Source organism: Geothrix campi, assembly GCF_024609265.1.
In the GTDB taxonomy this organism is placed as follows: domain Bacteria; phylum Acidobacteriota; class Holophagae; order Holophagales; family Holophagaceae; genus Geothrix; species Geothrix campi.
Genome location: NZ_JANHMP010000001.1, coordinates 1,403,702 through 1,457,685, shown reverse-complemented (window position 1 = coordinate 1,457,685; position 53,984 = coordinate 1,403,702). Strand labels below are relative to the sequence as shown.

The following is a 53,984-nucleotide window of genomic DNA, read 5'->3' as shown; positions in this document are numbered from 1 at the left end:
CGGCTGGTGCTGGGGTGGAGCTGCGGCCCTGGCTGCCCCGGTGGCCCTGTTGCTGGTCCTCCTGGGGCTCCCCGCCCTCGAGCGCGCGGCTGAAGATCTCCAGGCCATCCGTGGCTTCCGCCGCCGCCGGGATGCCGCCGTGCCCGAGCTGCTGGAGGCCCGGAGGCAGCTGCTCGAGGCTTTCCCGGAGCTGGCGGGGTAGACGCGAAGAGGCGGGGCCGAAACCCCGCCTCTTCTGGATGCGGCCGATGATCAGTGGCCGAGGATGGTGAACCTCTCTGGGAGTGCCAGCTCAGTCAGGGGAACCGGCGCAATCGGAAGGGCGGCGCCCTGGGTGGGATCCACGACGATGGAGGCGCCGGTGAAGCCCATGAAATAGCGCATCTGGCGCTGGATGAGGGACAGGTTGGTCAGGCTGGAGGGATCGATCAGGGAGTTGTGGTTGATGCCCGTCTGATCGAACTGGAAGTAGCCTTCGGTGGGTGTGGTGTCCGTAAGGGCCACGGCGGCATTGGCGACCTTGGGAGCCAGGGCGCCACCGGTGATCGTGAACATGAACTGGGCGGGCACGCCTGCAGCGTGGGCCGGTGTGCCGCCAGCGGTGTAGGCCAATTGCTTGAAGCCGGGTGCGATGGCCGCAGCCGCCGTTGTGCCGAGCACGGCACGGCCACCCAGGGCGTTGCCGAGGTAACGGGTATAGGCGTTGGGAATGGATGTTTCACCCACGGCTTCCTGCATGGCGACGCGGCCGGAGAGCCGGCTGGGGAGCCCGGCGGCCAGTGGCGTGGTCATGGATGCGGGATCGGTAGGATCGAGAATGGACTGCGTCACGAGGAAAAACTGGTGGTAGGTGGGCGTGTTCTTCGTGATGCCCACGGCCGCGAGGCCGGCCGTGACGACAGGCTCGAAAGTGGAGGTGGTGTCCTGGCCGATGTAGCCCCACCGACCCGCCGGCACGGAGAAGTAGCCCTTCATGTCGGAGTTGAGGGATGTCTGGGTGTAGGGATAACCCGTGGTGGAAAGCGTGGTGTTTCCGGCCAGGTAGTAGCTGCCGATGATGGAACCCAGGCTGTGGCCCACAAACTTGATGTCGGCCATGGAGGGCATGGCCGCGCCGAGGCCGGCGAATCCACCGGTCCGGATCGTCAATTCCAGGCGGTCAAGGTTGAATGCGCCCTGCTGGACGTTGGAGCGCAGGGCCAGAGGCGCGCCGTAGGCGGCGAAGTCCTGGAACCAGGCCGCGCCGGTGGTGTGGCCGGGGACGGCAAGCTCGCCATGGAGAGGCTCATCGATGGCGATGACGGCCCGACCGATGGTGGTCAGGCTCTGGGCCACGGCGAGGACATGCTCCTTCTGACCGCCGATCCCGTGGGCGTAGATGACCAGGGGATAGCCACCAGCGGGCGCGGCCGCGGTCGGCGCGATGTAGACGAAAGGCACCTGGCGATCCGTGGAATAGAACCCGGCGAGGTGGAGTCCATCCGGGCGGAAGGCCTGGGTCACACCTGCGGCGGGGTTGTAGGCACCGGTGATGCCAGTAAGGTCGTTGTTCGCGGCATGGGCGGCGACGACCACGGGATCCATGGAGAGATCGGCGCTGTTGATCTTGCCGAGGACGACCGTTCCCACCGTGGCCGGAGCCGCGGTGGCCGTGCCCATGACGAGGCTCCAATAGGCGTCAGGCGTGGGGTTCGTTCCCCCCCGGTCGAAGGTGGCCGTCACCGTGATGGTGTTGCTCCAGGTCTTGGCCGGCAGGTTGCCCGGGATGTTGGACCCGGCCGCGTAGGACCTCAGGGCCGATTCGACGGGCAGGAGCGAGGCGCCTGCAGCGGAAGGACTGGTGGTGTTCAGGGAGATGGCGCCGGCGCCGGTGGTGATGAACCGGCCCAGCACGGCGATGCCGGCACGCTGGGTCACGGTGGTGGTGGCGCTGGCGGTGATGAGGTCATCCATCACCTTGGCGTAGCCCGAGAGCAGGATGTTGGCCCCACTGGCGACGTTCGCCCGGATGGGCTCCAGGGCGCCGAAGGAGCCCGTGAGCGGTGTGAGGGACTTGAGGGCCTCGAAGTAGGGAGAGGCGGAGATTGGCTTGCCGGCGGTGTCCTTCACGCGGTTCGTGACCACATAGAGGTACCGGGTGCCAGGGAGCAGGGGGAAGTTCGGGAACAGGAACAGATCCGTGCCACCGGCGGTGTAGTTGTAGGTGAACATGCCGGAAACATCGGTGAAACCGAGGGGGTTGTTCTCGGTGCCTGCCGCGTCCGGGGTGAGCTGGAAGACCTTGACGTTGGCGGCGGTGATGGTGCTGGCGTCCACGGCGGCATTGAACCGGAGATAGACCGGGGCGTTCAGGCCGGAGACAGCGTTGGTGCCGCCCATTTCGTGAAGGTTCACATAGGCCAGGGCCTCGGGGGGTGTCATGGGCTTGTTCGCGGTCCGGCCCACGAGGGGGTCGGCCGCCACGGCCGTGGCCAGGATGTTCGGCAGGGGCACGTTCCCGGTGGCCGGGTCGAACACCGGAGCGGTGGAACTCGGCATGCTGGCGGGGCCCGTGACGATCGTGGGGGCCTTCGAGTCGCCGCCGCCGCTGCAGGCGAAGAGCATCGCCAGGGAAGCGCCGAGGATCGCTTGGTTCAAGCGTGGATGCATCGCGTCACCTCATGGGTGGGGTTGGAAAGGTTTCGAGGATTGGTTTGATGACAATAGGCGGCCCGAAGGGGAATTGCCACACAAAAGGCGAGGCCCCGGAAGGGGCCCCTGCCTTACTTCGGGTAGGCCGGACGGGGTTCAATCCGTGACGGCGAACACGACCTTGTCGTTCTTAAAGCGGCTCACGGTGATGAGCTCCACGGTGGCGGTCTGCTTGTCGGGGCTGATGACGAGCTTGTAGTGTTCGTCTTTCAGGTACGAACCGGGCACCACGTTCACTTTGCCGATCTTCTTCAGGCCCACGTCGGAGGCCTTGATGGTGATGGTCTTGGCGTTGCGGAGGTCGAGGCTCTGCGTGAAGACCTCGTCGCGCCAGTTCTTGCCGGCCCGGTCCTTGGCGAAGATGGGGATCTCGATGATGCCATCGGCCTTCAGGGTGTCGCGGTTGCCGACGACGTAGTGCAGCGAGTTGAGCTTGGAGAGCTGGGCGGCGTTGTCCAACTGGAGCTTGGTGCGCTCCTCGATGAGGTTCGAGCGCTCGGTCTGCAGGCTGGTGATCTCTTCGGTGATCTTCTGCTTCTGGGTTTCGAGATCGGCGACCTCTTCCTGCAGCTTGTCGTTCTGGGCCACGGCCTCGTCGCGCTCACCCTCGATCTTCTCGCGCTCCTGGCGCATGAGGTCATTGGGCGTGATCTTGGCCCGGCCCTGGGCGACCCAGGTGCCGTAGGTGCCGTTGGCGTAGAAGTGGTAGACCTCGAAGCCGGGCGCCAGCTTTTCCATGATGGCCACGCGGCTCACCAGCTTCTTGGCCTCGGCCTCAGGCACGCCCTTCTTCTTCAGGAAGCGCAGGGCCATGCCGTAGTGGCTGTCATTGGGCCTGGCCACATCGGGCTTGGGCAGGTCGGCCTTGAGCTTCGCGACCTTGGAGTTGAGGTCCTTGATTTCCTTGTCCTTATCGAGCACTTCCTGGAGGAGGGCCTGGTAGGAGCTGTTCTTCTCGTTCTTGATGCGCTCTTCGAGGGCCTTCTTCTGCTCGTCGGTGAGCTGTAGCGTCTCGGCGTTGGGCCGGATGTCGTTCACACCGGCCTGGGCCAGCTTCTTCTGTTGTTCCGTGCCGGCCTGGTTCAGCTGCTGGTTGGCCTTGTCGGCCTCGGCCGCCTTCTGGGTCAGCTCCCGGATCTGTGGATCTTCCCGCTTGCAGGCGGTGGATACCATCAGGAGAGAGGCTGCCATCATCACGATGGCGAGCGTCGAACGGCGGAAGGGAGTCATGGGTTCCTCCACTTAGGGGGCTTGGGATAGGCGCTTCAGGGATGGAAACATCCCACCTTAGTCCTCCAGGCTAGGGCATGGCAAGGTTTCCTGCGTCATCCAAAAGGTGTAGGGGCAGCGGTCCCACGATATACTTCACGTTTCCTCCGGAACAGGTTCCGGGGGGATTCCTAGGAGTCCCGAATGGCCGCCCAGGGGCGTCACCTGTTCACATCCGAAAGCGTCACCGAAGGCCATCCCGACAAGATGGCGGATCAGATTTCCGACGCCGTGCTGGACGCGGCCCTCAAGGATGATCCCCGCAGCCGCGTCGCCTGCGAGACCCTCCTCACCACGGGCCTGGTGCTGGTGGCCGGCGAGATCACCACCGAGACCTACATTCCCGTCGCCGCGCTGGTTCGCGATGTGGTGAAGGACATCGGCTACGACCACCACATCAAGGGCTTCGACTACGCCACCTGCGCCGTGATGGTCACCATCGATCAGCAGAGCCCGGACATCGCCATGGGCGTGGATACGGGGGGCGCCGGGGACCAGGGCCTGATGTTCGGCTACGCCTGCCGGGAGACGCCGGAGCTGATGCCCGCGCCGATCCACTACGCCCACCTGCTCACCCGGAAGCTGGCCGAGGTCCGCAAGGACGGCCAGTTGCCCTGGCTGCGTCCGGACGGCAAGTCGCAAGTCACCGTGGAATTCGATGGCGACAAGGTCCAGCGCATCCACACTGTCGTCATCTCCACCCAGCATGACGAGCACATCACCCAGAACAGTATCCGCGACGCGGTGATCCAGGACGTGATCAAGGCCGCGCTGCCCCAGGACCTGGTGGATCCCCAGACCATCTTCCATGTGAACCCTACCGGGCGCTTCGTGGTGGGCGGCCCCATGGGCGACACGGGCCTCACGGGCCGCAAGATCATCGTCGACACCTATGGCGGCAGCGGCCACCACGGTGGCGGCGCCTTCTCCGGCAAGGATCCCAGCAAGGTGGACCGCAGCGCCGCCTACATGGGCCGCTACATCGCCAAGAACATCGTGGCGGCGGATCTGGCGGACCGCTGCGAGATCCAGCTGGCCTACGCCATCGGCGTGGCCGAACCGGTGTCCATCGCCGTCGACACCTTCGGCACCGGAAAGGTGTCGGATGAGGCCATCGTCCGCGCCGTGCGGGAGGTGTTCAGCTGTACCCCCAAGGCCATGATCGAGGCCCTGGACCTGCGCCGGCCCATCTACCGCGCCACCGCCGCCTATGGTCACTTCGGCCGGGCGGAGTTCAGCTGGGAGAAGACGGACAAGGTGGAAGCCCTGCAGAAGGCGGCCAAGTAGCCCCCTCAGCTATCAGGGATGACGGATGCGGCCCTTCGGGGCCGCGTCCATGTTCCGGCCGCTGGCTAGGGCGCCCGTTCCACCCGGTTCCTCCCGCCCTGCTTGGCGCGGTAGAGGGCCTCGTCAGCCAGCTTGAGGAGCTCCTCGGTGTCGGGCCGCTCGGACTGGCCCTCCCTGGCCGCGACACCCATGCTGACGGTCTTCCGGACGGTAGCGCTGCCGAGGAGGTGGTCCATGGCGGCGAATTTCTGCCGCAGGTTTTCGGCGACCCGGAGAGCCGCGGCACCGTCGGTGTAGGGAAGCACCAGGGTCAGTTCCTCGCCGCCGTAGCGCGCGGCCAGGTCCGTGGCCCGGAGGCTGGCGTTCAGCATGGTGCCGATGTTACGCAGCACCACGTCGCCCATGGCGTGGCCGAAGGTGTCATTCACATCCTTGAAGTGGTCGATGTCGATCATCACCACGGCGAGGGGGACCTTGGTGCGCCGGGCCCGCCGCACCTCCTCCTCCAGGCGGGAAACGAGGAGGCGCCGGTTCGCCAAGCCAGTGAGGGCATCGGTGACGGACAGGGCCTCCAACTGGGCGTTCATCTCCCGGAGTTCGTCCTGGAGCCGCTTCAGCTTGGTGTGGATGCGCACCCGGGCGAGCAGCTCCTTCTCGTGGAAGGGCTTGGTGACGTAGTCGGAGGCGCCCCGCTCCAGGATCTCGGCCTTGCGGTCCAGGTCATCCTCGGCGGTGAGCATGATCACCGGGATCTGCTCCAGGTCCCGGCGGCTGGCCTTGAGGCCCAGGAACTTCAGCCCGTCGAAGCCCGGCATCACCAGGTCGCAAAGCACCAGGTCCGGGGGCGTCTCCATGATGATCTTGAAGGCGGTGAGGCCATCCGCCGCCTCCAGGAATTGCGTGAAGCCGCCGTCCCTCATGAGGACCGCCTTGATCTCGTTGCGGATCATGGCGTTGTCGTCGACGATGAGGACCCGGCCGGGCATCAGGTCTTCCCGGTGGCGGCGCGGAGCCGCTCCAGCCAGGCCTGCCAGGCCTGGGGCTCGAAGGGGAGGGCGCCCGGAATCAGGTTCCGGCGCATGGCCCGGGCGGCCTGGAGGGGTCCCCGGCACAGGGCTTCAGGCAGGCGGCCGGCGGCCTCGGCGCAGGCGGTCCAGCCCTCGGGGCTCTGGCAGACCAGCAGCCACTGGTGCCCGGCCTCCAGGGAGAGCCGCACGCGGTCGTCCCAGCTCCAGTCTGCGCAGCCGCCCATCTCCAGGTCGTCCGGGAGGAAGCGCCCCTGGAGGCCCCAGGGGTTCGCGAGCACGGAGCCGCGGTGCAGGCTGGCGGGCAGGGGGGCCGAGGCGGGCGTGCGCAGGTGGGCCACCATCACCAGCCGGTCGGGGTGGGCCAGAGGGATGAAGGCTGCGACATTGCGGTCGATCTGCGGGCCCTCGGTGAGGGCCGGCAGGCCCAGGTGGCTGTCGAGGGTGGTGCCGCCCAGGCCGGGGAAGTGCTTCAGGCAGCCCCGGACGCCCGTGGACTCCAGGCCGTGGAGAAAGGCGCCGGCGGCGGCGGCGACCTCCGTCGGATCCGCACTGGCGGCCCGGTCCCCGATGCCCGCGTCCGGGTGGCCGTCCCAGAGGTCCACCACGGGCGCGAAGTCCACGTTGAAGCCCAGCAGGCACAGCCCTTCGCCCCAGAGGCGGCCCCAGGTGGCGCAGGCTTCGGCGCCGCCGCCGGTCCAGATCCGGCGCAGCGGGGGGGTGGGCCCCACCCAGGGGCGCAGGCGGCTCACGGGGCCGCCCTCCTGATCCAGGGCCACGGCCAACGGAAGCTCCGCGCCGTAGCGGGCCTGGAGGCCAGCCACGAGGGCCCGGCAGCGGGCGGGGCCGGCCACGGGATCCGGATCCAGGTTCCGGGCGAAGAGGATGAGACCGCCCGGCGCGAAGGGCAGTTCTACTTCCGGGGCGTCAAGGCCGCGGAAGCCGGTCCAGAGAAGCTGATGCGAGCTGGTCATCCACTCACCTTAGTCTGTGCGGCGAGCCGGGGGTGCCGACCGAGAGATCATGAGACGGCCGTTCTCCCGTGGCCCAGGGTGCGCTCATAGATCCGGGCCTCGATGAAGATGCGCAGCGCCTCCGTATCCAGCAGGTTCACCCGGGCCTCCTGGTCGAGGATCTCCAGGCTCCGCTCCACGCTCACGGCGGCCTTGTACGGGCGGTCGGCGGCGGTGAGGGCGTCGTAGACATCCGCCACGGCCATGAGCCGGCTCTGGACCGGGATGTCCGGCTCCGTCAACTGCCGCGGGTAGCCGCGCCCATTCATCCGTTCGTGGTGGGCGTAGGCGATGTCGGGGACGCCCGCCAGCTCGAGCGTCCAGGGGATCTGGGCCAGGAAGCGGTAGGTGTGGGTGACGTGGCTCTGGATCTCCTCCCGCTCCTCCGTGGACAGGCTGCCCTTGGGGATCCTCAGCAGGTCGAGGTCACTGGGCTCGAAGAGGATGCGACGCTCCCCGCTCCAGTGCTGGTAGGTGAGGTCCTCCAGCGTGTCCAGCTCCCGGGCCACCTCCTGGGGCAGCACGGTAGGCTCGTTGCTCCTGCGGACGAGGTCCATGAGGTGCCGCGTCTCCTCTTCCTGGTGAAGCAGCAGGCTTCTGACCCGATCGTGATCGAAAGCCTGCCCTTTGCTCCAGGCTGCCAGCATCTGCTCCCGCATGACTTCGAGGGTGCGCTGGTGGAGGCGCTGGTAGAGGTTTTCCAGGCGCTCGTCGTGGAGCTTCTTGGCCTTCACCAGGACCTGCTCGCGGACGCCCACCTTGCCGAAGTCGTGGAGCAGGCTGGCGTAGCGGATCTCGCGAATCTGGATGGGGGTGAAGTGGAGTTCGCCGTAGGGACCGTTGGGCGTCGTGTTCACGGCCTCCGCCAAGCCCACCGTGAGTTCCGCCACACGGCTGGAATGGCCGGAGGTGCTGGGATCGCGGGCCTCGATGGCGGTCACGGAGGCGTTCACGAAACCTTCGAAGAGCCGCTCGATGTCGTTCTTCAGGCCCAGGATCTCCTGGGTGCGGGCCTCCACCATGCGCTCCAGGTTCTGCTGGTATTCCTCGTTCTCCCGCAGCAGCCGGTAGTGCTCCAGGGCCCGCTCCAGGCTGGCCTCGATCTCCACCAGTTTGAACGGCTTCTGGATGAAATCGTAGGCGCCGCGCTTGAGGGCCTGGATGGCCGCTTCCGTGGTGGCGTACCCGGTCATCAGGATGCCCATGCTCCTGGGATCCTCGTCATGGATCGCCCGCAGCAGCTCCAGGCCCGATAACCCACCGGGCATGTTCAGATCGGTGAAGATGACCGGGAAGTGCTTCTGCCGCACCAGCTCAAGGGCATGGGCGCCATCCTCGGCACCATCTGCGGCGTAGCCCTCGTCCGTCAGAGCCTCCACCAACAGGTTCCGGAGGTCCGCCTCGTCGTCCACGATGAGGATGGGGATGGGGGGAGTGAGCGGCACACTGGCTCCATGCACCTGGGTCTCATCGGGCGGGTCCAGGTCGATGGCAAGTTTCGCATGAATACGGTTTTATTTGCCCACAGCCTCCAGGGCCCTGCCGCCTACTGGACCGCCTCGCCCTCAACGAGAAGCTGGCCGTCGTGGATCGAGAGCAGGGCCCGGCCGCCGGGCTGGAGCTGGCCCTGGAGGATGAGGCGGGACAGCGGGTTGACGGCGGACTGCTGAATCAGCCGCTTGAGCGGGCGGGCGCCGTAGTGGGGATCAAAGCCGCGGGACCCGCTCCGCGAGGCCAAGCGCAGCGCGGGCCGAGGGGGAGGACGCGCCGGTGGCGCGTCCGTTCGCGGGGGAGCAGGCCCGGCTCGTGAACCCAAGCGGAGCGCCGGGTGAACGGCTGCCGGGCGAGGGCGCCTACTGGACGGCCTCGCCTTCGACCAGGAGCTGGCCGTCGCGGACCGAGAGCAGGGCCCGGCCGCCGGGCTGGAGCTGGCCCTGGAGGAGGAGGCGGGACAGCGGATTGACGACGGACTGCTGGATCAGCCGCTTGAGCGGCCGGGCGCCGTAGTGGGGATCAAAGCCGCGGGACCCGCTCCGCGAGGCCAAGCGCAGCGCGGGCCGAGTGGGAGGACGCGCCGGTGGCGCGTCCGTTCGCGGGGAAGCAGGCCCGGCCCGTGAACCCAAGCGGAGCGCCGGGTGAACGGCTGCCGGGCGAGGGCGCCTACTGGATGGCCTCGCCCTCAACGAGGAGCTGGCCGTCGTGGATCGAGAGCAGGGCCCGGCCGCCGGGCTGGAGCTGGCCCTGGAGGATGAGGCGGGACAGAGGGTTGACGACGGACTGCTGGATCAGCCGCTTGAGCGGGCGGGCGCCGTAGTGGGGATCAAAGCCCTCGGTCGCCAGCCAGTCCAGCGCCGCCTCCGGCACCTCCAGATCCAGCCGCTGATCCCGCAGCAGGGCCTCTACGCGTTTGAGCTGGATGCGGGCGACGGCCTTCATGTCGTCCCGATCCAGGGAGCGGAAGATCACCACCTCGTCCAGGCGGTTCAGGAATTCCGGCCGGAAGTGGCCGTGCAGGGCGGCCTGAACAGCCACCTGGGCTTTCGAGGTATCGCCCCCGGCATCGTAGATGGCCTGGCTGCCCAGATTGGTGGTCATGAGCACCACCGTGTTGCGAAAGTTCACCGTGCGGCCCTGGCCGTCCGTGAGGCGGCCATCTTCCAGCACCTGGAGGAAGAGGTCGAAGGTGCGCGGGTGGGCCTTCTCCATCTCGTCGAGGAGGATCACGGCGTAGGGGCGACGGCGGATGGCCTCGGTGAGGCGCCCGCCCTCCTCGTAGCCCACATAGCCCGGCGCGGCGCCGATGAGGCGCGTGGCATCCGCCTCGTGGGTGAACTCGCTCATGTCGATGCGGACCAGGGCGTTCTCGTCGTCGAAGAGGAACTCCGCCAGGGCGCGCGCGACTTCGGTCTTGCCCACGCCTGTGGGGCCCAGGAAGAGGAAGCTGCCGATGGGTCGCTTGGGATCGCCCAGGCCGGCGCGGTTGCGGCGCAGGGCGTCGGAGATGGCCGTGAGGGCCGGGTCCTGGCCCACCACGCGCTCGCCGAGGCGGGCCTCCATGTGCAGCAGCTTCTCCACCTCGCCTTCGAGGATGCGGCTCACGGGGATGCCGGTCCAGCGGCTCACGATGGCCGCGACATCGGGCTCGCCCACTTCGAGGCGCAGCATGGCGCTCTCCTTGGGCGAGGTGGCGGCGATCTGCTTCTCCAGGGCGGGGATCTCACCGTACTCCAGGCGCGAGGCCCGCTCGTACTCGCCCTTCGTCTTGGCCTGGTCCAGCTCGATGCGCAGATCGTCCAGCTTTTTCTGCAGCCCCCGAGTGCCCTCGATGACCTTCTTCTCGTTCTCCCACTGCGCCCGCAGGTGGCTCAGCTCCTCATTAAGCTCAGCCAGTTCCTTCTCGAGATCGGCCAGTCGGGCACGGCTGGCCGCATCCTTCTCTTTCGTGAGGGAGTGCCGCTCCAGTTGCAGCTGCATCTCGCGGCGCTCGCGGACGTCGATCTCCGTGGGGCGGCTGTCGATCTGCATGCGCACGGCGCTGGCGGCCTCGTCCATGAGGTCCACGGCCTTGTCCGGCAGAAAACGGTCGGAGATGTAGCGCTGGCTGAGGTGGGCGGCGGCCACCAGGGCGGCGTCCTGGATGCGCACGCCGTGGTGCAGCTCGTAGCGCTCCTTCAGGCCGCGGAGGATGGAGATGGCGTCCTCCACGGAGGGCTCGTCCACCAGCACCGGCTGGAAGCGGCGCTCCAGGGCAGCGTCCTTCTCGATGTGCTTGCGGTACTCGTCCAGGGTGGTGGCGCCGATGCAGCGCAGCTCGCCCCTCGCCAGGGCCGGCTTCAGCAGGTTGGCGGCGTCCATGCCGCCGGACACGGCGCCCGCGCCCACCAGCAGGTGCAGCTCGTCGATGAAGAGGACGATCTGGCCCTCGGCCTTCTCGACCTCCTCGATGACGCCCTTGAGGCGCTCCTCGAACTGGCCGCGGTACTGGGTGCCGGCCACCAGGGAGCCCATGTCCAGGCCCATGACGCGCAGGCCCTTCAGGCTTTCGGGCACGTCCCGCTTGTGGATGCGCTGGGCCAGGCCCTCCACGATGGCGGTCTTGCCCACGCCGGGCTCGCCGATGAGCACGGGGTTGTTCTTGGTGCGCCGCGAGAGCACCTGCAGCACACGGCGGATCTCCTCGTCGCGGCCGATGACCGGGTCCAGCTTCCCGGCGGCGGCCAGGGCCGTGTAGTCCTTGGCGTACTTCTCCAGGCTGGCGAACTTCTCCTCGGCCTTCTCGTCCTCCACCTTCGAGCCCTTGCGGGTGTCGCGGATGGCGACCTCCAGGGTCTTCCGGTCCAGGCCGAAGCGCTCCAGCACCTTCTTGGCGTCCGTGTGCGCGTTGCTGAGGGCCAGCAAGAGCGCGTCCGTGGCCAGGAAGCGGTCGCCCAGCCCGCGACCGGTGTCGCTGGCGACTTCCAGGAAATGGCGGAAGGCCGCGCCCACCTGGGGCTCGGCACCGCCCACGGCCCGAGGGAGCTTGGCGATCAGATCCTCCGCGGCTGCCACCAGGCCCTGGGTGGATTCGGGCGACAGCCCGGCCCGCTCCAGCAGCGGATGCAGCCCCGCCTCCGGCGCCAGCAGGGCCCCGAAGAGGTGCTGGGGCACCAGTTCCGGGTGCTGGTCCTGCACCGCCCGCTGCCGCGCCGCCACCAGCGTGTCGTTGGCTTTCTGGGTGAGGGGAAGGAGGGACATGGAACACCTCGGCTTCCAGGATGATTCAAATATGATGTCTATGCACTAAAATTTTCTTCATAATTTGCTAATTCAACCCCCGCCGGCTGGCTTCTCGCTCCAACGCCGGGTTGAGCCCAAGGGCCTTTCCGGTGAGGACCCGGGCTCCGCCAGCGCGGTTGGTCCTCAGCAAGTGCTCAGCCTCCAACAGCTGAGCCCAACCATCCCAGGGGCGGGCCTGGGCAGCGGCCTGCAGGGCGGCCGCCGCACCGGGATCCATGGGCAGGTTGAGCTCCCGTACGGCCTCGAGGGCCTGGACACCCCAGGCAAGCTTCAGGTTGAGATTGCCGGGGGCGAGGGCGGCAGCCCGCTGCTGGAGGGCCAGGGCCTGGCGGGCCAGGGCGGGACTGCGCGAGGCACGGGCGGAGAGCAGCCGCTCGCGGGCACTGGCCGCCAGAACCTCGGCGCTGCCGGGCCCCTTGGCGAGGAGGCCTTCGATCTGGCGGCGCGCCTCGGTCAGGTCGTCCGCGGCAGCACGCCCCTGGTCCAGGTCCCAGGTCGCCCGGTCGAGGAGGGACCCGATCAGGCCCAGACGGGACAAGCGCGAGGAGGGCTGGAGCGCCAGGCCCGCCCGGTGGCATCGGAGGGCCGCGTCCAGCGCAGGGCGGGGGTCGACCCCGGTCCACGCCTGATACTGGGCCAGGGTCTGGTAGGCCGCGCCCTCGCTGAAGTTGTGCCCGACCCAGGGGCGAAGGGCGGAGGCGGCCTCCAGCATGCCCGCGGCGGCCTTGACCTCGGCCGAAGGATCCCGCCCTGTCAGGAGCTGGCGTTCGGCCCGCAGCGCATGGATGTTGCCCAGAGCGTCGAGGAGATAGTCGTGCAGGCGGGGCTGCTGGAGCGCCTGCTGGAGCCCCGCCTCGGCCCGTTCCAGGAAGGGCTCCGGGTCCCGGCCCTGGGCCATGTCCCGCTCGGCGCGATTGCGCAGCACCGTGGCCCAGTTCACCCAGAGGGCCGCTTCCGACGGCCGGAGCGCCAGGGCCTTCTCGGCATCCGAGGCAGCGGCGTCGAGGGCAGGGCTGGGATCCTCGCCGCGGTTCAGGAGCTGCGTGGCCCACCGGCGGTGGATGGCCGTGCTGTAGCTGTAGGCCTGCCAGTTGTCCGGATCGACTTCCAGGGCCTCCTGCACGGGCCGGAGCGCCCATTCGCGATCCGCCGGCGTGGCCTGGCCCTGGTCCAGCTTCAGGCTGAGGAGCGCGAAGCGCCGCTGGGCTTCCTCCACCAGTGGCTCGGGCGCACTGCGCGCGCGGTCCTGGGCTTCCAGCAGGCAGGCACCCTCGCGTTCCATCTCGGCCACGGCCTCATCCCGCCGGCCCGCGAGGAGGAGTTTGAGGGCCATCCCCTTGCGGGCCTCGGCCTCCAGCAGCCATGGCTCCGGGAACCAGGGCTGGCGGATCTGGGCCTCCTTCGCCTTCCGCAGCGCTTCGTCGAGTTGGTCCTGGACGAGGGCGAGCAGGCCCTCGGTATAGGCCGACCCCTCCAGGCTCCGCCCCCGCGCCTCGCGCAGGAGGGCCAGGGCGGGATCGCGGAGGGTGGGCTCCAGGTCCCGGCGGCGCTCCTCCAGGGCCTGGCCGTGGAGGCCTTCGAGTTCGGCCACATAGAGGCGCGCCAAGGTGGTGCCGAGGGCCTGCGCGGCATCGGGATCCCTAGGCGCGGCTTTCCGGGCCGCCTCCAGTTGGACGCGCGCCTTCTCCAGGTCGCCCAGGGCGAGGTAGCCGCGGCCCAGGGCCAGACGGGCGGGCCCCTGGGCCCACCGCCCTTGCTGTTCGGTCTCGGTCTGGAGCCGGGCGAGCGCGGTCCGGACATCCTGAAGTTCCCTGCCCGCGGGGTGCCGGGGCAGGCTGCGCACCTGGAAGATGCGGCTGTTGAGCCGTTCCACTTCCTGCGCCAACTGCTGGGCGAACCGCACCTGGGAACGGGCCCTCAGGGCGGAGAAAAGACCGTAGACGGCCGCCAGGAGGAAGCAGGTCAGGAGGGCGGCCACCGGCCGGTTCTTGCGCAGGAGCCGGTCCGCGCGGTACGCGAGGGAGGGGGGCCGCGCCTGGATCGGATCGCCATCGAGGAAGCGCCGCAGATCCTCGCCGAAGGCCCGCGCCGAATCGTAGCGTTGCGCGGGATCCTTCTCCAGGGCCTTGAGGATGATGGTCTGGAGGTCCCGCGGAACCTCCGGAGCGAGGCGGGAAGGCGGCACGGGGTCGTCCTCCGCGATCTTCCGCAGGAGGGCCAGCGGCGTCTCGCCATGGAAGGGGGGCGCGCCCGTCAGGCATTCGTAGAGGAGGGTGCCGAGGGCATAGACATCCGAGCGGCGATCCACCTTGTCCGCGCGACCCAGAGCCTGTTCAGGGCTCAGGTACATGGGGGTGCCCATGATGGCGTGCGTATGCGTGCGCGAAACGGCGTCCAGATCCCGGGCCACGCCAAAATCCATGAGGAAGGCGTGCCAGCCGCCGTCCTTCTTCTGCAGCATCACGTTGCCGGGCTTGACGTCGCGGTGGACGATGCCGGCCCGATGGCAGGCGTGCAGGGCCTCGGCGGTCTGGAGGAGGACCTCCACCTTGGCCTGGAGGTCGAGATCCCCGCAGGCTTCCCGGAGGGTCGGGCCGTCCACGAACTGCATGACCAGGTAGGGGTGGCCCTGGGCCTCGCCGGCCTCGAAGATGTGGCAGATGTTGGGGTGCTCCACTTGGGCCTGGACCCTTGCCTCCTGGAGGAACCGCTCGGTGTCCTCCCGGTCCAGGCGCTTGAGGAGCTTGAGGGCCACAGGGCGCTGCAGCTGCCGGTCGAAGACCTTGTAGACCACGCCCATGCCGCCCTCGCCGACGACTTCCAGGGCCTCATACCGCCCCTGCTTGGGCAGGGGGAAGCGGGCCATGAGCTCCTCGGGGCTCAGGCCGGGGGCCGGGGAGCCGGAGTCGCGGAAGGACGGGTCGGCCGGCCGGAGCTGGGTGGCCTCCCGGGGCGGCTCCGGGCCCGCGGCCGTCCAGTCGTCGCCGGTTCCGCCGGAGGTGGAACGAGGCCTTGAAGGATCTGGGGGCGTGGGCATGGGTGGTCATCCAGCATAGTCACCTCGGGGCCCTCCGTGGGCCCCGACAACGCGGACCGTCACGATCGGGCCGAGGCGGGCGTTCCAGCATGCGCCCCCGGCGGTCGACATGAAAAAGGAGCCCGCTTTCGCAGGCTCCATCGGACCCGGAACGGACTGGCCGGGATCAGAACTTGTAGTTGAAGCCGATGCGGACGACCTCGGACTTCAGGTTGGCTGTGTGGGTGAAGGGGCTGGTGGGGAAGGCGGTCGCGGGGGTGAAGGCCGTCAGAGTCCCGCCATCCACGGAGACCTTGCCGAAGTCCAGGTAGAGGATCTCGGCCTTGAAGGTCCAGTGGTCGGGCGTGGCGTATTCGTAGCCGGCGCCAAGGGTCCAGCCAAGCTTGGACTTCGACTTGGAGACGCTCTCCGCCGCGGTGGCGAAGGTGTCCGAGAAGCTGTCCTCGATCTTGAGGGAGGTCAGGGCCAGGCCGGCGGTGCCAAACCAGAGGTTCCGGTTGTCGGCGTAGCCCACCCGGCCGCGCAGGGTCACCAGGTACTCGGCCTTGGTGGTCTGGTTGATCGTGTAGGTGGTGGGGGCGAAGCCGGGGTAGACCACGGTCGTGGAGCGGTCGTCCTTCAGGCTGAAGGCATTGGCGTCCATCTCGAAGCCGTACACTGTGTGGCCGGTCTGGGCGTTGTAGCCGAAGGTCAGGCCGCCCTCGAACCCCTTGGGCTTCACGCTGTCCGCACCGATCGCGTTGATCGAAGCCACGCTGGAGGCGGCAAAGTAGCCGGTGGTGCTGAAGACCGTCGACGTCGTCACATCGGACTTGCCGAAGCCGTAGCCCGCGTTGGCGCCGAGGTAGAAGCCGGTCCAGTTGGTCGCCGACTGGGCGGAGGCGGTGCCGGCAATGCCGACAGCGAGAAGGGCGGTGAGAAGATGCTTGCTCACGTGCATTAAATGTTCCCCTTTTGGTGAATAATGCCTGTTTTTTGCTGTCATGACTCTCCAAAGGTATATCGGACATATTTGCCGTGTCAACATGAAAGCCATCTCTGTTGTGAGATGGCTTGTATTTTTAATTGATCAGATTCGACGGTCCGAAAACGCGGAAAGGCGGGGCCGTGGTGGCAGGCTAGGCCGCGGCCTCCTCCGCCAGGGCCAGACAGGCGGTGAGGCCCGGGGATTCGATGCCGAAGAGGTTCACCAGGCCCGGAACCCCATGGGCGTCCTCCCGCTGGATCAGGAAGTCGGGAGCGAACTCGCCGGGTCCATGCAGCTTGGGGCGGATGCCCGCATAGGCGGGCTGGAGCGAGCCGGCGGGCAGGCCGGGCCAGTATTTCCGGACCTCGGCGTAGAAACCCTCGGCGCGGCGGGGATCCACGTCGTAGTCCTCGTGGTCGATCCACTCCACGTCGGGCCCGAACCGGGCCTGGCCGGCCAAGTCGAGGGTGAGGTGGACGCCCAGGTGGTTCTGGTCCGGGAGGGGATAGACCAGCCGCGAGAAGGGCGCCGCGCCGGCCAGGCTGAAGTAGTTGCCCTTGGCGAACTGCCGGGGCAGGGGCGGAAGGGCCTGGAGGCGGATTCCGACGAAGGTGCGGGCCAGCGCCAAGGCCCCCAGACCGGCGCAGTTGAAGACCCGCTCCGCCAGCAGGCTCATGGGCTCGGCGCCGCCCACCTCCACCTTCAGACCCTCGGCGGTGTCCAGGCCGCCTGTGACAGGGCTCTTCAGCACCACCGTCGCGCCCGCGGCCTCGGCGTCCAGGCAGAGAGCCCGCATGAGGCCGTGGCTGTCCACGATGCCGGTACTGGGGGAGAGCAGGGCCGCCGCGCAGTGGAGCTGTGGCTCCAGCAGGCGTGCATCCTCGCCTTCCAGCCACTGGAGATCCAGGACGCCGTTGCGCTCGGCGCGCGCGCGGAGCTTCCGGAGGTCGTCGACCTGGCTGGCATCGGTGGCCACGATCAGCTTGCCGCAGCGGCGGTGGTCCACCCGCCGGGCTTTGCAGAAGGAATAGAGGGCCCGATTGCCCGCCACGCACAGCCGCGCCTTCAGGGAGCCCGCCGGATAGTAGAGGCCCGCGTGGATGACCTCGCTGTTGCGGGAACTGATGCCCGTGCCGATGCGGTCCTCCGCCTCCAGCACCACCACTTCACGGCCCGCCAGGGCCAGATGCCGTGCCAGGGCCAAGCCCACCACGCCGGCCCCGATGACGATGCAGTCCACGCGTTCCATGGGTCCATCTTCGCGGCAGCCTCCGCTCTATGGGAAGATCGGAGATTCGTCTTCTTCCACCCTTTGACCCTCCGACAAACCGGTAAGCCCCATGTCCACCCCCATGCTGCAGCAGATCGCGGGCCTCAAGCGCGAGGCGGGCGAGGCCGTGCTGCTCACGCGGATGGGCGATTTCTACGAGATCCTGGGCGAAGATGCCATCCGGGCCGCGCCGGTGCTGGAGATCGCGCTGACGCTGCGAGGCAAGGGCACGGATTCGGAAACTCCCATGTGCGGGGTGCCCCATTTCGCCCTGGACTCGTACCTCCCGAAGCTGCTGGCGGCGGGCTTCTCCGCCGCCATCGCCGAGCCCACCGCCAAGGCCGAGGAGGTGAAGGGGCTCCTGCCGCGGGCCATCAAGCGCATCATCACGCCCGGTACCTGGCTGGATGACGACGCCCGCTGGCTCTGCGCGCTGCATCGCTCGGGCAGTGCCTGGGGCCTGGCCCTGCTGCAGCTGGCCTCCGGCGCCTTGCGGGTGCTGCCGGGCGAGGGCGAGGAGGCCTTGCGGGCCACGCTGGAACGCCTGGGCCCCCAGGAGCTGATCCTGGCCGAGGGTGCCGGGGATATCCCCGATCTGGAGGCCGCCCGCACCCGGCTGCCCGCCTGGCGCTTCGAGGCTTCCCGGGCGAAGCAGCAGGTGCTGGCCTTCTTCGGCTGGCAGCACCTGGAAGGCGTGGGCCTCGATCCCTATCCGGCGGCCCTGGGTGCCCTGGCGGCCCTGCTCGATCACGTGGAGGCCACGCAGAAGGGCCGGCCCGCGCACCTCCAGGGCGTGTCGTTGGAGCTGGGCGCCTCGGGCCCCCTGCTGGACGCCACCAGCGCCCGCCACCTGGAAGTGCTGGCCAACGGCCTGGACGGCGGCCGCGCGGGCTCGCTGCTGGCCCTGCTGGACCAGTGCCGCACCCGCCTGGGCTCGCGGCAACTGAAGGCCTGGCTGGAGCAGCCGCTGCGTGATCGCGCCACCCTGGAGCGGCGCTGGTCCCAGGTGGCCTGGCTCACGGAGGACCGTCGCCGCACCCCCATCCAGACGCTGCTGGCCCAAGTGCCGGATCTCGACCGCCTGCTGGGCCGCGTGGCCCTGGGTCTCGCCACGCCACCGGAGTTGGCCCAGCTGCGCGAGGGCCTGGCCGTGCTCCAGAAGCTGCCCGCGCGGGTCCAGGATGAGGGCTGGGCCCCCGAAGTGGCGGGCTTGGGCCTGTGGCCAGACGGGACGCCGCTGTGCGCAGGGCTGCTGGCTGAGCTCCAGCGCACCCTGGCCGAGGCGCCGCCCCTGGACCTGGAGAAGGGCGGGGTCATCCGCGAGGGCGTGGATCGGGAACTGGACGCGGTACGCCACCTGGCCCGGGACGCCAAGCAGGTGATGCTGGAGCTGGAAGAGGAGGAACGCGCCGCCTCCGGCATCAACAGCCTGAAGATCAAGTACAACCGGGTGTTCGGCTACTACTTCGAGATCACCAAATCCAACCTGGGCGCCGTGCCCGCGCACTTCCTGCGCAAGCAGACCCTGGCCAACGCCGAGCGCTTCACCACTGAGAAGCTGGTGGCCTTCGAGCAGCGGCTGCTCAGCGCCGAGAGCGACCAGGCCAAGCTGGAAGCGGCGCAGTTCCAGCGCCTGCTGGCCCTGGTTCTGGAGCACCGCGGGGATCTCACGCGGCTGGCCCGGGCCGTGGCCGCACTGGATGTGCTGGCCGCCCTGGCGGAGCGGGCGCGGCTTTCAAGCTGGACCCGGCCCGAACTGGGCGAGGACCGGGAGCTGGTGCTGGCCTCCGCCCGCCACCCCATGCTGGAATCCCGCCTGGGCCGCGAGTGCATCCCCAACGACCTGCAGTTCAGCGCGGCACAGCCCATGGCCGTGGTGACGGGCCCCAACATGGGCGGCAAGTCCACCTTCCTGCGCACGGCGGCCCTGCTGGTGGTGCTGGCGCAGACGGGCTCCTTCGTGCCCGCGGAGCTCATGCGCTTCGGCCTGGTGGACCGCATCTTCACTCGCATCGGCGCGTCCGACCAGCTGGCCAAGGGTCAGTCCACCTTCATGGTGGAGATGACCGAAACCGCGCGCATCCTCAACCAGGCGACCGCCGCGAGCCTGGTGATCCTGGACGAGATCGGCCGCGGCACCTCCACGCGGGACGGTCTGGCCTTGGCCGAAGCCATCGCCGTCTTCCTGCGGGACCTTAAATCAGGCGCGCCGCGCACGCTCTTCGCCACGCACTACTTCGAGATGACCAAGCTGGCGGACGACAGCCGCATCCAGAACCTCCACGTGGAGGTGCAGGAGTGGGAGGAGCAGCTGCACTTCCTCCACCGCGTGGCGCCAGGCCCCGCGGACCGCAGCTACGGCATCCAGGTGGCGCGTCTGGCGGGCCTGCCCAAGGCCGTCATCCAGAAAGCCCAGCGCCTGCTGGCCCAGGCACCGGAGGCGCCGCCCCGGGCGCCCATGCCCTCCCAACCTGCCCTCCCGTTGTTCGAAGTGGAGCCCGATGGTCTCCGCGGAGAATTGGAAGCCCTGGACCTCAGCCGCATGACGCCCCTGGAGGCGCTGAATTGGCTGGCGGTGAAACAGAAGGAACGGACATGAGCGCGCCGAACCATCCCATCCGCCGGCGGGACCGGGCCCTTGATGAAGCTGAAGCCCTCCGGCTGCTCCAGGAAACGGAATGGGGGGTGCTGGCCACGGTGGATGCGGACGGCTGGCCCTACGCGGTGCCCGTGAACCATGCGGTGGCAGACGGAGCACTGATCATCCACTGCGCCACGGTCGGCCACAAGCTCGCCAACCTGGCCGCCAATCCGAAGGTCTCGTACTGCGCGGTCGCCCTGGCCGAGGCTCTGCCCCTGGAACTCGCCACCCGCTATGCGAGCGTCATTGTCTTCGGCCGGGCGGAGCTGCTCACGGAGGCGGGAGAGAAGCGCGCGGCCCTGCGGGCCCTGGGCCTCCGCTTCGCCGCGGAGCATCACGATGTGGTGGAGCGGGAGATCGACAAGGACCTGTTCCGCACCGCCGTGGTGCGCATCCACATCGAGCGGGCCACGGGGAAGGCGCGGCGGTGAGCGGGCGCTCGCGGCCTCCTTCCGGCGGTGTGCCTGTGATCTACTGGCTGGCCCACACCCTGTCGCGGCTCGTCGGTCGCATCTTTTTCCGGCATCGCACTCTGCACCGGGAGTTCCTCCCCGAGTCCGGCGGCGCCCTGATCGTGGCCAACCATGTGAGCTTCCTGGATCCGGCTGCCGTGGGGGCCGCCTTCCGGAAGCCCATCTACTACCTGGCCCGGAAGACCCTGTTCAAGGGGCTCCTGGGGTGGCTGCTCCCGCGGATCCAGGTGCTGCCGGTGGATCTCGGCAAGGGCGATCTCGCCAGCATGAAACGCATCCTGAGCCTGCTCAAGGCGGGGAACCGGGTCCTCATCTTCCCGGAGGGAACCCGCTCACCCGATGGCACCCTCCAGGAGGCCGAGGCTGGCATCGGTTTCATCATCGCCAAGGGGGAAGTGCCCGTGGTCCCCGTCCGGATTTTCGGCGCCTTCGAGTGCTGGGGTCGAGAGGCAAAATGGCCGCGACCGGGCCGAATCACCATCGTCGCCGGGCCCCCGGTCGATGTCTCCGGGCTGCCCGGCGAGCTCACCGGCCGCGCGCGCTATCAGGCCTGTGCCGAGCTGGTGATGAAGGCGCTGGCGGAGATCCACCTCGAGGCCTGAGTTCTGCTCTTTCCCGGTGCGGTTGCCGGGGCGTAGACTGCCTCCATGATCCGGCCCCTTGGCAAAACCCGAATCCGCCTGGCCTGGGCCATCGCGCTGGCCGTGGACGCCATCCAGGTACCGGCGGATCTCTCCGGCCCCATGGGCTGGTTCCTGGGCGCCGGTCTCGATCTGATCACCATGATCGTCCTGTGGGCCATGCTCGGCTTCCACTGGGCCTTCCTGCCCTCCTTCGTCACGGAGGCGGTTCCCTATCTGAACCTCGCGCCCTTGTGGACGCTGGCCGTGGCCCTTGCCACCCGGGGCCGGGGGGAGGCCCTGCCTTCCGTGCCACCACCGCCGCCGTCCCTTCCCTGAAGGAGGTCTCCATGCAGGCGAATATCGGAAATACCGACAAGACCGTGCGCATCGTCGCGGGCCTCGTTCTGTTGAGCCTGGTCTTCCTGTTGGAGGGCAAGGCTCGCTGGTTCGGCCTCCTCGGCGTGGTGCCCCTGCTGACCGCCTTCATGCGGTTCTGCCCGCTCTACACCCTGCTGGGCGTGAACACCTGTCCGAAGGCCTAGGGCGGATCCTTTCGATCATCCAGTGGCGCGCATTGTGCCTGTTTTTTCACGTTTCCGGCACTCCCGACACTCGATCGGTGGGACACTGGGCTGCCTTGCGTAGGCGGGCCCCATGCGAGCCTCCCCGCGAATCCGCAGATGCCTCCGCTCCCGCGTGCTGCCGTTCCTGGCCACGATGGCAGCTTCGTCTGCGTGGGCCGGGGAGGAGCCAGGACCACCCGCTCCGGATTCCTTCGGCCAGAAGCTGGACCGGTTCCAGGCGGGGACCTACCACTTCCTGCAACCCAAGGTGGAGCGGGTCGACCGCTGGTTCGTGCGCAAAGGGACGGAACCCCTCCCGGTGCCGCCATTCGAGCTGCGCCTGGGCCTGTATGGGCTCCCCGACCTCGATGCGGCGAACAGGTTCCACTTGAAGGGCCTGCTCGATCTGGATGCGAAGATCTTCCTGCCCAACGCCGACCGCCGCCTGAAGCTGAAAGTGACCACCCTGGATCCCACCCAGACGCCGGGGGCACCCCCCATCGAGGCGCGGCGATCCGCGCGAATCGGCGTGGAGCGGACCTGGACGGATGATTTCCACGCGACCCTGGGGCTCATGGCCAGTTTCCGCCCGCAGGTGTACACCCACCTGGACTGGAGCCCCACCTGGGCCACCGGGCACTGGAAGCTCTACCCGTTCGAGCGGCTCTACTGGGAAAGCCGGGATGGCGCCGGCGCGATCACCTCGGTGATGGCGGATCGGTGGCAGGGCTTCTGGAACTTCCGCCCCGCGGCCTCCTTCAAGTGGAGCGAGAAACAGCGGGATGCCGACGTGGCGTCACTGCAGCCGGGGCACGGTCGGGGCTGGGAATGGGAGGTCAGCCTCAGCCTTGGCTACATCACGGAACTCCTGCAGGAAAGCGACATCCGCCGCCGCATCAACGGAAACGATATGGCCCGTGGCACGAGCGTCCGGTTCGGCGTCTTCGGCACGCCCGGGCAGGAGAACAAGTACCTCCTCACGTTCTTCCTCAAACGCGAGCTGTGGCATCGCTGGATCTATTACGTCCTCGCCCCGGAGATCGAATGGAACCGGGTCCACCACTGGGGGCGGGAGTTCCGTCTGAACGTCGGCATCGACCTGCTGTTCTGGCACGACCGCCTGGCCTCCGGGGCCGGATCGAAGACCGGCCGGTAGCCAGCGGCTAATCCACCGCCGCGCCGCGGAACTCGTCCTGCTCATGCCGACTCTGCTCTTCCATGAGGAGCATGCTCAACTCCTTCTTCAAGGCGTTGAAGTCGGGGCTGGCCACGTCGCGAGGACGGGGCAGGTCCACGCGCAGATCGCGTTTGACCGTGCCCGGACGATAGGTCATCACCACTGTGCGGTCCGCCAGGTAGAGGGCCTCCTCGATGCTGTGGGTGACGAAGAGGATGGTCTTCTTCAGCTCGGTCCACAGCCGCAGCAGCTCGTCCTGCAGGTTGCGGCGGGTGAGGGCGTCCAGGGCGCCAAAGGGCTCGTCCATGAGCATGATGGGCGAATCCAGGGCCAGCACCCGGGCGATGGCCACGCGCTGGCGCATGCCACCGCTCAGATCCTTGGGATAGCGTTTCCGGAAATCCTGGAGGTGCAGCAGGTCAAGGAGGCTGGACACCTTGGCCTGGATGGCGGTCCTGGTCTCGCCCTTGATCTGCAGGCCGAAGGCGATGTTCTGCTCCACGGTCATCCACGGGAACAGCGCGTATTCCTGGAACACCATGCCGCGATCGGGGCCCGGGGCGGTCACAGTCGCGCCCTCCACCACGATGTGGCCAGAGCTGGGCAGGCTGAAGCCCGCCACGGCGTTCAGCAGGGTGGATTTGCCGCAGCCGGAGGGGCCCAGCAGGCAGACGAACTCCCCGCGGGCGATCTCCAGGTCGATGGCCTTGAGGGCGTAGACATCCTGGCCCCCGCTCTGGAAGACCTTGTGGACGCCCTGGACGGAGATGTGGGATCCGGGATTCATGGTCACGGCCGTCATCCCTGCTCCAGACCACGGTGCCAGCGCAGCAGGCGGGAACTGAGGCGGCTCATGACCGTATCGATGCCCAGGCCGAGGAGGCCGATGGTGAACATGCCGGCGATGATCTTGTCGGACCAGAGGTACTCCCGGGCTTCCAGGATGCGGTAGCCGAGGCCGTTGTTCACGGCGATCATCTCGGAGACGATCACCACGATGAACGCCGTGCCCATGCCGATGCGGGCCCCGGTGAAGATGTAGGGGGTGGCGGCGGGCAGGATGATGCGGGTGAACTGCGTGAACCGCGAGGCACCGAGGTTGCGGCCCACGCGCAGGTAGATGCTGTCCACCGTCTGCACCCCGGTGACGGTGTTCATCAGCACCGGGAAGAAGGCCCCGATGCTGATGAGGAAGATGGCGGGTGGATTGCCCAGGCCGAACCACAGGATGGACAGCGGGATGTAGGCGATGGGCGGGATGGGCCGCAACACCTGGACGAGTGGATTGAACAGGCCGTAGGCCACCTTGCTGTAGCCCATGGCCAGGCCCAGGGGCAGGGCCAGGCCCGTGCCGATGGCGAAGCCCAGCAGCACGCGGTAGAGGCTGCCCATGGCGTCCTGGATCAGTTCACCGGTGAAGCACCACTTGAGGTACGAGCCCTGGCTGGGATCGAAGGCCTCGAGCGGTCGCAGGTACGCCCACCACTTGGTGAGGACCTGCATGGGGGAAGGGAGGATGGTGGCGTTCACCCAGCCTTTGGCGGAGAGCAGATGCCAGAAGGCCAGGGCCGCCAGCGGGACGAGGATGCCGGAGGCGGCGTGTCGGTACCGTTTCATCCCTTCTTCACCTTCTGCTTCGGCACGGCGGGCTTCGGTGCGGCGGCCTTGGGCTGGTCGATCTTCAGCTGCTTCTTGGCCTCGGCCAGCAGGTCCAGCCTCACCCAGTCGCCGGCCTTCGGGGGATTCGCCATCTTGCCCACGCCGTACTGCTTCATGAGGTCCGTGGTGACCTGGACATGCTGCACGCTGATGTCATAGCTGAAGGGGGAATTGCCGATGGCGTCCTGGTAGTCCTCGGCGCTGATCTGGCTCTTGAACATGTTTTCGCGGACGTATTTCTCGGCCAGCTTGGGGTCGTCGACGAACTTCTTGGTGGCCTCCACGAAGCAGAGCAGGAAGCGCTGGGCCACATCACGGCGTTCCTTGTAGAGCTTCTCCGTGATGACCAGGGCGCGGATGGGCTCGCCGAGGGGGGTGTCATAGGGCTTCAGCAGTTCCACGCCGAACTTGCGGTTGATGGCCTGGGAGCTGTAGGGCTCGCTCTGGCACATGGCGTCGATGTTCTTGGCCATGAGGGCCTGATTGAGATCCGCGAAGGGAAGGTAGAGCACCAGCACGTCCTTGCCCGGCCGATCGGACCAGGTGAGGCCGGCCTGGGCCAGCTCCGCCAGCAGCAGCAGCTCCTGGGCTCCGCCACGGGCCACGCCCACTTTCCTGCCCTTGAGGTCCTTCAGCGACTTGATGCCCGAGGTGGCGTTCACCACGATGCGCGCTCCGCCCTTGGCGAAGCCCGCCACCACGTAGATGGGCACGCCCGCCGCCCGTCCGGCGATGGCGGCGTCCAGGGCCGCGGCGCTGGCGTCGATCTCACCGGCCACGATGGCCGGATTGATGTCGATGCCCTTGGCGAACATCCGCTCTTCGACCCGGAGGTTGTACTTCGGCGCCAATTCCTTCATGTAGGACACGGCCCCGTAATGCGCGAACTTCAGGTTGCCGAGGCGAACCACATCCTGGGCCACCAGGCTCAGGGCGGAAAGAGCTAGCAAGAAGGCCAGAGGCTTCATTCGCATGGGTACTCCGGGGGTTTGGACCATTCTAGGTCATCGCTCCCCGGAGGTGCATCGGTCAATCCTGCCGGCGCCTCGCCACCATCAGGAACTCCCGTCCCGCGCGGCGCGGGTGGCTGGTTGTTGCGTGTGCAAGATGGAGCACCTCGAAACGGGGTTCCACCAGGGCCCGGCAAGTCTCCATGGGGATGGCATGGGGAGGTCCGGGGCGGCCCTGCACATCGTGGAAGAGCACGGCCAGCCAGAGACCGTGGGGGTTCAGATGGTACGCACAGGCATCCACGTAGGCGGGCCGCCGCGCCGGATCCATGGCGACGAAGCAGGTGTGGTCGAAGATCGCCTCCCACGGACCGAGCTGGGTGGTGAACCAGTCCGCCTGCGACCAGGCGATCCGATCTCCATAGCGCGCCCTGGCGCCCTGGATGGCGAGCGGGGCGAAGTCCAGGCCCGTGACGGCGTAGCCCCGGGCGTTCAATTCCGCCGCGTCATGGCCGTACCCGCATCCAGGCACCACGATGGCGGCCTCCGGCCCCAGGCCCAGCACCGACGCCAGGGATAGCGCCTCCCCCAGCACCGGCGTGGCTCCAGCCATGTCCCAACCCGGGCGGCCTTCCTCCTCGTAGATGCGGTTCCAGTAGTCGGGGTGCGCGGTCATGGCAGCAGGATCTCATCGGCGCCTACGAATCCCGCCAGCCTTTCCAGCGCCTCATCCAGCGCGCGCTTCCGGGCCCTTGTGGGCTTCACGCCGGGCTCCCACCAGAGGCCCTTGATCTCCAGCACCCCGCGGTCCCGGTGCAGCTTGGGATCGAGCCGGCCCACCAGACGGTCGCCTTCGAGAATGGGCAGCACGAAGTAGCCGTACTGCCGCTTGGGTTCAGGCACGAAGGCTTCGAAGCGGTAGTCGAAGCCGAAGCGGCGCAGGGCCCGGGCGCGGTCGCGGAGGATGGGATCGAACGGGCACAGCAGGCGGGTGCGGTCGGGAGCCTCGGGCAGCCTCGCCAGGCGGCGCTCCCAGTCCGCCACGGCAAAGGCAGGCCGGGAAGCGCCATCGGCCCCGGCCACCTCCACGGGGACGATCCGCCCGGCCTTCGCCGCGCTAGCGCACCAGGCCTTGGCCTCAGTGGCTTCGATGCTCGCCCAGAACTCCGCCAGTTCCTTCGGTGTGAATACCCAGAGCCGTTCCGCGGCGGTGGCGCAGGCCCACTCCAGGTGCTCGGCGGGCTCCGGGCAGGGCCGGGCGTGATGCTCCGGCAGCACGCGTTCCGTGAGGTCATAGACCTTCTGGAACCCCTCGCGCCGGGGGATCATCAGCTCGCCGCTGCGCCAGAGGAAATCGAGGGCGGCCTTTTGCGGCTTCCACCCCCACCAGGGGCCGCGTTTCTCGGGATGCTCGAAATCCGAGGATTTCAGCGGGCCCTCGCGTTCGATGCGGGTCTTCACGTCCTTCACCACGCGGGCGCCGTCCGTGCCCCGGAAGTGATGCTGCCACCAGGCGTGGGCGTGGATGCGCGCCTGGTCCCGCGCGAAGCGGGGCTTCCACTGGGGAAACCAGGCCGTGGGGATGGCGGAGGCATCGTGGGTGAACCCCTCGAAGAGGTTCCGCTTGTCCTCCAGCAGCTTCCTGAGCTGTTCGGGCTGATAGCCGTCCAGGCGGCTGAAGAGCGTGAGGTCATGGGCCCTCGCCACCACGTTGATGGTGTCCACCTGCACAAAGCCCAGCCGCTCGATGAGGGCTTGCAGCGAAGCCGCGGTGGCCCGGCGCGCCGGATCGTCCAGCAGGCCCTGCGCGCCGAGAAGGAGGCGCTGGGCGGCGGGGGCAGAGAGGCGTGGTAGGGCGCTGGTCACAGATGAGCCTGTTATCAATTCCCGTCAATCCTACCTTCTGGAAAGCGCAGGGGTGAAACGCCGGATTGGATGGAATCCGGAGGGAGGCCGGACCACTCCGGCATTGACGCCATCAGCCACCGCCTCCTACGAGCCGGCTGGGTATCACGCGCTGAGACCGCCAGCCACCTCCCGGATGCCCGGAACGAGGGTCAGGGGGTTCGCGGTGGGTTCCACGCCGACTGAGAGATGGCCTCCCGCTGTGGGATGGATGATCTCGAAGAAGCTGCCGTACCGCACGATGAGATACTCCAGGCCGCCGCAATCGATGTTGCCCCGCTGGCGGGCCAGGGTGAGCAAGGTGGGATTGACCAGCAACTCTTCGTACTTGTCCGATTCGGCTGCGCTGGCGTTCTCCAGGCTGGATCGCATGGCGGAAGCCAGCTGGCCGTGGTGGTAGATCGCGACATAGCGAACATCAGCGGAAAGGCCGAACACGCGGTCGATGGTTTTTTGCATATCACCCTCCAGGGGATGACCCGGGGAGAATCCGGGAGGTTGAACCATGTGTCTCAAGGCACGTCCAAGAACATCAGGCCGAAAAATCAAGGGAGGTGTCGTGCTGAAGCAGTCGGGCAATGGCGGATCAGGCGCCTGCCGAAGGTGCGCCCGCTGATCGCCGGCAAACGCCAGCAGTAACCACCAATATTTAAAACAAAGGTTACCTTTTTATGGTAACCCGTCAAGTGGCTTTTGATGGGTATCATCGACACATGAGGAAAGCTCCGGGCAAGCGAGAGCCCCCGCCCACCGGCGGCGGGCGGGAGCGGTTTGACCTGACCGGGGGGGATCTGTGCCTCGACTTTGTCAACACCGTCACCAAGCGGCCCACCGACAACTCAGAGGAATTGCTCGGGAGCTACGAGGATCTCCTCGCCTGGGCGCTCGAAGCGGGGGCTGTGCCAGCGAGGAAGGCGGCGGAACTGCGCCGGCAGTCACGGCAGGACCCGGCCGCGGCCAGCGCCGCGCTTGATCGCGCACGGGCCCTGCGCGAGGCCATGTTCGCGGTTCTCTCTGCCGCCTCCGCCGGTCGTCCGGCGGAGGACGGCGCGCTCGACCACCTGAACACGTGGCTGCGCGTCAGCTCCGCCAGGCTCTGCCTGGCGAGCCGCGGCCGCGGGTATGGCTGGGATTGGGAAGCAGATCATCAGTCCTTCGATCAGGTGCTATGGCCGGTGGTCCGTTCCGCAGGCGAGCTGCTCACCTCGGAGCGCCTCGGCCGGTTGAAGGAGTGCGCCGCGGAACGTTGCGCCTGGCTGTTTCTCGACCACAGCAAGAACGGAAGCCGCCGTTGGTGCGACATGGCCATATGCGGCAACCGCGCCAAAGCCAAGCGGCACCGCGCGGCGGCCCAGGCCTAGGCGGTGGCTCGTTCAGGTTCCGCCAGCCTCTGATCGGAATCGGCGGCGCCCATGCGCCTTCGATGGCGCAGTGCCGCTGGGAGTGGAAGGTTGGTCGATGCCCCTCTTCCCAGGGGCATTCAGATCTTTGAGGCCAGTTCCGCGCCCTGCCGGATGGCACGCTGGGCGTCAAGTTCCGTGGCGAGGTCCGCGCCGCCGATGAGGTGCACGGAGAGCCCCTTGGCCTGGAGGGGTTCCACGAGACTGCGTTCAGATTCCTGGCCCGCGCAGAGGATGACGCTGTCCACGGCCAGGCACTTCGAGCCGGCATCCTTGCCGTCGCGGATCCAGAGACCCTCGTCGTCGATGCGCTCGTAGTGGACGCCGCCCTGCATCTTCACCTTCATGGCCTTGAGGCCGGCCCGGTGGATCCAGCCCGTGGTCTTGCCCAGGCCGGCGCCCATGCGGTCGGTCTTGCGCTGGAGGAGGAAGACCTGCCGCGCGGGTGCCGGCGGCTGGGGCGCCGGCAGCAGACCGCCCCGGTGGGCATGGGCGCCGTCGACGCCCCACTCGGTGAGGTAGCGGCCACGATCTGGCGCCGGATCGGGTTGCACCAGGAACTCCGCCACATCGAAGCCGATGCCCCCGGCGCCGATGATGGCGACGGTCTTCCCCGCCACCTTCCGGCCCGACAGCAGGTCGGGATAGCTGATGACCTTGGGATGGTCCACGCCGGGGAAGTGGGGCGTGCGGGGCAGGACGCCCGAGGCGAGGATGACCTCTTCGAAATCTTCAAGCAGCTCCACGGTGGCCCGCTCACCCAGGCGCACGGTCACGCCCGCGGTCGCCAGGCGGCGCCGGAAGTACCGCAGCATCTCGTAGAACTCCTCCTTGCCAGGCACATGCTTCGCCAAGTTGAGCTGGCCGCCCAGCTCCGCCTGGGCCTCGAAGAGGGTGACCACGTGGCCGCGCTCGGCCGCGTGGCAGGCGAAGCTCATGCCCGCCGCGCCGCCGCCCACCACGGCAATGCGCTTGGCGGCGATGACGGGCGGGAAGACCAGCTCCGTTTCGTAGCAGGCGCGGGGGTTCACCAGGCAGGTGGCCCGTTTGTTCTGGAAGACGTGATCCAGGCAGGCTTGGTTGCAGGCGATGCAGGTGTTGATGTCCTCGGCGCGATCCTCGGCGGCCTTGACCACAAAATCAGCGTCGGCGAGCAGGGGGCGGGCCATGCTCACCATGTCCGCGCAACCCGCGGCCAGGACCTCCTCGGCCACCTCCGGCGTGTTGATGCGGTTGGTGGTGACGAGGGGGATGCCGACCTCGCCTTTGAGCTTCTTCGTCACCCAGGCATAGGCGCCCCGCGGCACCATGGCGCCGATGGTGGGTACGCGGGCCTCGTGCCAGCCGATGCCCGTGTTGAGGATGGTCGCGCCAGCCGCCTCCACGGCCCGGGCCAGCTGCACGACCTCCTCCCAGGTGCTGCCGTCGGGCACCAGATCCAGCATGGAGAGGCGGAAGATGACGATGAAATCGGGGCCCACAGCGGCTCGTACGGCCTTCACCACTTCCACGGGGAGGCGCATGCGGTTCTCGTAGCTGCCACCCCACGCGTCCGTGCGGCGGTTGGTGCGGGCCGCGACGAACTCGTTGATGAGGTAGCCCTCGCTGCCCATGATCTCCACGCCGTCGTAGCCGGCTTTCTTGGCCAGAGCCGCGCAGCGGGCATAGTCGCGGATGGTGCCCCGGATGCCGCGCTCGGAGAGAGCCCGCGGCTTGAAGGGCGTGATGGGGCTCTTCACGGCGGACGGCGCCACGCTGAGGGGATGGTAGCTGTAGCGGCCCCCGTGCAGGATCTGGAGGGCGATCTTGCCACCCGCGGCATGCACCGCCTCGGTCACCTGGCGGTGCTTCCCCACCTGCCAGGGCCAGGAGAGCTGGGAGCCGAACGGGGCGAGCCGGCCCCGCAGGTTCGGCGCGATGCCCCCGGTGACGATGAGACCCACGCCACCCCGGGCCCGCTCAGCGTAGAAGGCCGCCAGCTTGGCGAAGCCGCCCTTGGCCTCCTCCAGGTTGGTGTGCATGGAACCCATCAGCACGCGGTTGCGCAGGGTGGTGAACCCCAGGTCGAGGGGGGCCAGCAGACGGGGGTACGGCATGGAAGCTCCGGGGCTGAAGGCAGTGTACGGTGAGTGGGGAATTCGCGTCCCCCCGCGGCCGAAGGGCCGTCCGGCTCTCTTTGCCCGGCCGGGTTTTCCCCGGGCCCGTTCCGCTGCCACTGGTTCTGCGACCCCCTTGTTTTCACCATCTTGACCCGCTTTGAAGGGGGCCTTCCAATGATGGACCACTTCTCCATCAACCCCCCTTGATTGGTAAGTCCCAGGCCATGCCCTACTCATCCTTTCCCGCCCCTCGTCTCCTCCCTTCCAGCGGAGCGGCGGGGCACTGCGCCCTCGTGGCCCCGGAGCGCGCATGAGCAACCTTCGGGGGCTCCTCGAAAGCATCAGCATCACGGACGTGGTGCAGCTGCTCCACCTGAACCGGAAGACCGGCCAGCTGATCATGCAGAACGGCCGCTTCCGCGGCGTCATCTATGTGAGTGGCGGCGCCGTGGTGCACGCCGAGAGCGGCCGTATCACCGGGGAGTCCGCGGCCTTCGATCTCCTGGCCTGGGAGCGGGGCGAGTTCGAGTTCCAGGCGGTTCCGGTCAAGCCCGTGGGCAGCATCCGGCGGAGCGTGCCCGACCTGCTCATGGAATCCGCCCGCACGCTGGATACCCGCCGTCGCCTGGGCGCCTATTTCCCCTCCCTGGATGCGGTGCCCTGGACCTTCCTGCCCGAGCCGTCCCTCACGGCGGGCCTGAAGCTTTCCCCCGACGCCTTGAAGGCCATCCAGCATTTCGATGGCTACCAGGATTTCCATCAGGTGATGACCACCACCCAGCTGAACGAGACGGCGGTCATGGAGGCCGCCTTCGCCCTTCTGCAGGCCGAGCGCCTGCAGGTCTTCGAGCCGGCCGTGCCCCTCTCGGTGGAAACCATGAAGACGGGCCTCTTCAAGAAGGGCGATCATGTGGAACTGGGCGTCATCCATGAATCCCGCTGGCGGGGCTTGCAGCCCTACAGCCACGGCTTCATCACCCAGGTGCGGATCCAGTGGCGCGGCGGCGTGGCCCACGAGGCGGTGCGCTTCGTACCGGGCCTGGCCGATGGGCTGATGACCGTGCCCGAGCCCTTCCTGCAGAGCTGGGGTGTCAGCCCCTCCGAAACCGTGGTGGTTCGGCCTGCCCCCTGAATTTCCTTCCCGGAGCAAGCCCCTTTCCCCGGAGCCAGTCATGGTTCAAACCATTGCCGAACTGTTCTATCAGGCCTGCGCCTTCCAGTCCCCGGATGCCCTGGCCTACCGGAAGGGCGGCGTCTACGTGCCCATCTCCCACCAGGAGCTGCAGACGCGGGTGGAGCGCCTGGCCCTGGCCTTGCAGGCCCGCGGCCTCAAGGCGGGCGAGCCCGTGGCCCTGATCTGCGAGAACCGGCCCGAGTGGGCGGTCGTGGACTACGCCTGCGCCATCTCGGGCCTGCCCTCCGTCCCGCTCTACCCCACCCTGAACGCGCCCCAGAGCGCCTTCATCCTCAAGCACTCCGAGGCGCGTATCGTCTTCTGCTCCACAGCCGATCAGGCCCGGAAGGCCCTGTCTGCCAAGGGCCCAGACTCGGCCCTCACCTGGGTGGTGCAGATGGATGGCATCCCCGCGGATCCCAGCGTGCTCCCCTTCTCCACGCTCATGGCCGAGGGCGAAGCCCTGGAGGCCCGGCGGCCCGAGGTGCGCGCCTGGGCGCGCGAGCGGAAGGCGGACGACCTGCTGACCATCATCTACACGTCCGGCACCACGGGGGATCCCAAGGGCGCCATGCTCACCCACGGCAACCTGGTGTCCAACGTGGAGCGCACGCTTCAGCTGCTGCAGCTCAAGAAGGGGGACCGGTGCCTCTCCTTCCTGCCCCTCTCCCACATCCTGGAGCGCATGGCTGGGCACTACTCCACCTTCCGCATCGGCGCCAGCATCTACTACGCCGAAAGCATCGCCACCGTGGGTGATGACCTCCAGGCCACCAAGCCCACCATCATCATCAGCGTGCCCCGCATCTACGAGAAGATCTACGCGCGGGTCCGCGAGGGCGTGGCCTCCAGCAGCATCGTGAAGCGCTTCATCTTCCACTGGGCCATGTGGGCCGGCGACATGTCCGTGCCCTACCTGTACGAGAAGCAGAAGATCCCCCTCTGGATCCAGTTCCAGCTCTGGTGGAGCCGCCACCTGGTCTTCCACAAGATCCTGGCCAAGACCGGCGGGAACATCCGCTTCGCCATCAGCGGCGGCGCGCCCCTGGCGCCCAAGGTCATGGCCTTCTTCTGGGCCATCGGCCTGCCCATCACCGAAGGCTACGGCCTCACCGAGACCAGCCCGGTGATCTCCTTCAACCGGTTCGGCGAGGTGGTGCCCGGCAAGGTGGGGCGCCCCATCTACGACAGCTGGGAGGGCAAGCCCTACGTGAAGATCGCCGAGGATGGCGAGATCCTGGTCCAGGGCCCCAACGTGATGAAGGGCTACTGGAAGAATCCGGAAGGCACGGCGGAGTCGTTCGATACTGAGGGCTACTTCCGCACCGGCGACATCGGCGAGCTCAGCGCCCGGGGTCTCCTCAAGATCACGGATCGCAAGAAGGAGATCATCGTCACCAGCGGTGGCAAGAAGATCGCGCCCCAGCCCATCGAGGAGCTGCTCAAGACCGACAAGTTCATCACCCAGGCGGTCCTGTTGGGCGACCGGCGCAACTTCATCTCGGCGCTGGTCATCCCCAACTTCGACAGCCTGCACCGCTGGGCCCACCAGAAGAAGGTCCCCTTCTCCAATAACCGCGACCTGGTGGCCCGCCCCGAGGTGCACCAGCTGATGATGGAGCGGGTGGAACAGATCAACCAGCAGCTCTCCAACTTCGAGCGCGTGAAGAAGGTGGCCATCCTCGATCACGAGCTGAGCCTGGAGGCCGGTCAGCTGACGCCCAGCCTCAAGGTGAAGCGCCGGGTGGTCAACGAGATGTACGCCACCCTCATCGAGTCGCTCTACAAGGGGGCCTGATCCCCGCTCAGTCCGCCGAGGGCCCCTTCAGCTCGATCACGTTGCCTTCCGGGTCCCGGAGGTAGACAGACGGGCCGGTGCCCTCGGCGCCGTAGTTCTGGTGCACCGGGCCCAGTTCGATGCCATGGGCCTCGAAGCGGGCCCGCAGGGCGGCCTCGTCGAAGGGGTCGATGCGCAGGCAGAAGTGGTCCTGGTTGCGGCCCTCCGCCCCCGGGGCCGCGCCCCCGGACGCGCCCAGCTTCCCGGCGGTGGAGATCAGGTCGAGCATGGAGCGCCCCGCCCGGAGGTGGACGAGCCCCAGGTCCGGCACCTGCCGGTCCAGACCCAGGCCGACCACCCGCGTGTAGAAATCGGTCATGGCCTCCAGGTCGGTGACGCGGAGGACCAGGTGGTCGAGGGCGAGGATGCGCATGGCTGGTGGGCCTCCCGGTCCATCAGCATAGCCGGGTGGGCCCGGTGGGAACGCCGCCGGGCCCTGGTGACTCGGATGCGGTCAGAATCGGATGCCGGCGTAGATGCCGATCTGGCTCTTCGGGGCGAGGCTCTTCAGCAGATCTGCCGTGGAGGCGAAGTCGTTGCTCTTGGAGCTGAGGGGGAAGGCCGCCTCGATGCCGATGAAGGGTTTCACCACGGGGGTGGGGAAGGCGTACCCGGCGTTCACACGGGCCCACACGCGGTTGTAGGTGGTGCTGTCCCCGCCGGTCTCCTTCAGGGATTCGGAGCGGAACTCAAGACCCGCGCCCACGGCGATGAGGGCCTTGAAGTTGAACATGGCCCCGGCCGACCAGTGACTCTGCTTCAGCTCGCCTTCACCCAGGGGCGCACCGCCGAGGGAGCCCTTGAGCGTGGATTTGGATTCCGGCTGGTAGCCGGCGGTGAGCTGGAGCAGGGCGGGGCCGAAGTCCACCACCGAATAGCCGAAGCGGGCGCCGACGACAGTCTTGTTATCCGCCTCCAGTCGCAGCGTGGTGCCGGGCGCCACGTCCATGTGGGGCGAGGGGTACTGCTGCTGCCCGATGAAGAGACCCACCTCGAAGGTCTGGGCCGCCAGGGGGGCGCCGAGGAGCAGGGCAAGTGTGGCTGCCTTTTTCATGGTCATCTCCTTATTTAAATGGGAAAGGCGGCCCATCCTTTCACTGCCATCCCTGGAAAGCAAGGAGATTTAGACATCATCAATGAGAATGCTCCACCCCGCCCCTGGGGCGGGCTTTCAGGTGGGGCCACCCGGCCCCGGACCCTGCTTCCGCGTGCGGTGGTAGTGGCGGCGGGCCTTCTCCCGGTTGCCGCAGCTGGTCATCGAGCACCAGCGCCGGGAGCGGCCGCGGCTGAGGTCCAGGAACAGCCAGGTGCACTGGGAGCCTCCGCACTCCCGGACCGGGGCCGGAGGCTCCCGGGTCAGCAGGTCCGCCGCGGCGCGGGCGATGGGCCAGAGGGGCGCGGTGAGGTGCCGTTCCATCTCCCGCCAGCGCCAAGTGGGAGCCGCCTCGCAGGCGAGGCAGAGGTGGGGCAAGGCCTCCCGGAGGGCCCGGTTCAGACTGGCCAGGTCGCCCGGGGGTACCTCCAGCCCATGGGATCGGGTCGAGAAGAGGCCGTACAGGGCCTCACGCAGGGCCTGGGCGGCGTGGAGGGCGGCCTCGGCGGCCGAAGGCTCCGCCTGGGCTTGGGCTGCCAGTTCCTCAGCCACCTTGGGGGCCAGGAGGCCGGTCTGCCGGGCGAAGGCCAGGAGGTGGGCGTAGGACCTCAGGTCGTCGGTATCGGGGCGGCCCCGGTCGCCCCAGGTGTTCACGAAATCCAGGCTGAGGTCGCCCCCGGACAGCTCAAAGGGGCCCTGGCCTGGAAGAGCAGGAGCTTCATCCATGGCTCAATTATAACCCATAAAGATGTATTGACAGGTTAGAAATCGGCTCCATATTAACCTGCATCTTCGGCCAGGGAGGTTATTCATGGCTCAGTCACAGGATCTTGCCCCCACCCGCCTGGCGGACCAACTGGAGCGAGGTTTCAGAGGGGGCGCCTGGCACGGGCCCGCCCTGATGGAACTCCTGTCCGGCGTTGATGGACGCCTGGCCCAGTGGCGCCCAGGCCCGGCCACGCACTCCATCGCAGAACTCGTGGGACACCTGGCGTACTGGCTTGAGGACACGGAGCGGCAGATCGTGGGAGCCAACCGGCCCCAGTACGTGCCAGGTTCGGACTGGGGCCCCGCCAAGCTGGATTCCGACGCCACCTGGCAGGCGGCCTGCGCGGCCCTGGAGGAGGCCCATGGCCGGTTGTGGACCGCCGTCCACGAGCTGGAGGAAGTCCGTCTCGACGAAGTGAGGTCGGGCTCTGACACCACCATTCGGGGGCTACTGCTGGGGATCCTGCAGCACAACGCCTACCATGCGGGCCAGATCGCGTTGTTGCGGAAACAGGCCGAAGCCGCGGTGGGGAGGACGCCATGACTCCGCTGGAGGCCCGGACCCTCGAACGGCTCGTCGCCCGGCGTGACCACCTCGCCGCATTGACCTCCGCGCGGAAGGAACAGCGTTGGGTGGAACTGATGCGGCAGGTGGATGGGGCCATCGGCGCCATCGAAGTCGGCACCTGGGGCATCTGCGCGGTGTGCCACGATCCCATCTCTTCGGCCCGCCTGAGCGAGGACCCCCTGGTGCGGGTCTGTCTGGAATGCTTGTCGGAGGCCGAGCGGCGGGCCCTGGAGCGGGATCTCCAGGCCGCCGGGAAGGTCCAGCGCACCCTGCTGCCGCCGACCCACCTGGTTCAGGATGGCTGGGAAGTGGCCTACCTCTGGGAACCTCGGGGGGTGGTGTCCGGGGATCACGTGGATGTCATTCCCGCCTCCGCGCCCGGGGCCCCCCTGCATCTGGTTCTCGGCGACGTGTCGGGGAAGGGCGTGGCCGCCGCGCTGCTGCAGTCCCACCTGCATGCCTTGTTCCGGGCGCTGGTGCCCTCAGGGCAAACGCTCCCCGAGCTCTTCAAGCGGGCCAACGAGCTCTTCGCGGAGGCCACCTCCTCGATCAGCTACGCCACCCTCGCCGCACTGCGCCTGGATGGGGGCGGACGCTTCACGATCGCCAACGCGGGCCACCCCCGGCCGCTCCTCGCCGATGGTCGCGGGGTGCGGCCGATCGAAGGCGGGGGCCTTCCGCTCGGCCTGTTCTGTGATTCCGTCTACACCGAACGGGACCTGACGCTCGCGCCAGGCCAGACCCTGCTGCTCTACACGGATGGCTGGACGGAGGGCGCCCGGGGCGACCGCGAATTCGGCATCGGCCGGGCTGCGGCCTCCCTGCGTCGGGGGGCCGCGCTTCCGCTGCCCGAGCTCCTGGCCTCCTGCCGCGGGGAGTTGGAGCAGTTCCTGGAGGGCTCCCCCCGCGGGGACGATCTCACCCTGGTGGCGGTGCGCCGGTTGGCGGCCTAGCTGGAGGGGGTGCCCACCTGCCGGAAGCAAGGTCAGGATTCTTCGGTCTTCTCTACCACGATCACCATGCGGGTGACCACGGCCGCCAGGGCGCCCACGGCTGCGAAGACCGGCAGCAGGGCGGCACCCACCAGGCCCAGCGTGAGCGGGATTTCGATGAGGGTCTTGCCATCCTCGTTTTTCAGGATGATCCGCCGGATGTTGCCCTGGTGGATGAGTTCCTTGATCTTGTCCAGCACCTTGCCGCCGTCGAGCCTGATCTCCTCGGTGCGGGTGCGATTCTGCGTGTCAGTGGCCATGGGGATTCCTTTCGACGGGTCAGCGGACCAGCAGGTGACGGGCCAACCAGACCTGGAAGCGGCCCAGCAGCAGGGCAAGGTGGAGGGTGAGGGGTACGAGGACCAGGCCCGCCAGACCGCACACGGCCGCGGCCAGGCCCGGATGGGCGGTGACCCAGGCGAAGCCGCCCAGGTCCCCGGTGAAGCTGCCGCCGAGATGAAGCAGGCGCAGCACGGGCACGGCCAGCAGGCCCAGCCCCATCGAGAGGGCGGTGACCAGCATCGTGAAGTAGGCGATGCCCAGGGGCATGAGCAGCAGGAAGTAGAGCAGGCTGGTCCAGGTGCGACGGTCGCCGACCAGGGTCTTCAGGCGCGCCAGCCAGCCCTCGCCCTCGGGCAGCAGGGCCGGGGCCTCGGAGCCCGCGGCGCCCACCATGGCCTTCAGCAGGTGCACTTCGGCCACGGCCAGCAGGCGGGTGCCGGCCAGGAAGGTCACCGCGAAGGGCAGGCCGATGATCAGGATGGCCAGGCCCAGGCTCAGCGACAGCCCCGTCACGGCATAGGTGAAGGCGAGGATGCCCGTGGCCATGGAGAACAACAGGTAGAGCAGGGTCGTATAGGCGCGACGGGTGGCCAGGACCGCGAAGAAACCGGGATGGGGTGGGGCGAGCAGGGCGGCCATGGCTCCTCCAAGGACAGTCCAATCTACGGCCTACCCGGAGATCACCAAGGCGGGAACCGGTGAACGCCAGGCGGGGATCGGCCAAGGGTCGGCTGGTCGCGGAAGGTCTGGGTCACGAGGGTCGGTCCGGCTGGCGGACCACGGCCTTCAGGCGCCTTCGTAGCAGGGGCCGGTCTCACGCACCTCGACCGTGGCCCACTCGGCGGCGGGGCAGGTCTGGGCGATGGCGACCGCCTCCTCCCGGGTCTGGCAGGTGAGGTAGAAGAAGCCGCCCACCATCTCCTTGGATTCGGCGAACGGGCCGTCGAGGAGCGAGGGTTTGCCGTTCCGCACCTGCACGCGCACGGCTTCGCGGTCCGAGTGGAGGGAATTGGTGGTCACGAGCAGGCCGCGATTCTGCAACTCCTCCGCGAAGCGCACCATCCGCTCGTAGACGGCACGGCCCGCCTCCTCGCCGCGGAGGGCGCGCTGGTCGCGGGGTTCCAAGATCAGCAGCATGTAGGGCATGGGGATCTCCTTCCGGGTGGGGTTGAGAGGCTCAGGCGTCGCCGCAGGCGGCGGCCCGGTCGAGGAGCAGCTTGCGCTCGCGGGCGTTCCGCGCGAGGCCGGCCGCCCGCTGGAACTCGGCCCGGGCTTCCCTGGCGCGGCCCAGCTTCGCGAGGAAGTCGCCGCGGATGCTCGGCAGCAGGTGGTACTCCCGGAGCGACGGCTCGGAAGCCAGCGCGTCGACGAGTTCGAGGCCCGCCGCGGGGCCGGAGGCCATGCCCAGGGCCACGGCCCGGTTCAGCTCCACGATGGGCGAGGGCGTGAGGCGGGCCAGCGTCTCGTAGAGGGCGGCGATGCGCGCCCAGTCCGTGTCGGCGGCCGTGCGGGCGCGTGCGTGGCAGCCGGCGATGGCCGCCTGCAGCGTGTAGGGCCCCGGGGGGCCACCCGGCGCCTGGGCCAGCGCCAGAGCCTGTTCCAGGGCGGCCAGGCCGCGCCGGATGAGGAGCTGGTCCCATCGCCCGCGATCCTGGTCGAGCAGGAGGATGGGCTCGCCGTCGGGCCCCACCCGCGCCCGCAGCCGGGAGGCCTGGATCTCCATGAGGGCGACCAGGCCGTGGGCCTCCGGCTCCTGCGGGACGAGCCCGGCCAGGATGCGGCCGAGCCGCAGGGCCTCCTCGCAGAGCCCAGGTCGGATCCAGTCCTCGCCGGCGGTGGCTGAATAGCCCTCGTTGAAGATGAGGTAGATCACTTCCAGCACCGAGGCCAGGCGGTCGCGGAGCTCGGCCCCGCGGGGCCCTTCGAAGGGAACCCGCGCCTCGGCCAGAGTCCGCTTGGCCCGGACGATGCGCTGCGCGACAGTGGCCTCCGGCACCAGGAAGGCGCGGGCGATCTCCCCGGTCGTCAGGCCCCCCAGCAGCCGCAATGTGAGCGCAGTCCTGGCCTCGGGCGGGAGCCGCGGATGGCAGGCGATGAACATGAGCCGCAGCAGGTCGTCCCCGATGGGATCGTCCAGCTCGGCGTGGAAGGCCTCCATGGCCGTCTCCTGCTGGGCTTCGAGCTCCCGGCCCAGCTCCTCGTGCTTCCGCTCAGCCAGCTTGATCCGCCGCAGCCGGTCGATGGCCCGGCGCTTGGCCGTGGCCATGAGCCAGGCCCCGGGATTCTCCGGGACCCCCGTTCCGGGCCACTGCTCGAGGGCGGCGACGAGGGCATCCTGGGCGAGCTCCTCCGCCAGGTCCAGGTCGCGCACCATCCGCAGGAGCCCCGCGATGAGCCGGGCGGATTCCATCCGCCAGACGGCGTCGATGGCTCGATGGGCGTCGGATGTCGTCACATGGGAATCAGACCAGCTTTGTCAGGGGGCCGCAACCTCCCGATACGGACTCAGCCTTGTTGGGCGAGGGGGTAGGCGCAGCTGGCCGGAAGGTGGCGATCAACCTCGGATCGCCGCTTCAATGGAAGCGATGTCAATTTTCTTCATGGGCATCATGGCTTCGAAGGCACGCTTCGCGACCTGGCCGCCCATCGCCATCGCCTCGGTCAGCATGCGGGGCGTGATCTGCCAGCTGATGCCCCACTTGTCTTTGCACCAACCACATTCACTTTCATGGCCGCCGTTTCCGACAATCTCGTTCCAATACCGATCCGTTTCCTCCTGGTCATCCGTCGCGATCTGGAACGAAAAGGCTTCGCTGTGCTTGAACTGGGGCCCGCCGTTTAATCCGATGCACGGTATTCCAGCGACGACAAACTCCACGACCAGGGTGTCGCCAGCTTTTCCAGCTGGATAGTCGGAGGGGGCCTTGTGGATGGCTCCGAGGTGGCTCTGCGGGAAGATCTTTGTGTAGAAGCGTGCAGCTTCTTCCGCGTCACGCTCAAACCAGAGACAGATCGTGTTCTTGCTCATTTGGAAGCCTCCTGTTGATCGTGATGGTCGGAGAGGGTCTTCAAGGGCCCAGCGACCTTGTAGGTCGTGAAGATGATGCCGGACGGGAATGCCTTCGTGCTGACCAGCTCGAAGGAACGTGCCGGGGTTCCCTCCGCAAAGAAACGCTTCCCCGTGCCCAGCAAGACCGGATAGACGGCCAGCAGGACTTCATCCGCAAGCCCATGTTCGAGCAGGGTCGATGTCAGCGTGGAGCTGCCCGAGAGGACAAGGTCCGGACCGTCCTGCGCCTTGATGTGGCGAACGCCCTCGACGATGTCCGGTCCAAGGCTCTCGAACGGGCCCCACTCAAGGCTTTCCGGACGGTGGGTCGCAACGTATTTCGTGGCCGCATTGAGGCGGTCCGCCATCGGGCTGCTCGGTGCCTTGGGCCAGTAGGCTGACCAGAGGTCGTAGGTGCGGCGGCCCAGCAACAGATCGAAGCTTCCGCCATACGCCGCCAGCATGGCATCCCGGCCAGCGGGTGTCCGATAGGGCACGGTCCAGTCGCTGTGGCGGAAATCGCCGTCATCGGCGGAATGCTGGATCACGCCGTCCAGCGACATATGTTCGATGATTCGGAGTCTTCTCATTTGGGCTGATTCTCATGGGGGACCGCGGCCGGATCCATCCACACCGCCTCCCAGACGTGCCCGTCAGGATCAGTGAAATCGCGGGAGTACATGAAACCAAGATCCTGGATGGGGTTGACGTCAGACCCTCCGCCACTCGCGGCCGCCGCAGTGTTCATCGCATCCACCGCCTCCCGGCTCTCGCATGAGACGGCGAGCATCACCTCGCTGGAGGTTGGCTGGGGAATGGCCCGTGTGGTGAATGTGCGCCACTTGGCATGGGTCAAGAGCATCACGTAGATGGCCTCACTCCATACCATGCAGGCCGCCGTCTCGTCCGAGAACGCGGGATTGTTGGTGAAGCCAAGGGACGTGTAGAACGCCATCGACTTCTTGAGATGGGTGACGGGCAGGTTCACGAAAATCATTTTTGGCATCGGATGCTCTCCTTGGTGGTGTGGCTGGGATGGGGCTGGTGCGCCTAGGCCTTCTGGGCGATCTGGGCGCGCAGGCGCTCCTCCTGCTCCCGCAATTCGGGTGTGAACTGAGGGCCGAAATCCTCGGCTTCGAAGACCTGGCGGAGTTCGATCTCGGCCGCCTCGCCCGTGGGATTGGGGCAGCGCTTGATCCATTCGACGGCCTCCGCCATCGACCGGACCTGCCAGAGCCAGAAGCCGGCGATCAGCTCCTTCGTTTCGGTGAAGGGCCCGTCGATCACGGTCCGCGCCGCGCCGGAGAACCGCACGCGCACGCCCTTCGAGCTGGGATGGAGCCCTTCCCCCGCGAGCATCACGCCGGCCTTCACCAGCTCATCGTTGTAGCGGCCCATGTCGGCCAGCAGCTGCTCGTCGGGGAGGACGCCCGCCTCCGTGTGCTGGGTCGCCTTGATCATGACCATGACGCGCATGTTCATTCCTCCTTGAAAAGGTTGAGGTTGGGAAAGTCGATCGTCTGGAGCGTGGTGGGATCAGGGTTCCCAGACCTGGCGGATCTCGCTCTCCCCCTCGCCCGCCGCCCGGAGGAAGCGCATGGTGTGCTCGATCGCCTCCGCCCTGGAATTCGCCTGGATCAGCGCGTAGCCCTCCACCAGTTCCTTCGATTCCGGGAAGGGACCGCCAGTCACGGAGAACGTTCCGTTCGAGAGGCGAACGCGTGCGCCCAGGGCGCTTGGCATGCAGCCTTCGGTGGCAAGCAGGACGCCGGAAGCCCGCATGTCCTTGATCAAGGCGTTCATCCCGGCCATTTCCTGGTCGCTGAGTGGGGTGCCTTCCGGTCGGCTGGGCTTGTAGAGGCAGAGAAATCGCATGATGGTTCTCCTGGGTTTATCGGTGGGATTCCTGGGGCGGAGCTACTTCCGGAAAGGAACGAGTGCCCCGAGCCGCGCCTCGCGCAGGTACAGCCCTCCCCACACCAGCGCGGCGACATAGGTCGGGAAGAGCACGTGGGAGAGCAGGGGATCGCCGACCCGCACATGGGTGGCGACGGCACCGCCCAGGTAGCCCGTGAGCAGGATGGCTCCGAGCACGGCGGTTCCGGGTATCGCGTAGAGCACGACGCAGACGAGCAGGGTGATCCCGAGGGGGCTGGCGACAGTGTCGGAGTAGCCGAGCTTGGCCATGCCCTCAAGGACGGGCGGCAGCCTCATCAGCTTGGCGACACTGTCGAAGAGCAGGAACAGGATGGGCAGGGCGCTGAGGATGCGGCCCGCCCAGAGCCGTCCGGCCGGGATGGGAATGGGTTGGGTGCTGGTGGGCATGGGGGACCTCCTCCAGGTGCGTGGCAGGCGTGAACCGTGGGGGTGGCTTCCGCGCAAGGTGGCGGCAGGTCCCGGATTCTACTCATGCGTCGAACGGGAGGCAGCGGAATCGACAGGCTTTGAAACTTTTTTTGTGATGAATCGTTAAGATTGGTATTAGGAAGATTAACCTTGCCGATGGCCGGATCGCCCGATGCGTGGGCGACCCGGTCAGGCGGGGTGGCTGGTGTCGGGAGGGCCTCAGCCCAGGTTTGGCACCCGCCAGAGGGCCAGTTCCTCGCCCAGGGTGGGCATGGGCAGCAGGCCGTTCTCCACGGCGCCGTCATCGCTCTCGGCCTCGCAAAGGTAGGCGGCGATGGCGCCCAGGGGCTGGTCCGTGGGCACCAGCGACCAGCCCGCAGGTGCCTTGCGGGGGCCCCGCCGCCAGGAGACGGACAGCTCACCCACGGCGGCGGCCTCGAGGATGGCCCGGCCGCCTTCGGATTCCAGGACTTCCACCACGGGCACCTCCACCTCGAAGGCGCCGAGCGCCTCCTGCACGTTGAGGCCGTGCAGGCGCAGGTGGGTCGCGACGGAGGGCGGCACCAGATAGGCTGCCGGGCGCTCCACCACCTTGGTGCCCACGAAGCGGCCGAGGTGCGGAAGCGTCACGGTCGAGGGCGCGCCCTCCAGGGTGCGGGGCGTGCGCGTGAGGATCTCCACGGGCCGGTCGAAGGCCTCCAGCCCGTAGCGCACGGCGATGCGGCCGCGGGGGGTGCGGCTCTCGGCCACGATCTGCACCACCTCGTCGCGGTGGGCGGCCACGTACTTGAGGGTCTCCAGCATGAAGGCATAGGCCGTGCGGACTCGCTCGGCGAAGGAGATGTAGGAGTAGCACTCCAGCAGCAGGTCCATGCGGCTGGTGAGGCCCCGGTAGTTGCTGCCGAAGCGCGGGTGGTGCGGGTAGGTCATCCAGCCTTCGCGCACAGGGGTGCCTGGCTCGGCGTCGCGGTCCGCGTCCAGGGCCCGCTCATCCTCCACGAAGTTGCCGTACCAGCCCGCGTCCAGGCCGTGGTTGGCCTTCAGGGCCGCAGTGACCGGCGGCAGCAGGCGGTTCCGCATGTACTCGATGGGCTCGCCCCGCCCGCTCTCCACGGTGTGGGGGATGTCGTAGGTCATGGAGAAGCGGTGGACCGAGCCGTTGGTGGCGTGGTTGTCGATGGTGAGGTCCGCCGCCCAGGGCTGGCACACGCGGGTCTGGAGCAGGCGCATCTCGGCGCCTTCGTATTTCAGGTAGTCACGGTTCAGGTTGATCTTGGCGGCGTTCACGCGGGTGCCCACGCCGCTGTCCGGGCCCAGCTGGCCCGTGAGCTTGGGCAGGTGCAGCTTGCGGTTGCCGGGGTCGATGGCGTCGTTGCCGTCGGGGTTGAAGAGGGGCACCACCACCAGGGTGAGATCGGAAAGGAGCTGGTCCGCATCCAGGCCCGGCTTGCCGTCCAGCAGGTCGCGCACGAGCATCAGGCAGCCTTCCTTGCCTTCCACTTCGCCCGCGTGGATGCCGCTGATGACCAGCACCACGGGCCGGCCCAGGCTGCGGGCTTCCTCGGGGGTCGTCACTCCGTGGGCCGACAGCACCAGCAGGGGCAGCTCCCGGCCCTGGGGGCTCACGCCGAAGGAGGTGATGTGCAGGCGCTTGTCGCCCTTGGCCTCCAGGCCGGCGATGAAGGTCATCACATCCGCGTGGCGGCTGGTCTCCTCGTAGCGGGTGGCTTCGGCGCGGGTGAGCAGGGGCATGGGGGCTCCGGGCAGGTTGGGCATTCTCTCGCTGGGATGGTCCGGCTGCTAGGGTCTGTCTTCAAAATGGGGTGTGGCCGCGCAAGGGGCGCCGCCCAAGCGAGACAAGGAAAGCGACGATGGCAATAGCGGCACTATTGACGAGGAGCTTGACGCAGTATCGCGCCGGGCGCCGCCCCTTGCCGGTTCCGCCCTCTGCCCGGCGGAACGCCGGGCAGGAGCAGGCCCCAGACGGGGCCTGCGATAGGGAGAGGGGGACGGGGCCAGCCGCGCGCCCAGGTACGTTGGTGGCCTTGAACGATGTCCCGCATCGCCCTGCGGCCACCGCCTTCTCGGTATCGCCTGTGGCGATACACGAGACATACCGACTTCTCCTGGATCACGCGGCTGGACCCGTCGCGGCTCGCATCCATTTTGAAGACAGGCCCTAGTGTTTCGCCACGAGTTCGATCTCCACGGAAGCGCCCAGGGGGAGCCCCGCCACGGCGACGGTGGTGCGGGCTGGATAGGGCGTCTGGAACCGGGATTCGTAGGCGGCGTTCATGCCCTGGAAGTGGGCCATGGTCGTGAGGTAGACATTCACCTTGATGACCTGGTCCATCGTGAGTCCGGCATCCTTCAACACGGCCTCTAGGTTGTCGAAGGCCCGGTGGGTCTGGGCCGTGATATCGCCCTCCACCAGCCGGCCCGTGGCGGGGTCGATGGGTGTCTGGCCCGAGAGGTAGAGCAGCTCCCCAGCCCACACGGCCCTGGAGTAGGGGCCAATCGGTGCGGGTGATCCGGGGGCGACGACGGGGATGCGGGTCATGGGGCCTCCTGGTCCGATGGGCTCACAGGCTCCGCTTCAGCACGGCCAGGCCCATGTGGGACACGCGGTAGCGCCCGATGGCCCGTTCGCGGATGAGGTCGTGGCGCTCCAGGTAGGTCAGGTCGGCCTCCGTCGCCCCGGCCTTGAGCAGGTGGTCCCGGGCCACGTCCGGGTGCTTGGACACCAGCTGGAGCAGCATCAATTGGCGGGGCGTGATGGGTTCGGTCACGGGGGCTCCTAGCCACTGGTCTGGCGGCGGTAGCTGGCGCGGTGCAGGTCGCTGATCTGCACGGTGAGATTCAGGCGCATGCCTTCGGCGCTGCGGGGGAAGGCCCGCGCCAGCTCCTGGAGCAGGGCCTCGCTGATCTGGGCCTTCACCTCGTCCGTGCGGCCGCTGAGGATCTGCACGTTCAGGGTGACAAAGGCCTGGTCCGCCGCCCCGTCGCCGATGACGAAGTGGTCGTGCTGGATGGCCCGGCTCTTGATGTCCGCCGAGGTGAAGAGCCCTGTGGCCACCAGGGCCCGGTTGATCTTCCGCAGCAGGTCCACCCAGTCCGGATGGTCGAGGAGGTTGTTGGAGGTTTCGAGGATGCAGTGGGGCATGGTGGGTCCGGGGCTGCAGAGGCAGGTACCGGATGCTACCGCCGATGGTCGGGCCGGCGTTGGATCCGTTTCGCGCCGCCCTTGTCCCAGTAGCTGGTCTCCTCGGCGAAGCAGATGTTCTCCAGGTCCGTCACGCGCTCCTGCAGGCAGGACTGGGCGTCGGTCACGGCCTGGTTGTAGATGGCCGGGCCGAGCTCCTTCAGGCAGAAGGTGAGGAAGGTCCCCGCCCCCAGCTCGCCGAGGATCTCGCCGTACTCCTCGGCCACGAAGCGCTGGATGGCGCCGTGCAGGCGCTTTTCGGTATCGGGGGAGAGCTTGATGTCCATGGGCGGCCCTATGCCGGTCGGCGGCCGGGCAAGTGTACAGTGGGGGACTCCCCGGAGGCTCCATGCGCTCGAACGGCCACCAGGAATCAGCCTTGGGCCCCGACGGCCGGCTGCTTTTCCTGACGCGGGCTGGGCGGATGTTCTCGTACGGGTTCCTGTCCGTGGTGCTGGTGCTCTACCTGGCGGGCCTGGGTTTCAGCGAGGGGCGCATCGGCCTGCTGCTCACGCTGACCCTGGTGGGCGACACGCTCATCTCGCTCTGGATCACCCTCCACGCCGACCGCCTGGGCCGGAAGAGGATGCTGCTGGTGGGCGCGGCGCTCATGGTGGCCGCGGGCATCCCCTTCGCCCTCAGCGGCGACTTCACCGTGCTGGTGCTGGCGGCCACCTTCGGGGTCATCAGCCCTTCCGGCAACGAGGTAGGCCCCTTCCTGGCCATCGAGCAGGCCGCGCTTTCCCAGGTGCTGCCCGGGGAGCGCCGCACCGGCGTCTTCGCCTGGTACAACCTGACCGGCTCCTTCGCCACCGCCATCGGGGCCCTGGCTGGGGGCTGGTCCGCCCAGGCCCTCCAGGCCGCCGGCCACACCCCCGTGGCCAGCTACCGCGTGCTGGTCTTCGCCTACGCCGCCGTGGGACTGCTCCTCGCGGGGTTGTTCACGCGGCTGTCGCCGGCCGTGGAGGCGCCGCCCGCCGCGATCCACGCCAGTCGCTGGGGCCTGCACGCCTCGAAGGGCGTGGTGCTGCGGCTGTCAGCCCTGTTCTCGCTGGACGCCTTCGCCGGGGGCTTCGTCATCCAGAGCATCGTGGCCTACTGGTTCCACGTGAAGTTCGGTGTGGCGCCGGGGGCCCTGGGTTCCATCTTCTTCGCGGCCAACATCCTGGCCGGGCTCTCCAGCCTCTATGCCGTGAAGCTGGCGGGGAAGATCGGGCTCATCCGTACCATGGTCTTCACCCACATCCCTTCGAACGTGCTGCTGATCCTGGTGCCGCTCATGCCGAACCTGCCGCTGGCCGTGGCCATGCTGCTGCTGCGGTTCAGCATTTCGCAGATGGACGTGCCCACGCGCCAGGCCTACACCATGGCCGTGGTGGCCCCGGACGAGCGCTCCGCCGCCGCCGGCGTCACGGGGATCGCCCGCACCACCGGCGCCGCCATCTCGCCCGTGCTCGCGGGGCCCCTGCTGGCCGTGCCGGCCCTGGCGGGCGCGCCCTTCCTCATCGCCGGTGGCCTGAAGATCCTCTACGACCTGCTGCTCTACCGGAGCTTCCGCTCATCGGAAGTCGGCAAGCCGGAAGGAACCTGAACTGGACAAGGGCTGTCCAAGGGATGCGGAAAGACTGGAATCTGCATCCCTGGAGGCCCTGTGACCGCGCTCATCCTGGACTATTTCGGCGACTGGCGGACCCGCCTGCTCACGTGCTCCACCTGCGGCTGGGCCGCCGCCAACCTCCAGTTTAAAGCTAGATACCAGCAGGTTTATTTTTGTATTAAAAAGATTAACCATTCGTGTTACAACATAAAAATTACTAGGTACGGACAATGAATGGGGACTACGCTCGGGGCCGCCCTCTGGAGGTGGGCTGCCATGAACCTTCCACCCTTTTCATCGCGACTCTCCCGGCTGGCCCTCCTCGTGGCGCCGGCCCTGCTGGCCCTGGCCGGCACGGCCCTGCAGGCCCAGAGCGGTCCCCTGCCGCCGCCGCCCCTCATGATGTTCTACCGCGAGGAGGTCAAACCTGGGCACGGCGCGGCCCACGCGGCTTCGGAGTCCGCCTGGGGCCGCGTGCTCGCCAAGGGCAAGTCCACGGACTACTACATGGGCATGAGTTCGCTCACGGGGCCCTCGGAGGCCTGGTTCATCATGGGCTACAGTTCGTACGCGGACTGGGAGGCCAAGCAGACCGAGGCGGACAAGAACCCGGCCCTCAGGAAGGAGATCGACGCCATCTCCCTGAAGGACGGCGACCACCTCAGCGGCACGCGCAGCTTCCTGGGCACCCTCCGCAAGGACCTGAGCTACGGGCCGCCTGTGGAGATCGGCAAGATGCGGTACATGCGGGTGCGCACCTTCCGCATCAAGCAGGGCATGGGTGTGGCCTTCGAGGAGGGCGTGAAGATGGCCCTCGCCGCCTACGAGAAGAGCCACTTCCCCGCCTCCTTCGCGTTCTACGAAGTGGAGGCCGGCACCTGGTCCCCCACCTTCGTGGTGCTGCGTCCCATGAAGTCCCTGGCAGACATGGACGCCATGGATACCGCCAACAAAGCCTTCCAGGACGCCCTGGGCGAGGAGGGCCGCAAGGCCATGCAGAAGGCCTTCACGGACACGGTCAACGGCGTGGAGAACCAGCTCTTCGCCTTCAGCCCCAAGCTCAGCTACCCCGCCCCCTTCGTGGTCGCCAGCGACCCCGCCTTCTGGGCCCCCAAGCCCCCGAAGGAACCCGCGAAGTAGGCGGGGAACCCGGTGAATTTGGGTCGAAAAGCGATTGAAGCCACAGATGAACACGGATGAACACAGATTGAAACAAAGGTCAGCTTTTATCCGTGTTCATCAGTGTTCATCCGTGGCGGATCTTCCTTTTTCTCCTCCGCCGGCTTGGCGAAGCGCTGGGCCCGGAGGTGGAAGTCATCGGTGAAGGTGCGGCGCACGGGTGGGGGCGGGGCGGCATCGGCAACCTGCTTCGCCTTGCGCACACGCCACAGGCCCCAGGCGGCGGGCAGCAGCAGGAGCACCGGGTACTCCACCAGCACCCGCAGAAGCGTCAGGCGGAACTGGGTGGGGCGCAGGCCATCCGCGTACCAGGCTTCGAGGAGCCACACCTCGTCATCCGGGCGCAGCTCCTCCGCCTCGGACTTGGCGAGGTTGAGCACCCGCTCCGCCCGGCCGTGCTTCACGGTGACGAAGTCCGTGATCTGGCTGTCCTGATTGCGGTCCACGCTCACCACCTGCACCCGCGCCACGCCCGGCTGCTGCAGGTGGCAGAAGGGGTTCAGGGCCAGCAGGAAGACCTGCACCAGCACGATCCACAGCACCGCGCCCACCAGGGCCCAGAGGGCGACGAGCACGGACCAGCGGATCGCGGGGCGGGAAAGGAATGACATGGAGCGAGTATCCCAGGAATGGCCTTCCAGCAGCCGGGAGTGTGGCGGAACCCTGGGCGGAGTCGGGAGTCGGGTTGAACAGCATGAATAAGCGGAGACAAGCGGAGCGACGGAGGGGAGCGGAGAAAAGCAGGCAACGAGTTCTGTCTTGCTCCGCTTTCCTCCGTTCCTCCGTTGTCCTCCGCTTCATCTGGTCCTTCATCCCTGGGTCTCGCCCGTTGATCGGGGAACCCGCGGCGCGCCATCACCGTCATCACTGAAATCAGCGGCTGAAGCGTCTTTTCATCGGTGTCCATCGGTGTGCATCGGTGGCTTCGCTTCTCTTTCCCTGGTGTCGTCCCGGCTGAACAGCACCAATAAGCGGAGGCAAGCGGAGCAGCGGAGGGGAGCGGAGAAAAGCTGACAAGGAGTTCTGTCTTGCTCCGCTTTCCTCAGTGCCTCCGTTGCCCTCCGCTTCATCTGGTCTTTTATCCCCTGGGTCTCGCCAGTCGACCGGGGAACTCGCAGCGCGAAATCACCCTTCAGCAGCACCAGCACTGGCAGAAAGATCGTTGACCGATTCTGCCGCCGGGGGTTTCGGCAGGCGGCCCAGGAAGGCCTCGATGGCCTGGACGGCGGCGTCGGGGCGGGTCTGGAGGAGCCAGTGGGGGCCCTGGAGCCGCGTGACATCCAGGTTGGGCAGGTGGCTGCGGAGCCAGTCCGTGGCCGCCGGTGGCACCAGCCGGTCCTGGGCGCCGACGAGGGCCAGGGACGGCACCTGGATCCGTCCCAGCAGGGGCGTCTGGTCCACGGTCACCACCGACCGCAGCCGGCCCTTCAGCGTGTTGGGGGGAACCTGGGGAGCCATGGCCCGCACCCGGTCCAGCAGGGGCTCCGTGGCCCAGCGGCCCAGCAGCAGGTAGCGGAGCAGGGCGAGGGGCAGGCGGCCCGGCAGGAGCCCGAGCAGCGCCACGGCCCAGGCCAGGCCGGGGCGGGGGTTCCGGGCGAAGGTGCCGCAGAGCACCAGGCCCACCAGGCCCTCCGGCTGCTCCGCCGCCAGGGCCATGGCCACGGGGCCCGAAAAGGATTCCCCCAACAGGAGGTAGGGCCGGCCCCGGGGCAACTGCACCCGGGCGAAGTGCAGGCAGGCCGCGTACGAAGTCAGGCCCTCCGGATAGCGCACCACCCGCGCCTTGAAGCTGCCGAGGGCCTTCACGAACGGCTCGAACATCAGCCCCGTGCCGTCCAGACCCGGCAGCAGGACCAGGAGCGGGCGCTCCACGGGGGCCTGCGGGGGATCGGAAACCGGAAGGGACATAGGGCAGTATCCCAGCTTCAGGGAGGACGGTGACCCGCCCCGCCGCGCCCCCCACCTTCGCCCACTTCCTTCCCACGCCGGCCTCGGCTCAGAGGCAGAACTCCGAGGCGTGGAGGAAGGCCCGCGGCGCCATCCCGACCGCCGCGACGACCTGCCGGATGAAATGCGCCTGATCGTAGTACCCCGCCTCGAGTGCGAGTTGGGTCAGGGGCGAGCCCTGGCGGTGTGCCCGGAGGGCCCGCCGCAGCCGGAGGAGGGAGGCCAACTGCTTGGGCGAGGCTCCGACGCCGCGGCGGAACCGCTTCTCCAGCCCGTCGACGCTCAGCCCGAGGTCCCTGGCGAGGGGGCCGACGCGCATCGCGCCCGGGTCGGCGTGGATGGCCCGCAGCGCCGCGCCCACGAGGGGATCCGCCTGCCAGGCTTTGCGCGCCCTGCGCCGGAGCAGGAACTGCTCGAGGGCGTCCACCCGTTCCCGGTGGGTCCGGGCCGCCCGGATGCGGGCCGAGGCCGCCTCGACCTCCCGGGGGTCCATGAGTTCCTCGAGGGCGACGGTGGCTCCGAAGAGCTGTTGCAGGGGCGGGTCGAAGAAGGCCCCAGCGGCGCCCGCCCGGAACTTCGCCAGGACGATCCCGCTGCCGGCGCTGGTGAGCATGCGCCGGGCCGTGGCCCGCAGGCCCGTCACGACCTGATCCGGGACGACGGCCTGGGCCGGTCCGTCCACCAGGCTCGACGAACCCGAGTAGCGGAAGCCCAGGATCAGGCCCGTCTCCGGGACGAGCAGCTTCTCCATCGCCGCGCCCGCCTCGATGATCTCGAAGGCGCGGACGAAGGGGGCGAGCGCCTCGCCGGGAGCGAAGGAGTGGACCTGCATGGAGTGATCCTACCCCTGCCCGGAGCCACTGAATTCATACAAGTTCCCAATGGCCGTCGCGACAAGAATCAGGGGGCGGCGCAGACGCTTCCGCCCGCCCCCAAGGAGCCCCCATGTCCACCTTCACCTTCGATTTGGATCGCGAACCCGGCCTCTACTTCCTGCACGACTGCTTCGTGGTGCCCGAGGCCAATCGGGCCGCGTTCACGGACCGGATGGAGCAGAACCTGGCCTTCATCCGCACCCTGCCGGGTTTCCGCGGCCACCTGGTCCTCGAGCAGCGGGACGGCGCTTCCGCCTTCAACCTCGTGACCCTCGCCGCCTGGGCCAGCCGCGAAGCCTACGAGGACGCGGGCCGGGAGGTCCGCGCCCACTACCAGCGGCTCGGGTTCGACCTGCCTGCGGACCTGAAGCGCTGGGGCGTCGAGATGGTGCGGGGGACCTACCAGGCCGCCGCCATCAGGACTTCCCAGCCGTGAAGCCGCCATCCACCATGAGGAGGGCGCCAGTGGTGAAGCTGGCCTCGTCGCTCAGCAGGTACACCACGGCGTTGGCGACTTCCTCCGGGCGGCCCAGGCGGCCCAGGGGATGCAGGTCGATGAGGGCCTCGCGGGCGTTGGCGTCCAGCGCCGCCAGCAGGGGCGTGTCGATGTAGCCGGGGCCGACGGCGTTCACCCGCACGCCCTTGGTGGCGGCTTCGAGCGCCAGCGTGCGCGTGAGGTTCACGACGCCGCCCTTGGCGGTGGAGTAGGCCGCGGTCATGGTCTGCCCGAACAGGCCCAGGATCGAGGCGCAGTTGACGATGCTGCCGCGGCGCTGCTGGTACATCTGGCGCAGCGCGGCCCGCGCCACGCGGAACACACCGGTCAGGTTGATGTCGAGCACCCGCAGGAAGGCTTCGTCGGAATAGCTGTCCGCGGGGTTCATGCCGCCGATGCCCGCGTTGTTGAACACCCCGTCCAGGCTGCCGAATTGCGCCACCGTATCGGCGATGAGCTGGTCCACCTGGTCGGTGGAGGTGACATCGCAGGGCAGGAAGAGGCAGCGGCCGGGGTGATGCTCGTCCAGCTCCTGGGCGCGCAGTCCGCCCGCGGGGCCGGGCAGATCCGCCAGGACCACCTGGGCGCCCTCCTGCAGGCAGCGTTCCACGGTGGCGAGCCCGATGCCGCTGGCCCCGCCGGTGACGAGAATGGTCTTGCCCTTCAGGCGCATGGGAACCTCCTCGGTGGCGTGGCAGGGCAGAGCCTCGGGAAGGCCCTTCCCGGCGAGAAACATCTGGGGATGGTGGGAAAGCTGGTCCCTCAGCATCGGCCTACCACGGCATCATTCTTCGTCCCGGCGGGCCCCGGAGCCACAGATTTTTCCGGGAAGACACGCCCGGCGATCCGCCGGCGGCGTGGACCAGGCCTAGGGCTGGCGCGTGCTGACAGACCGTAGATAGCGGACCAGCATGGGCACGATGAACATCGCGCCGAGGACGATCCACATCGTGGCGTCCGGGTCGCGGATGTAGGCGTTCAGACGCAGGGTCGTGATGGCGATGACCGCGTAGTAGAGCATGTCGCCCGTGATTGCGAATACCCAGCCCATCACGAAGCCATGCCCCGCGGCCAGTGCCGAGGCGCGTCCGGTCATGGGGTCCACGCCGAAGGCGATCATGATGAGCGCGATGGGGCCCGCGCCGGTGCCGCCGACGTGGGCTGCGGTGCGGGTCATGGCTTCCTTCAGCGCGGCGCCGAACCGGGCCAGGACGGGGATTTTTCCCGCCAGCAGCACGAGCAGGCGGAGGATCGGCTCAAAGGCGAGGGCCAGCAGCACATCCGACGCGAAATACAGTCCGGCGGTCATGGGCCAGGGCAGCCCCTTGGACCGGGCGAGCAGCACCCCGGCAGGGATGCCGCCCCCGACGGGAAGCAGGAAGAGCAACAGCACAGGCCACATGAACGGATGTTAACCCGCCCGCACCTCGACTCAGGGGATGGCCCTGGCTGGTTCCGGAATCGAGCGCCGCGCTACATGTCCACGAGCTTGGGGTGGGCCAGGCGCTCGAAGTCCTTGTAGGCCATGCGGATCAACTCGGTGTGGGAGCCGGCGTTGAAGGCGATCTCCGGATCGGCCGCCAGGTGCGGCTCCACGTAGACCGGCATGCCGTACAGGTTACCGAAGGGCGGCATGGCGCCGGGTTCGCATTCCGGGAAGTCGCCGATGAACTCGCGTTCGTCGGCCAGCTCGGCGGACACGGCCCCGGTGGCCTGGCGCAGGCGCTCCAGATCCACCTTCCGGTCGGCGGGCA

General features: G+C 68.1%; 58 protein-coding genes (2 of these 58 running past the window's edge). 16 read left to right on the top strand and 42 right to left on the bottom strand.

All coding sequences use genetic code 11. The features are described from left to right. On the top strand, positions 1-202 hold the 3' portion of the coding sequence (locus NOV65_RS06710) for a 1-acyl-sn-glycerol-3-phosphate acyltransferase (RefSeq protein ID WP_257305296.1). It extends 1,052 nt beyond the left edge of the window; the window shows 202 of its 1,254 coding nt (coding positions 1,053-1,254); its start codon lies beyond the left edge, outside the window; it ends in the stop codon at positions 200-202. A gap of 50 nt (positions 203-252) precedes the next feature. Here NOV65_RS06710 and NOV65_RS06705 read toward each other — a convergent pair whose 3' ends face one another. Both NOV65_RS06705 and NOV65_RS06700 read right to left on the bottom strand, forming a co-directional pair. After that, positions 253-2,637: an Ig-like domain-containing protein gene (locus NOV65_RS06705; protein ID WP_257305294.1), complete on the bottom strand. Its 2,385-nt coding sequence runs from the start codon at positions 2,635-2,637 to the stop codon at positions 253-255. A 150-nt stretch (positions 2,638-2,787) separates the two neighbouring features. Continuing rightward, complete coding sequence (locus tag NOV65_RS06700) at positions 2,788-3,921, bottom strand: hypothetical protein (RefSeq protein WP_257305292.1); 1,134 nt, start codon at positions 3,919-3,921, stop codon at positions 2,788-2,790. A 183-nt stretch (positions 3,922-4,104) separates the two neighbouring features. Here NOV65_RS06700 and metK point away from each other — a divergent pair, with 183 nt between their 5' ends. Then, positions 4,105-5,247 carry a methionine adenosyltransferase gene (gene metK / locus NOV65_RS06695; protein WP_257305290.1) on the top strand — a complete coding sequence of 381 codons (1,143 nt, stop codon included), beginning with the start codon at positions 4,105-4,107 and terminating at the stop codon, positions 5,245-5,247. A gap of 65 nt (positions 5,248-5,312) precedes the next feature. Here the strand turns inward: metK and NOV65_RS06690 are convergent, their stop codons facing one another. The 9 genes from NOV65_RS06690 to NOV65_RS06650 form a co-directional block, all read right to left on the bottom strand. After that, on the bottom strand, positions 5,313-6,233 hold the full coding sequence (locus NOV65_RS06690; protein ID WP_257305288.1) for a diguanylate cyclase: 921 nt from the start codon (positions 6,231-6,233) through the stop codon (positions 5,313-5,315). Continuing rightward, positions 6,233-7,246 carry a glycoside hydrolase family 3 N-terminal domain-containing protein gene (locus NOV65_RS06685; RefSeq protein WP_257305287.1) on the bottom strand — a complete coding sequence of 338 codons (1,014 nt, stop codon included), beginning with the start codon at positions 7,244-7,246 and terminating at the stop codon, positions 6,233-6,235. Before NOV65_RS06685 ends, NOV65_RS06690 begins: the two co-directional genes overlap by 1 nt. A gap of 47 nt (positions 7,247-7,293) precedes the next feature. Continuing rightward, positions 7,294-8,730, bottom strand: coding sequence for an HD domain-containing phosphohydrolase (locus tag NOV65_RS06680; RefSeq protein WP_257305286.1), 1,437 nt, complete (start codon positions 8,728-8,730; stop codon positions 7,294-7,296). A gap of 101 nt (positions 8,731-8,831) precedes the next feature. Then, a complete protein-coding gene (locus tag NOV65_RS06675; protein ID WP_257305285.1) occupies positions 8,832-9,023 on the bottom strand; it encodes a hypothetical protein in 192 nt (63 codons plus the stop codon). 115 nt (positions 9,024-9,138) lie between these two features. Further along, positions 9,139-9,330 (bottom strand): hypothetical protein, encoded by a 192-nt coding sequence (locus NOV65_RS06670; RefSeq protein WP_257305284.1) that lies wholly within the window; start codon positions 9,328-9,330, stop codon positions 9,139-9,141. Between the two features lie 115 nt (positions 9,331-9,445). Next, positions 9,446-12,019: an ATP-dependent Clp protease ATP-binding subunit gene (locus NOV65_RS06665; protein ID WP_257305283.1), complete on the bottom strand. Its 2,574-nt coding sequence runs from the start codon at positions 12,017-12,019 to the stop codon at positions 9,446-9,448. Between the two features lie 67 nt (positions 12,020-12,086). Further along, entirely contained in the window at positions 12,087-15,098 is a 3,012-nt protein-coding gene (locus tag NOV65_RS06660) for a serine/threonine-protein kinase (protein WP_257305282.1), read from the bottom strand. 166 nt (positions 15,099-15,264) lie between these two features. Then, a complete protein-coding gene (locus tag NOV65_RS06655) occupies positions 15,265-16,032 on the bottom strand; it encodes an outer membrane protein (RefSeq protein ID WP_257305280.1) in 768 nt (255 codons plus the stop codon). Positions 16,033-16,216: 184 nt separating this feature from the next. Next, positions 16,217-17,314: an NAD(P)/FAD-dependent oxidoreductase gene (locus NOV65_RS06650; RefSeq protein ID WP_257305279.1), complete on the bottom strand. Its 1,098-nt coding sequence runs from the start codon at positions 17,312-17,314 to the stop codon at positions 16,217-16,219. Positions 17,315-17,405: 91 nt separating this feature from the next. On the opposite strand from NOV65_RS06650, the gene mutS reads away from it, so the two are divergent. From mutS to NOV65_RS06620, 6 genes are all read left to right on the top strand, one after another. Further along, positions 17,406-19,934, top strand: a complete 2,529-nt coding sequence (gene mutS, locus NOV65_RS06645; protein WP_257305277.1) for a DNA mismatch repair protein MutS — start codon at positions 17,406-17,408, stop codon at positions 19,932-19,934. Next, positions 19,931-20,407, top strand: a complete 477-nt coding sequence (locus NOV65_RS06640) for a pyridoxamine 5'-phosphate oxidase family protein (protein ID WP_257305275.1) — start codon at positions 19,931-19,933, stop codon at positions 20,405-20,407. Before mutS ends, NOV65_RS06640 begins: the two co-directional genes overlap by 4 nt. Before the next feature lie 29 nt (positions 20,408-20,436). Continuing rightward, on the top strand, positions 20,437-21,051 hold the full coding sequence (locus NOV65_RS06635) for a lysophospholipid acyltransferase family protein (RefSeq protein WP_257305274.1): 615 nt from the start codon (positions 20,437-20,439) through the stop codon (positions 21,049-21,051). Between the two features lie 45 nt (positions 21,052-21,096). Next, entirely contained in the window at positions 21,097-21,408 is a 312-nt protein-coding gene (locus NOV65_RS06630) for a hypothetical protein (protein ID WP_257305272.1), read from the top strand. 11 nt (positions 21,409-21,419) lie between these two features. Further along, a complete protein-coding gene (locus tag NOV65_RS06625) occupies positions 21,420-21,614 on the top strand; it encodes a YgaP family membrane protein (protein WP_257305270.1) in 195 nt (64 codons plus the stop codon). Between the two features lie 112 nt (positions 21,615-21,726). Next, positions 21,727-22,791, top strand: a complete 1,065-nt coding sequence (locus NOV65_RS06620; RefSeq protein ID WP_257305269.1) for a hypothetical protein — start codon at positions 21,727-21,729, stop codon at positions 22,789-22,791. Positions 22,792-22,798: 7 nt separating this feature from the next. Here the strand turns inward: NOV65_RS06620 and NOV65_RS06615 are convergent, their stop codons facing one another. From NOV65_RS06615 to NOV65_RS06590, 6 genes are all read right to left on the bottom strand, one after another. After that, positions 22,799-23,614: an ABC transporter ATP-binding protein gene (locus NOV65_RS06615; RefSeq protein ID WP_257305268.1), complete on the bottom strand. Its 816-nt coding sequence runs from the start codon at positions 23,612-23,614 to the stop codon at positions 22,799-22,801. Then, positions 23,611-24,429, bottom strand: a complete 819-nt coding sequence (locus NOV65_RS06610; RefSeq protein ID WP_257305267.1) for an ABC transporter permease — start codon at positions 24,427-24,429, stop codon at positions 23,611-23,613. The genes NOV65_RS06615 and NOV65_RS06610 overlap by 4 nt, the downstream gene beginning before the upstream one ends. Beyond that, positions 24,426-25,445: an ABC transporter substrate-binding protein gene (locus NOV65_RS06605; RefSeq protein WP_257305266.1), complete on the bottom strand. Its 1,020-nt coding sequence runs from the start codon at positions 25,443-25,445 to the stop codon at positions 24,426-24,428. The genes NOV65_RS06610 and NOV65_RS06605 overlap by 4 nt, the downstream gene beginning before the upstream one ends. A 55-nt stretch (positions 25,446-25,500) precedes the next feature. Continuing rightward, positions 25,501-26,097, bottom strand: a complete 597-nt coding sequence (locus NOV65_RS06600) for a methyltransferase domain-containing protein (RefSeq protein ID WP_257305264.1) — start codon at positions 26,095-26,097, stop codon at positions 25,501-25,503. After that, entirely contained in the window at positions 26,094-27,287 is a 1,194-nt protein-coding gene (locus NOV65_RS06595; protein ID WP_257305262.1) for a winged helix-turn-helix domain-containing protein, read from the bottom strand. The genes NOV65_RS06600 and NOV65_RS06595 overlap by 4 nt, the downstream gene beginning before the upstream one ends. A 144-nt stretch (positions 27,288-27,431) precedes the next feature. Continuing rightward, positions 27,432-27,785 carry a hypothetical protein gene (locus NOV65_RS06590; protein WP_257305260.1) on the bottom strand — a complete coding sequence of 118 codons (354 nt, stop codon included), beginning with the start codon at positions 27,783-27,785 and terminating at the stop codon, positions 27,432-27,434. Positions 27,786-28,039: 254 nt separating this feature from the next. On the opposite strand from NOV65_RS06590, the gene NOV65_RS06585 reads away from it, so the two are divergent. After that, positions 28,040-28,687: a CGNR zinc finger domain-containing protein gene (locus NOV65_RS06585; protein ID WP_257305259.1), complete on the top strand. Its 648-nt coding sequence runs from the start codon at positions 28,040-28,042 to the stop codon at positions 28,685-28,687. Positions 28,688-28,806: 119 nt separating this feature from the next. Here NOV65_RS06585 and NOV65_RS06580 read toward each other — a convergent pair whose 3' ends face one another. Beyond that, positions 28,807-30,822: an NADPH-dependent 2,4-dienoyl-CoA reductase gene (locus tag NOV65_RS06580; RefSeq protein WP_257305258.1), complete on the bottom strand. Its 2,016-nt coding sequence runs from the start codon at positions 30,820-30,822 to the stop codon at positions 28,807-28,809. A gap of 313 nt (positions 30,823-31,135) precedes the next feature. Here NOV65_RS06580 and NOV65_RS06575 point away from each other — a divergent pair, with 313 nt between their 5' ends. Then, positions 31,136-31,957 carry a DUF4388 domain-containing protein gene (locus NOV65_RS06575; protein ID WP_257305257.1) on the top strand — a complete coding sequence of 274 codons (822 nt, stop codon included), beginning with the start codon at positions 31,136-31,138 and terminating at the stop codon, positions 31,955-31,957. A gap of 40 nt (positions 31,958-31,997) precedes the next feature. Next, entirely contained in the window at positions 31,998-33,797 is a 1,800-nt protein-coding gene (locus NOV65_RS06570; protein ID WP_257305255.1) for an AMP-dependent synthetase/ligase, read from the top strand. Positions 33,798-33,804: 7 nt separating this feature from the next. Here the strand turns inward: NOV65_RS06570 and NOV65_RS06565 are convergent, their stop codons facing one another. The 3 genes from NOV65_RS06565 to NOV65_RS06555 all read right to left on the bottom strand — a co-directional run bounded on the left by NOV65_RS06565 (position 33,805) and on the right by NOV65_RS06555 (position 35,655). Next, the gene (locus NOV65_RS06565) at positions 33,805-34,209 is read right to left on the bottom strand and encodes a VOC family protein (RefSeq protein ID WP_257305254.1); all 405 of its coding nucleotides are present in this window, start codon (positions 34,207-34,209) and stop codon (positions 33,805-33,807) included. A gap of 81 nt (positions 34,210-34,290) precedes the next feature. After that, entirely contained in the window at positions 34,291-34,890 is a 600-nt protein-coding gene (locus NOV65_RS06560; protein ID WP_257305253.1) for a hypothetical protein, read from the bottom strand. A 117-nt stretch (positions 34,891-35,007) separates the two neighbouring features. Further along, on the bottom strand, positions 35,008-35,655 hold the full coding sequence (locus NOV65_RS06555; RefSeq protein ID WP_257305251.1) for a CGNR zinc finger domain-containing protein: 648 nt from the start codon (positions 35,653-35,655) through the stop codon (positions 35,008-35,010). 85 nt (positions 35,656-35,740) lie between these two features. On the opposite strand from NOV65_RS06555, the gene NOV65_RS06550 reads away from it, so the two are divergent. Then, on the top strand, positions 35,741-36,241 hold the full coding sequence (locus NOV65_RS06550; RefSeq protein ID WP_257305250.1) for a DinB family protein: 501 nt from the start codon (positions 35,741-35,743) through the stop codon (positions 36,239-36,241). Next, positions 36,238-37,218, top strand: coding sequence for a SpoIIE family protein phosphatase (locus NOV65_RS06545; protein WP_257305248.1), 981 nt, complete (start codon positions 36,238-36,240; stop codon positions 37,216-37,218). Before NOV65_RS06550 ends, NOV65_RS06545 begins: the two co-directional genes overlap by 4 nt. 32 nt (positions 37,219-37,250) lie before the next feature. Here NOV65_RS06545 and NOV65_RS06540 read toward each other — a convergent pair whose 3' ends face one another. The 15 genes from NOV65_RS06540 to NOV65_RS06470 all read right to left on the bottom strand — a co-directional run bounded on the left by NOV65_RS06540 (position 37,251) and on the right by NOV65_RS06470 (position 46,423). Next, positions 37,251-37,517 (bottom strand): DUF4342 domain-containing protein, encoded by a 267-nt coding sequence (locus NOV65_RS06540; protein WP_257305246.1) that lies wholly within the window; start codon positions 37,515-37,517, stop codon positions 37,251-37,253. 19 nt (positions 37,518-37,536) lie between these two features. Further along, the gene (locus tag NOV65_RS06535; protein ID WP_257305245.1) at positions 37,537-38,178 is read right to left on the bottom strand and encodes a sensor domain-containing protein; all 642 of its coding nucleotides are present in this window, start codon (positions 38,176-38,178) and stop codon (positions 37,537-37,539) included. A 147-nt stretch (positions 38,179-38,325) separates the two neighbouring features. Then, positions 38,326-38,685, bottom strand: a complete 360-nt coding sequence (locus NOV65_RS06530; protein ID WP_257305244.1) for a YciI family protein — start codon at positions 38,683-38,685, stop codon at positions 38,326-38,328. A 31-nt stretch (positions 38,686-38,716) separates the two neighbouring features. Then, a complete protein-coding gene (locus NOV65_RS06525; RefSeq protein WP_306672049.1) occupies positions 38,717-39,949 on the bottom strand; it encodes an RNA polymerase sigma factor in 1,233 nt (410 codons plus the stop codon). A gap of 144 nt (positions 39,950-40,093) precedes the next feature. Further along, complete coding sequence (locus tag NOV65_RS06520; RefSeq protein WP_257305242.1) at positions 40,094-40,567, bottom strand: VOC family protein; 474 nt, start codon at positions 40,565-40,567, stop codon at positions 40,094-40,096. Beyond that, on the bottom strand, positions 40,564-41,178 hold the full coding sequence (locus NOV65_RS06515) for a dihydrofolate reductase family protein (protein WP_425250829.1): 615 nt from the start codon (positions 41,176-41,178) through the stop codon (positions 40,564-40,566). Before NOV65_RS06515 ends, NOV65_RS06520 begins: the two co-directional genes overlap by 4 nt. Next, entirely contained in the window at positions 41,175-41,594 is a 420-nt protein-coding gene (locus tag NOV65_RS06510) for a VOC family protein (protein WP_257305239.1), read from the bottom strand. The genes NOV65_RS06515 and NOV65_RS06510 overlap by 4 nt, the downstream gene beginning before the upstream one ends. 44 nt (positions 41,595-41,638) lie before the next feature. Then, positions 41,639-42,064, bottom strand: coding sequence for a YciI family protein (locus NOV65_RS06505; protein ID WP_257305238.1), 426 nt, complete (start codon positions 42,062-42,064; stop codon positions 41,639-41,641). Between the two features lie 60 nt (positions 42,065-42,124). Next, on the bottom strand, positions 42,125-42,463 hold the full coding sequence (locus tag NOV65_RS06500; protein ID WP_257305237.1) for a YciI family protein: 339 nt from the start codon (positions 42,461-42,463) through the stop codon (positions 42,125-42,127). 42 nt (positions 42,464-42,505) lie between these two features. Then, the gene (locus NOV65_RS06495; protein ID WP_257305236.1) at positions 42,506-42,913 is read right to left on the bottom strand and encodes a DoxX family protein; all 408 of its coding nucleotides are present in this window, start codon (positions 42,911-42,913) and stop codon (positions 42,506-42,508) included. A gap of 240 nt (positions 42,914-43,153) precedes the next feature. Further along, on the bottom strand, positions 43,154-44,686 hold the full coding sequence (locus NOV65_RS06490) for a M14 family metallopeptidase (RefSeq protein ID WP_257305234.1): 1,533 nt from the start codon (positions 44,684-44,686) through the stop codon (positions 43,154-43,156). A gap of 427 nt (positions 44,687-45,113) precedes the next feature. Beyond that, positions 45,114-45,494, bottom strand: a complete 381-nt coding sequence (locus NOV65_RS06485; protein WP_257305233.1) for a RidA family protein — start codon at positions 45,492-45,494, stop codon at positions 45,114-45,116. A 22-nt stretch (positions 45,495-45,516) separates the two neighbouring features. Then, positions 45,517-45,723 carry a hypothetical protein gene (locus tag NOV65_RS06480; RefSeq protein WP_257305232.1) on the bottom strand — a complete coding sequence of 69 codons (207 nt, stop codon included), beginning with the start codon at positions 45,721-45,723 and terminating at the stop codon, positions 45,517-45,519. Between the two features lie 8 nt (positions 45,724-45,731). Further along, on the bottom strand, positions 45,732-46,097 hold the full coding sequence (locus NOV65_RS06475; RefSeq protein ID WP_257305231.1) for a 5-carboxymethyl-2-hydroxymuconate Delta-isomerase: 366 nt from the start codon (positions 46,095-46,097) through the stop codon (positions 45,732-45,734). A 35-nt stretch (positions 46,098-46,132) separates the two neighbouring features. Next, positions 46,133-46,423, bottom strand: coding sequence for a DUF2164 domain-containing protein (locus tag NOV65_RS06470; RefSeq protein ID WP_257305229.1), 291 nt, complete (start codon positions 46,421-46,423; stop codon positions 46,133-46,135). Positions 46,424-46,485: 62 nt separating this feature from the next. Here NOV65_RS06470 and NOV65_RS06465 point away from each other — a divergent pair, with 62 nt between their 5' ends. Together NOV65_RS06465 and NOV65_RS06460 are read left to right on the top strand one after the other, a co-directional pair. Then, entirely contained in the window at positions 46,486-47,727 is a 1,242-nt protein-coding gene (locus tag NOV65_RS06465) for an MFS transporter (RefSeq protein WP_257305227.1), read from the top strand. A 282-nt stretch (positions 47,728-48,009) separates the two neighbouring features. Further along, positions 48,010-48,873, top strand: coding sequence for a hypothetical protein (locus tag NOV65_RS06460; protein ID WP_257305226.1), 864 nt, complete (start codon positions 48,010-48,012; stop codon positions 48,871-48,873). Between the two features lie 86 nt (positions 48,874-48,959). On the opposite strand, the gene NOV65_RS06455 is transcribed toward NOV65_RS06460, so the two are convergent. From NOV65_RS06455 to NOV65_RS06445, 3 genes are all read right to left on the bottom strand, one after another. Continuing rightward, a complete protein-coding gene (locus tag NOV65_RS06455) occupies positions 48,960-49,523 on the bottom strand; it encodes a hypothetical protein (RefSeq protein WP_257305225.1) in 564 nt (187 codons plus the stop codon). A gap of 514 nt (positions 49,524-50,037) precedes the next feature. Next, positions 50,038-50,820 (bottom strand): alpha/beta fold hydrolase, encoded by a 783-nt coding sequence (locus NOV65_RS06450; RefSeq protein WP_257305224.1) that lies wholly within the window; start codon positions 50,818-50,820, stop codon positions 50,038-50,040. A gap of 88 nt (positions 50,821-50,908) precedes the next feature. Next, on the bottom strand, positions 50,909-51,691 hold the full coding sequence (locus tag NOV65_RS06445; RefSeq protein ID WP_257305223.1) for a helix-turn-helix domain-containing protein: 783 nt from the start codon (positions 51,689-51,691) through the stop codon (positions 50,909-50,911). A gap of 113 nt (positions 51,692-51,804) precedes the next feature. Here NOV65_RS06445 and NOV65_RS06440 point away from each other — a divergent pair, with 113 nt between their 5' ends. Next, complete coding sequence (locus NOV65_RS06440) at positions 51,805-52,170, top strand: antibiotic biosynthesis monooxygenase family protein (RefSeq protein WP_257305221.1); 366 nt, start codon at positions 51,805-51,807, stop codon at positions 52,168-52,170. Here NOV65_RS06440 and NOV65_RS06435 read toward each other — a convergent pair. The 3 genes from NOV65_RS06435 to NOV65_RS06425 form a co-directional block, all read right to left on the bottom strand. After that, positions 52,151-52,903 (bottom strand): SDR family NAD(P)-dependent oxidoreductase, encoded by a 753-nt coding sequence (locus tag NOV65_RS06435; RefSeq protein WP_425250841.1) that lies wholly within the window; start codon positions 52,901-52,903, stop codon positions 52,151-52,153. The genes NOV65_RS06440 and NOV65_RS06435 overlap by 20 nt on opposite strands. A gap of 195 nt (positions 52,904-53,098) precedes the next feature. Beyond that, on the bottom strand, positions 53,099-53,632 hold the full coding sequence (locus NOV65_RS06430; protein ID WP_257305219.1) for a hypothetical protein: 534 nt from the start codon (positions 53,630-53,632) through the stop codon (positions 53,099-53,101). Positions 53,633-53,703: 71 nt separating this feature from the next. After that, positions 53,704-53,984, bottom strand: partial view of an aminoacyl-tRNA deacylase gene (locus NOV65_RS06425; protein ID WP_257305218.1) — the 3' portion only. The gene runs 175 nt beyond the window's last position; 281 of the gene's 456 nt are visible here — the last part of the coding sequence; its start codon lies off the right edge, out of view; the stop codon is at positions 53,704-53,706.

Coding starts and splice junctions, on each gene's coding strand:
- NOV65_RS06560 (WP_257305253.1), bottom strand. CDS start 34,890: ATGAAAAAGGCAGCCACACTTGCCCTGCTCCTCGGCGCCCCCCTGGCG.
- NOV65_RS06550 (WP_257305250.1), top strand. CDS start 35,741: ATGGCTCAGTCACAGGATCTTGCCCCCACCCGCCTGGCGGACCAACTG.
- NOV65_RS06650 (WP_257305279.1), bottom strand. CDS start 17,314: ATGGAACGCGTGGACTGCATCGTCATCGGGGCCGGCGTGGTGGGCTTG.
- NOV65_RS06515 (WP_425250829.1), bottom strand. CDS start 41,178: ATGAGAAGACTCCGAATCATCGAACATATGTCGCTGGACGGCGTGATC.
- NOV65_RS06600 (WP_257305264.1), bottom strand. CDS start 26,097: ATGACCGCGCACCCCGACTACTGGAACCGCATCTACGAGGAGGAAGGC.
- NOV65_RS06605 (WP_257305266.1), bottom strand. CDS start 25,445: ATGCGAATGAAGCCTCTGGCCTTCTTGCTAGCTCTTTCCGCCCTGAGC.
- NOV65_RS06535 (WP_257305245.1), bottom strand. CDS start 38,178: ATGGCCGCCCTGCTCGCCCCACCCCATCCCGGTTTCTTCGCGGTCCTG.
- NOV65_RS06610 (WP_257305267.1), bottom strand. CDS start 24,429: ATGAAACGGTACCGACACGCCGCCTCCGGCATCCTCGTCCCGCTGGCG.
- NOV65_RS06460 (WP_257305226.1), top strand. CDS start 48,010: ATGAACCTTCCACCCTTTTCATCGCGACTCTCCCGGCTGGCCCTCCTC.
- NOV65_RS06465 (WP_257305227.1), top strand. CDS start 46,486: ATGCGCTCGAACGGCCACCAGGAATCAGCCTTGGGCCCCGACGGCCGG.
- NOV65_RS06530 (WP_257305244.1), bottom strand. CDS start 38,685: ATGCCCTACATGCTGCTGATCTTGGAACCCCGCGACCAGCGCGCCCTC.
- NOV65_RS06700 (WP_257305292.1), bottom strand. CDS start 3,921: ATGACTCCCTTCCGCCGTTCGACGCTCGCCATCGTGATGATGGCAGCC.
- NOV65_RS06570 (WP_257305255.1), top strand. CDS start 31,998: ATGGTTCAAACCATTGCCGAACTGTTCTATCAGGCCTGCGCCTTCCAG.
- NOV65_RS06590 (WP_257305260.1), bottom strand. CDS start 27,785: ATGCAAAAAACCATCGACCGCGTGTTCGGCCTTTCCGCTGATGTTCGC.
- NOV65_RS06435 (WP_425250841.1), bottom strand. CDS start 52,903: ATGCGCCTGAAGGGCAAGACCATTCTCGTCACCGGCGGGGCCAGCGGC.
- NOV65_RS06520 (WP_257305242.1), bottom strand. CDS start 40,567: ATGAGCAAGAACACGATCTGTCTCTGGTTTGAGCGTGACGCGGAAGAA.
- NOV65_RS06555 (WP_257305251.1), bottom strand. CDS start 35,655: ATGGATGAAGCTCCTGCTCTTCCAGGCCAGGGCCCCTTTGAGCTGTCC.
- NOV65_RS06615 (WP_257305268.1), bottom strand. CDS start 23,614: ATGACGGCCGTGACCATGAATCCCGGATCCCACATCTCCGTCCAGGGC.
- NOV65_RS06485 (WP_257305233.1), bottom strand. CDS start 45,494: ATGACCCGCATCCCCGTCGTCGCCCCCGGATCACCCGCACCGATTGGC.
- NOV65_RS06665 (WP_257305283.1), bottom strand. CDS start 12,019: ATGTCCCTCCTTCCCCTCACCCAGAAAGCCAACGACACGCTGGTGGCG.
- NOV65_RS06660 (WP_257305282.1), bottom strand. CDS start 15,098: ATGCCCACGCCCCCAGATCCTTCAAGGCCTCGTTCCACCTCCGGCGGA.
- NOV65_RS06500 (WP_257305237.1), bottom strand. CDS start 42,463: ATGCGATTTCTCTGCCTCTACAAGCCCAGCCGACCGGAAGGCACCCCA.
- NOV65_RS06430 (WP_257305219.1), bottom strand. CDS start 53,632: ATGTGGCCTGTGCTGTTGCTCTTCCTGCTTCCCGTCGGGGGCGGCATC.
- NOV65_RS06585 (WP_257305259.1), top strand. CDS start 28,040: ATGAGGAAAGCTCCGGGCAAGCGAGAGCCCCCGCCCACCGGCGGCGGG.
- NOV65_RS06490 (WP_257305234.1), bottom strand. CDS start 44,686: ATGCCCCTGCTCACCCGCGCCGAAGCCACCCGCTACGAGGAGACCAGC.
- NOV65_RS06545 (WP_257305248.1), top strand. CDS start 36,238: ATGACTCCGCTGGAGGCCCGGACCCTCGAACGGCTCGTCGCCCGGCGT.
- NOV65_RS06625 (WP_257305270.1), top strand. CDS start 21,420: ATGCAGGCGAATATCGGAAATACCGACAAGACCGTGCGCATCGTCGCG.
- NOV65_RS06620 (WP_257305269.1), top strand. CDS start 21,727: ATGCGAGCCTCCCCGCGAATCCGCAGATGCCTCCGCTCCCGCGTGCTG.
- NOV65_RS06440 (WP_257305221.1), top strand. CDS start 51,805: ATGTCCACCTTCACCTTCGATTTGGATCGCGAACCCGGCCTCTACTTC.
- NOV65_RS06505 (WP_257305238.1), bottom strand. CDS start 42,064: ATGCGCGTCATGGTCATGATCAAGGCGACCCAGCACACGGAGGCGGGC.
- NOV65_RS06540 (WP_257305246.1), bottom strand. CDS start 37,517: ATGGCCACTGACACGCAGAATCGCACCCGCACCGAGGAGATCAGGCTC.
- NOV65_RS06690 (WP_257305288.1), bottom strand. CDS start 6,233: ATGCCCGGCCGGGTCCTCATCGTCGACGACAACGCCATGATCCGCAAC.
- NOV65_RS06455 (WP_257305225.1), bottom strand. CDS start 49,523: ATGTCATTCCTTTCCCGCCCCGCGATCCGCTGGTCCGTGCTCGTCGCC.
- NOV65_RS06445 (WP_257305223.1), bottom strand. CDS start 51,691: ATGCAGGTCCACTCCTTCGCTCCCGGCGAGGCGCTCGCCCCCTTCGTC.
- NOV65_RS06640 (WP_257305275.1), top strand. CDS start 19,931: ATGAGCGCGCCGAACCATCCCATCCGCCGGCGGGACCGGGCCCTTGAT.
- NOV65_RS06575 (WP_257305257.1), top strand. CDS start 31,136: ATGAGCAACCTTCGGGGGCTCCTCGAAAGCATCAGCATCACGGACGTG.
- NOV65_RS06510 (WP_257305239.1), bottom strand. CDS start 41,594: ATGCCAAAAATGATTTTCGTGAACCTGCCCGTCACCCATCTCAAGAAG.
- NOV65_RS06580 (WP_257305258.1), bottom strand. CDS start 30,822: ATGCCGTACCCCCGTCTGCTGGCCCCCCTCGACCTGGGGTTCACCACC.
- NOV65_RS06630 (WP_257305272.1), top strand. CDS start 21,097: ATGATCCGGCCCCTTGGCAAAACCCGAATCCGCCTGGCCTGGGCCATC.
- NOV65_RS06565 (WP_257305254.1), bottom strand. CDS start 34,209: ATGCGCATCCTCGCCCTCGACCACCTGGTCCTCCGCGTCACCGACCTG.
- mutS (WP_257305277.1), top strand. CDS start 17,406: ATGTCCACCCCCATGCTGCAGCAGATCGCGGGCCTCAAGCGCGAGGCG.
- NOV65_RS06525 (WP_306672049.1), bottom strand. CDS start 39,949: ATGGAATCCGCCCGGCTCATCGCGGGGCTCCTGCGGATGGTGCGCGAC.
- NOV65_RS06685 (WP_257305287.1), bottom strand. CDS start 7,246: ATGACCAGCTCGCATCAGCTTCTCTGGACCGGCTTCCGCGGCCTTGAC.
- NOV65_RS06470 (WP_257305229.1), bottom strand. CDS start 46,423: ATGGACATCAAGCTCTCCCCCGATACCGAAAAGCGCCTGCACGGCGCC.
- NOV65_RS06475 (WP_257305231.1), bottom strand. CDS start 46,097: ATGCCCCACTGCATCCTCGAAACCTCCAACAACCTCCTCGACCATCCG.
- metK (WP_257305290.1), top strand. CDS start 4,105: ATGGCCGCCCAGGGGCGTCACCTGTTCACATCCGAAAGCGTCACCGAA.
- NOV65_RS06495 (WP_257305236.1), bottom strand. CDS start 42,913: ATGCCCACCAGCACCCAACCCATTCCCATCCCGGCCGGACGGCTCTGG.
- NOV65_RS06450 (WP_257305224.1), bottom strand. CDS start 50,820: ATGTCCCTTCCGGTTTCCGATCCCCCGCAGGCCCCCGTGGAGCGCCCG.